The 57,671-nt window shown below is 38.7% G+C and carries 42 protein-coding genes (2 of these 42 cut by a window edge); 24 read left to right on the top strand and 18 right to left on the bottom strand.

What is annotated here, in order from left to right:
* From cysG to rplU, 5 genes are all read right to left on the bottom strand, one after another.
* Nucleotides 1–358, bottom strand: partial view of a siroheme synthase CysG gene (gene cysG / locus RFH42_RS01655; protein WP_308973771.1) — the start only. 1,031 nt of this gene lie to the left of the window's left edge; only the first 358 of its 1,389 coding nucleotides appear in the window; it begins with the start codon at nucleotides 356–358; its stop codon lies off the left edge, out of view.
* A 49-nt stretch (nucleotides 359–407) separates the two neighbouring features.
* On the bottom strand, nucleotides 408–1,679 hold the full coding sequence (gene serS / locus RFH42_RS01660) for a serine--tRNA ligase (protein WP_308973772.1): 1,272 nt from the start codon (nucleotides 1,677–1,679) through the stop codon (nucleotides 408–410).
* Between the two features lie 591 nt (nucleotides 1,680–2,270).
* A complete protein-coding gene (gene lolA, locus RFH42_RS01665) occupies nucleotides 2,271–2,969 on the bottom strand; it encodes an outer membrane lipoprotein chaperone LolA (RefSeq protein ID WP_308973773.1) in 699 nt (232 codons plus the stop codon).
* A gap of 235 nt (nucleotides 2,970–3,204) precedes the next feature.
* The gene (gene rpmA / locus RFH42_RS01670) at nucleotides 3,205–3,462 is read right to left on the bottom strand and encodes a 50S ribosomal protein L27 (RefSeq protein ID WP_308973774.1); all 258 of its coding nucleotides are present in this window, start codon (nucleotides 3,460–3,462) and stop codon (nucleotides 3,205–3,207) included.
* An 18-nt stretch (nucleotides 3,463–3,480) separates the two neighbouring features.
* On the bottom strand, nucleotides 3,481–3,792 hold the full coding sequence (rplU, locus tag RFH42_RS01675; protein ID WP_016655224.1) for a 50S ribosomal protein L21: 312 nt from the start codon (nucleotides 3,790–3,792) through the stop codon (nucleotides 3,481–3,483).
* A gap of 419 nt (nucleotides 3,793–4,211) precedes the next feature.
* Between rplU and sdsA the strand changes: the two genes are divergently transcribed.
* From sdsA to adeK, 6 genes are all read left to right on the top strand, one after another.
* Complete coding sequence (sdsA, locus tag RFH42_RS01680; protein WP_308973775.1) at nucleotides 4,212–5,189, top strand: All-trans-nonaprenyl-diphosphate synthase; 978 nt, start codon at nucleotides 4,212–4,214, stop codon at nucleotides 5,187–5,189.
* Between the two features lie 21 nt (nucleotides 5,190–5,210).
* Nucleotides 5,211–7,253 carry a site-specific recombinase gene (locus RFH42_RS01685; RefSeq protein WP_308973848.1) on the top strand — a complete coding sequence of 681 codons (2,043 nt, stop codon included), beginning with the start codon at nucleotides 5,211–5,213 and terminating at the stop codon, nucleotides 7,251–7,253.
* A 226-nt stretch (nucleotides 7,254–7,479) separates the two neighbouring features.
* Complete coding sequence (locus tag RFH42_RS01690) at nucleotides 7,480–8,046, top strand: phosphatase PAP2 family protein (RefSeq protein WP_308973776.1); 567 nt, start codon at nucleotides 7,480–7,482, stop codon at nucleotides 8,044–8,046.
* A 13-nt stretch (nucleotides 8,047–8,059) separates the two neighbouring features.
* Nucleotides 8,060–9,304 carry an efflux RND transporter periplasmic adaptor subunit gene (locus RFH42_RS01695; protein ID WP_308973777.1) on the top strand — a complete coding sequence of 415 codons (1,245 nt, stop codon included), beginning with the start codon at nucleotides 8,060–8,062 and terminating at the stop codon, nucleotides 9,302–9,304.
* Nucleotides 9,305–9,315: 11 nt separating this feature from the next.
* Complete coding sequence (locus RFH42_RS01700) at nucleotides 9,316–12,495, top strand: efflux RND transporter permease subunit (protein ID WP_308973778.1); 3,180 nt, start codon at nucleotides 9,316–9,318, stop codon at nucleotides 12,493–12,495.
* Nucleotides 12,495–13,952 (top strand): multidrug efflux RND transporter AdeIJK outer membrane channel subunit AdeK, encoded by a 1,458-nt coding sequence (gene adeK, locus RFH42_RS01705; protein WP_308973779.1) that lies wholly within the window; start codon nucleotides 12,495–12,497, stop codon nucleotides 13,950–13,952. The genes RFH42_RS01700 and adeK overlap by 1 nt, the downstream gene beginning before the upstream one ends.
* A gap of 145 nt (nucleotides 13,953–14,097) precedes the next feature.
* Here adeK and RFH42_RS01710 read toward each other — a convergent pair whose 3' ends face one another.
* Both RFH42_RS01710 and RFH42_RS01715 read right to left on the bottom strand, forming a co-directional pair.
* Nucleotides 14,098–14,910 (bottom strand): SDR family oxidoreductase, encoded by an 813-nt coding sequence (locus RFH42_RS01710; RefSeq protein WP_308973780.1) that lies wholly within the window; start codon nucleotides 14,908–14,910, stop codon nucleotides 14,098–14,100.
* Nucleotides 14,892–15,632: a hypothetical protein gene (locus RFH42_RS01715; RefSeq protein ID WP_308973781.1), complete on the bottom strand. Its 741-nt coding sequence runs from the start codon at nucleotides 15,630–15,632 to the stop codon at nucleotides 14,892–14,894. Before RFH42_RS01715 ends, RFH42_RS01710 begins: the two co-directional genes overlap by 19 nt.
* 186 nt (nucleotides 15,633–15,818) lie before the next feature.
* Between RFH42_RS01715 and RFH42_RS01720 the strand changes: the two genes are divergently transcribed.
* The 3 genes from RFH42_RS01720 (at nucleotide 15,819) to RFH42_RS01730 (ending at nucleotide 20,602) form a co-directional block, all read left to right on the top strand.
* Entirely contained in the window at nucleotides 15,819–18,716 is a 2,898-nt protein-coding gene (locus RFH42_RS01720; RefSeq protein ID WP_308973782.1) for a valine--tRNA ligase, read from the top strand.
* Nucleotides 18,717–18,779: 63 nt separating this feature from the next.
* Nucleotides 18,780–19,637 (top strand): RipA family octameric membrane protein, encoded by an 858-nt coding sequence (locus RFH42_RS01725; RefSeq protein WP_308973783.1) that lies wholly within the window; start codon nucleotides 18,780–18,782, stop codon nucleotides 19,635–19,637.
* 5 nt (nucleotides 19,638–19,642) lie between these two features.
* The gene (locus RFH42_RS01730; protein ID WP_308973784.1) at nucleotides 19,643–20,602 is read left to right on the top strand and encodes a 5'-nucleotidase; all 960 of its coding nucleotides are present in this window, start codon (nucleotides 19,643–19,645) and stop codon (nucleotides 20,600–20,602) included.
* Nucleotides 20,603–20,609: 7 nt separating this feature from the next.
* Here the strand turns inward: RFH42_RS01730 and RFH42_RS01735 are convergent, their stop codons facing one another.
* From RFH42_RS01735 to bfmR, 3 genes are read right to left on the bottom strand one after another with little or no spacing between them, the layout of a single operon-like run.
* Nucleotides 20,610–21,461, bottom strand: coding sequence for an SDR family NAD(P)-dependent oxidoreductase (locus tag RFH42_RS01735; RefSeq protein WP_308973785.1), 852 nt, complete (start codon nucleotides 21,459–21,461; stop codon nucleotides 20,610–20,612).
* Nucleotides 21,462–21,483: 22 nt separating this feature from the next.
* A complete protein-coding gene (gene bfmS / locus RFH42_RS01740) occupies nucleotides 21,484–23,112 on the bottom strand; it encodes a sensor histidine kinase BfmS (protein ID WP_308973786.1) in 1,629 nt (542 codons plus the stop codon).
* Between the two features lie 28 nt (nucleotides 23,113–23,140).
* Nucleotides 23,141–23,857: a response regulator transcription factor BfmR gene (bfmR, locus tag RFH42_RS01745; RefSeq protein ID WP_016655210.1), complete on the bottom strand. Its 717-nt coding sequence runs from the start codon at nucleotides 23,855–23,857 to the stop codon at nucleotides 23,141–23,143.
* Between the two features lie 559 nt (nucleotides 23,858–24,416).
* Here bfmR and RFH42_RS01750 point away from each other — a divergent pair.
* The 5 genes from RFH42_RS01750 to RFH42_RS01770 all read left to right on the top strand — a co-directional run bounded on the left by RFH42_RS01750 (nucleotide 24,417) and on the right by RFH42_RS01770 (nucleotide 36,566).
* On the top strand, nucleotides 24,417–27,233 hold the full coding sequence (locus RFH42_RS01750) for a ribonucleoside-diphosphate reductase subunit alpha (RefSeq protein WP_308973787.1): 2,817 nt from the start codon (nucleotides 24,417–24,419) through the stop codon (nucleotides 27,231–27,233).
* A gap of 96 nt (nucleotides 27,234–27,329) precedes the next feature.
* A complete protein-coding gene (locus RFH42_RS01755) occupies nucleotides 27,330–27,455 on the top strand; it encodes a preprotein translocase subunit YajC (protein ID WP_308973788.1) in 126 nt (41 codons plus the stop codon).
* Between the two features lie 141 nt (nucleotides 27,456–27,596).
* Complete coding sequence (locus RFH42_RS01760; protein WP_308973790.1) at nucleotides 27,597–28,880, top strand: ribonucleotide-diphosphate reductase subunit beta; 1,284 nt, start codon at nucleotides 27,597–27,599, stop codon at nucleotides 28,878–28,880.
* Between the two features lie 310 nt (nucleotides 28,881–29,190).
* Nucleotides 29,191–33,132 (top strand): NACHT domain-containing protein, encoded by a 3,942-nt coding sequence (locus tag RFH42_RS01765; RefSeq protein WP_308973791.1) that lies wholly within the window; start codon nucleotides 29,191–29,193, stop codon nucleotides 33,130–33,132.
* Nucleotides 33,133–33,191: 59 nt separating this feature from the next.
* The gene (locus tag RFH42_RS01770; protein ID WP_308973793.1) at nucleotides 33,192–36,566 is read left to right on the top strand and encodes a VPA1262 family protein; all 3,375 of its coding nucleotides are present in this window, start codon (nucleotides 33,192–33,194) and stop codon (nucleotides 36,564–36,566) included.
* Nucleotides 36,567–37,041: 475 nt separating this feature from the next.
* On the opposite strand, the gene RFH42_RS01775 is transcribed toward RFH42_RS01770, so the two are convergent.
* A complete protein-coding gene (locus tag RFH42_RS01775; protein ID WP_308973794.1) occupies nucleotides 37,042–37,467 on the bottom strand; it encodes a hypothetical protein in 426 nt (141 codons plus the stop codon).
* A 283-nt stretch (nucleotides 37,468–37,750) separates the two neighbouring features.
* Entirely contained in the window at nucleotides 37,751–38,434 is a 684-nt protein-coding gene (locus tag RFH42_RS01780; RefSeq protein ID WP_308973795.1) for a hypothetical protein, read from the bottom strand.
* 413 nt (nucleotides 38,435–38,847) lie between these two features.
* On the opposite strand from RFH42_RS01780, the gene RFH42_RS01785 reads away from it, so the two are divergent.
* Nucleotides 38,848–39,651, top strand: coding sequence for an alpha/beta hydrolase (locus RFH42_RS01785; protein WP_308973796.1), 804 nt, complete (start codon nucleotides 38,848–38,850; stop codon nucleotides 39,649–39,651).
* A 109-nt stretch (nucleotides 39,652–39,760) separates the two neighbouring features.
* A complete protein-coding gene (locus tag RFH42_RS01790; RefSeq protein WP_308973797.1) occupies nucleotides 39,761–40,240 on the top strand; it encodes a winged helix-turn-helix transcriptional regulator in 480 nt (159 codons plus the stop codon).
* 34 nt (nucleotides 40,241–40,274) lie between these two features.
* Here the strand turns inward: RFH42_RS01790 and RFH42_RS01795 are convergent, their stop codons facing one another.
* Together RFH42_RS01795 and gabT are read right to left on the bottom strand one after the other, a co-directional pair.
* Nucleotides 40,275–41,720, bottom strand: a complete 1,446-nt coding sequence (locus RFH42_RS01795) for an NAD-dependent succinate-semialdehyde dehydrogenase (RefSeq protein WP_308973798.1) — start codon at nucleotides 41,718–41,720, stop codon at nucleotides 40,275–40,277.
* Nucleotides 41,717–43,000 (bottom strand): 4-aminobutyrate--2-oxoglutarate transaminase, encoded by a 1,284-nt coding sequence (gene gabT / locus RFH42_RS01800; RefSeq protein WP_308973799.1) that lies wholly within the window; start codon nucleotides 42,998–43,000, stop codon nucleotides 41,717–41,719. Before gabT ends, RFH42_RS01795 begins: the two co-directional genes overlap by 4 nt.
* 380 nt (nucleotides 43,001–43,380) lie before the next feature.
* On the opposite strand from gabT, the gene RFH42_RS01805 reads away from it, so the two are divergent.
* The 7 genes from RFH42_RS01805 to pdxR all read left to right on the top strand — a co-directional run bounded on the left by RFH42_RS01805 (nucleotide 43,381) and on the right by pdxR (nucleotide 51,821).
* Nucleotides 43,381–44,811: a gamma-aminobutyraldehyde dehydrogenase gene (locus RFH42_RS01805; protein ID WP_308973800.1), complete on the top strand. Its 1,431-nt coding sequence runs from the start codon at nucleotides 43,381–43,383 to the stop codon at nucleotides 44,809–44,811.
* A gap of 28 nt (nucleotides 44,812–44,839) precedes the next feature.
* Nucleotides 44,840–45,610, top strand: a complete 771-nt coding sequence (locus RFH42_RS01810; RefSeq protein WP_308973801.1) for a nuclear transport factor 2 family protein — start codon at nucleotides 44,840–44,842, stop codon at nucleotides 45,608–45,610.
* Nucleotides 45,611–45,665: 55 nt separating this feature from the next.
* Entirely contained in the window at nucleotides 45,666–46,385 is a 720-nt protein-coding gene (locus RFH42_RS01815) for a FadR/GntR family transcriptional regulator (RefSeq protein ID WP_308973802.1), read from the top strand.
* Nucleotides 46,386–46,455: 70 nt separating this feature from the next.
* Nucleotides 46,456–47,166 (top strand): PDC sensor domain-containing protein, encoded by a 711-nt coding sequence (locus RFH42_RS01820; RefSeq protein ID WP_308973803.1) that lies wholly within the window; start codon nucleotides 46,456–46,458, stop codon nucleotides 47,164–47,166.
* A 180-nt stretch (nucleotides 47,167–47,346) separates the two neighbouring features.
* Entirely contained in the window at nucleotides 47,347–48,678 is a 1,332-nt protein-coding gene (locus RFH42_RS01825; protein WP_308973804.1) for an APC family permease, read from the top strand.
* A 20-nt stretch (nucleotides 48,679–48,698) separates the two neighbouring features.
* The gene (locus tag RFH42_RS01830) at nucleotides 48,699–50,126 is read left to right on the top strand and encodes an NAD(P)/FAD-dependent oxidoreductase (protein WP_308973805.1); all 1,428 of its coding nucleotides are present in this window, start codon (nucleotides 48,699–48,701) and stop codon (nucleotides 50,124–50,126) included.
* Nucleotides 50,127–50,267: 141 nt separating this feature from the next.
* A complete protein-coding gene (gene pdxR, locus RFH42_RS01835) occupies nucleotides 50,268–51,821 on the top strand; it encodes a MocR-like pyridoxine biosynthesis transcription factor PdxR (protein ID WP_308973806.1) in 1,554 nt (517 codons plus the stop codon).
* A 12-nt stretch (nucleotides 51,822–51,833) separates the two neighbouring features.
* Here the strand turns inward: pdxR and RFH42_RS01840 are convergent, their stop codons facing one another.
* Nucleotides 51,834–53,258, bottom strand: a complete 1,425-nt coding sequence (locus tag RFH42_RS01840) for an amino acid permease (RefSeq protein ID WP_308973807.1) — start codon at nucleotides 53,256–53,258, stop codon at nucleotides 51,834–51,836.
* Between the two features lie 396 nt (nucleotides 53,259–53,654).
* Complete coding sequence (gene glyA, locus RFH42_RS01845) at nucleotides 53,655–54,908, bottom strand: serine hydroxymethyltransferase (protein ID WP_308973808.1); 1,254 nt, start codon at nucleotides 54,906–54,908, stop codon at nucleotides 53,655–53,657.
* Between the two features lie 304 nt (nucleotides 54,909–55,212).
* Between glyA and RFH42_RS01850 the strand changes: the two genes are divergently transcribed.
* Nucleotides 55,213–55,914: a 3'-5' exonuclease gene (locus RFH42_RS01850; protein WP_308973809.1), complete on the top strand. Its 702-nt coding sequence runs from the start codon at nucleotides 55,213–55,215 to the stop codon at nucleotides 55,912–55,914.
* 133 nt (nucleotides 55,915–56,047) lie between these two features.
* On the opposite strand, the gene RFH42_RS01855 is transcribed toward RFH42_RS01850, so the two are convergent.
* Together RFH42_RS01855 and RFH42_RS01860 are read right to left on the bottom strand one after the other, a co-directional pair.
* Nucleotides 56,048–56,380 (bottom strand): DUF3325 family protein, encoded by a 333-nt coding sequence (locus RFH42_RS01855; RefSeq protein WP_308973810.1) that lies wholly within the window; start codon nucleotides 56,378–56,380, stop codon nucleotides 56,048–56,050.
* Nucleotides 56,380–57,671 carry the 3' portion of a PepSY-associated TM helix domain-containing protein gene (locus RFH42_RS01860; protein WP_308973811.1) on the bottom strand. The gene runs 391 nt beyond the window's last position, so 1,292 of the gene's 1,683 nt are visible here — the last part of the coding sequence; its start codon lies off the right edge, out of view — the gene reads right to left on this strand; its stop codon occupies nucleotides 56,380–56,382. The genes RFH42_RS01855 and RFH42_RS01860 overlap by 1 nt, the downstream gene beginning before the upstream one ends.

Genomic DNA, 57,671 nt, shown 5'->3' on the forward strand with positions numbered 1-57,671 from the left:
GATCAACAATTGCTGGCATCATAAAACGACAATGTGGGATATCATCCACACTATTAACTAACACATTCAACGACTCACAACGTCGAAAAACCTGTTGATTGACTCGTGCTTGATTTGTTGCCGCAATGACCAAACGGTAATGTGCTAAGGCGAGGTCATCAGAATACGCTTGCGCCAAATATTGCCCTTGGGTCTGTGCAACCAGTTGAGCTAACTCAGCATTGATTTCAGGAGATACAACGTCAATCACAGCGCCAGCCTTAGCCAGCAACTGTGCCTTACGTAATGCAATCTGTCCCCCACCAACCAGCAAGCAAGGTTGCTGGTGTAGTTTTAATGAAATTGGAAAAATATCCACGGTACAACACAACCTTTTAATAAAACAATATGGGCGACAGCTAGCTCAATTAATCAATAAATTCAGCATTACGCATATAAGGACGTAATACTTCAGGTATTTCAATTGAACCATCAGCACGTTGATAGTTTTCCATCACCGCCAATAAAGTTCGACCAACAGCCAAGCCTGAACCATTCAAAGTATGTACAAACTCAGTTTTCTTTTGATCGACACGGTAACGTGCTTTCATGCGACGTGCTTGGAAGTCACCCATGTTTGAACATGAAGAGATTTCACGATATGTATTTTGGCTTGGTACCCAAACTTCTAAGTCATAAGTTTTTGTTGCACTAAAGCCCATATCACCACCACATAAAACGATTTTACGATATGGCAAACCAAGCAATTGTAAAATACGCTCTGCATGACCTGTTAACTCCTCTAATGCTTGCATAGAGTGCTCAGGTTTTACAATTTGCACCATTTCCACTTTTTCAAACTGATGCTGACGAATCAAACCACGTGTATCACGGCCATATGAGCCAGCTTCACTTCGAAAACACGGCGTATGTGCAGTATATTTCAGTGGCAAACGCTCGGTTTCGATAATTTCATCACGTACAAAGTTAGTAACAGGTACTTCTGCGGTTGGGATCAAGTAGTACTCTTTCTCACCCTGAAGTTTAAACAAATCTTCTTCAAATTTTGGCAACTGACCTGTACCACGTAAAGAATCAGCATTCACCAAATAAGGAACATAAGCCTCAGTATAACCATGCTGTTCAGTATGTGTATCTAGCATAAACTGCGCCAAAGCACGTTGTAACTTCGCCAATGGGCCTTTGAGGACACTAAAACGTGAACCAGTCAATTTACTTGCTGTTTCAAACTCAAGTCCACCCATCCACTCACCAAGATCTGTATGATCTTTAACTTCAAAGTCAAACTGACGTGGAGTACCCCAAGTTAAAATTTCAACATTATCACTTTCATCTTTACCCGCTGGTACAGATTCGTCAGGTAAGTTTGGAATACTGAGTGATTTAGCTTCAAGTTCTGCTTGTAGCTCATTCAGACTAGCTTCAGCGGCTTTAATTTCATCACCGATTGCTGACATACGTGCCATCAACTCAGAAGCATCCCCACCGGATTTTTTAATCAGACCAACTTGTTTAGCACCAGCATTACGCTCTGCTTGTAAAGATTCAGTTTTAGACTGAATGTCTTTACGGCGCACTTCTAATGCAGCCCATTCTGCTGCATCAAGTTGCACACCACGTTTAGCCAAAGCCGCATTAACGGCCTCAATATTTGTTCTGAGTAATTTTGGGTCAATCATAATCAATCTATTTGAAAACAAAGCTCGACATAGTGTAAGCGCTTCACTATAAAAAATATAGTGATCAGACCATAACTCATGACTTTGAATAATAAGATTAGCTGATTAACTCAGGTTAAAAATCAAAATATTACGCAGTTTGAACATGATCAAATTTAGATTTGCCTATCATTTCTTCCTCAAATAAAGTTTGAACAAGTCACATTAAACAAATGATTAATCAAGCATATCCTTCTACACTCTGCACGCCTAACAAGAAACTCTGCTGAATAAAGCAGAAAATATGAAAAAGATTGTATTTTGTACAAAAACACTACTCATGAGTGAATCCAAGCAATAGCCTGCCATAAAACAGCCATATATCACGCTAAACCCATCTATGAATAACCACTACCGTTAAGAACAAATAGAAACCAAGCCACTAACAACAAAATATGAACTTATATATTGAATGGCATCTTCTGAACAAAAACTTTTTAGTTGCTCCACATTCGCTCCCCTATTGATGGCCTTTGTTTTGAATAACAAAAAAGCAATCCGAAGATTGCTTTAAATATTTGACTCTAATAGTGCCTCACATCAAGCAGATGATTATTGATCAATAATATCTGTACCCTTTGGTGGGGTGAAATTAAACACAGATGCAGGAATCGTTGCGTTTAATTTGACATTATTAAAACGGACTGTTGTTGTTTGTCCTAAAGAGTCCTGCAATATCATGATTGCTGGCGATTTATTCGGACCAAAACTGATCGTTAAACTTTGAAATGCGCCTTCCGTATTTTTAGGGTACAGAGTGTAATACGTCTTAGTATGATCAGGTTGTGTGACTCGATAAGATCGCATAATTTGATCAACATTACCCGACAACAATAGCGCTGGAGTATTGGCTACTTGTGTATCAAGGCTTTGACGTACAGCTTGCTGCAAATCTGGGTCATAGATCCACACAGTCTTCCCTGTAGTCACAATTGTTTGTTTAGCAGGGCTTGATGTTTGCCAATAAAACTTCCCTGGGCGCTCTACTTTCATTTCACCTTTGAAAGTTTGGTTCATATGTTGCGCTGCAAGACCTTTTTGTTGTGGTGTACGACTGGCGCCTGCAGTTACTTTGGTACTTTGTTCAAAATTTGCGGTAAAGCTTTTTACGCCAGTCAATTGACGCACCAAGTTCTGTGTCGCTTGTTGTTCTGAAGCTGCAGTCGCTGCAAATGCAACGCTACTCATGACTGGTGCTAAGAACGCCGCACCCAATACAGCTACAGATAATGTTTTAGCCAGCTTTTTCATAAGTCTTCACCTAAATTCATTTATATTGATCTATTTCTATGACACTGCTGATCAATGCAAAAGCTATCTTAAACCATTTTTTAAAGCTAATAATCTGGAATATAAGAAGTTTTGTATTGTTATATAATTAAATGTTGAGTTTTCTTCATCTTCATGAAGAAAATCAATTTATTCTAGGCACGAGTAGATATAAAAAAACCCACTATACAGTGGGTTTTTTCTGATCTAAAGAAACTTATGCAGTTTCAACAGATACATAGCGACGGCCAAATTGACCTTTCACTTCAAACTTGATTACGCCGTCAGCAGTTGCAAATAAAGTATGGTCACGACCCATACCTACGTTTGCGCCTGGGTGGAATTCAGTACCACGTTGACGAACGATAATGTTACCAGCAGCCACAGCTTGACCACCGTACATTTTAACACCTAGCATTTTTGGGTTTGAATCACGACCGTTACGTGTCGAACCACCGGCTTTCTTGTGAGCCATGTCTCTTACTCCTCGTAATTAGCCTGCGATACCAGTAATTTTCAACTCAGTGAACCATTGACGGTGACCTTGTTGTTTACGGTAATGTTTACGACGACGCATTTTGATAATGCGAATTTTGTCGTGACGACCATGGCTAACTACTTCTGCAGTTACTTTCGCGCCAGCTACTACTGGAGCACCGATTTGAATGCTGTCACCATTTACAAGCATCAACACATCATCAAAAGTGATAGTTGAACCAGTTTCAGCTTTCAATAACTCAACTTTAAGGGTTTCACCCTCAACAACACGGTGCTGTTTACCACCGCTTTGGATTACTGCGTACATAATGTACTCCAAACTAACCCGTGTCGTCGTGCCGATAAAGGAATATATCGATCTTAAAACGAACGCCACTGGGGCATAAGGGTGCATATTTTAAGAGATTTTAAAACAAACAACAAGCAAATTCATTAAATAGTTTAGAACTAAACTAAGTGTCTGATTTTGATGCAACTATTCACCACAAATATAAATAAGTTAAGCAATTCAATAGCATCTTGTGATAAAAATGAAATAGATTTTTAAAGCAATTCCGTTACCATATGAAAACTTGGTGGTTCGTGGTGATGTAAATCATATTTATATTCCACATTGCTAAAACTTGATGTTTACATTGATTCAATGTATCAATGTGCAACATATTCGTTTAGATCAAGCGACTTTTTAACTATATTTATACCTATACCCAGAGAGGATGGTTTTACATGACTATCGACTTTAAACAAGATATTCTCGCGCCTGTAGCTACAGATTTTGCCGAAATGGATCAGCTTATTAATGAGGGAATTAGTTCTAAAGTTGCATTAGTTATGTCTGTAAGTAAACATGTAGTTGAGGCAGGCGGTAAACGTATGCGGCCAATTATGTGTTTATTGGCGGCACATGCTTGTGGTGAAACAAATCTTAAACGTTCACAAATGCTCGCAGCAATCATTGAAATGCTGCATACCGCAACCTTAGTTCATGATGATGTTGTAGATGAATCTGGTCTTCGTCGCGGCAAACCAACAGCTAACGCTACATGGAATAATCAAACAGCTGTATTAGTAGGTGATTTTCTTATTTCTCGGGCATTCGACCTCTTGGTTGATCTCGACAATATGACGCTACTTAAAGATTTCTCAACAGGTACTTGTGAAATTGCAGAGGGCGAGGTTTTACAATTACAAGCCCAACACCAACCAGATACTGATGAAAGTACTTATTTAAGTATTATTCATGGTAAAACATCGCGCTTGTTTGAACTGGCAACTGAAGGTGCAGCTATCCTAGCGGGTACACCACAATATCGTGAACCTCTTCGTCGTTTTGCAGGTCATTTTGGTAATGCCTTCCAAATTATTGACGATATTTTAGATTACACTTCTGATGCTGAAACATTGGGTAAAAATATTGGTGATGATCTGATGGAAGGTAAACCAACCCTACCACTCATTGCAGCATTAAAAAATACGCAAGGTGAACAACATCAGATCATTCGCCGTAGTATTTCAACGGGTGGCACATCTGAATTAGAACAAGTGATCAGTATCGTTCATAGCTCTGGCGCTTTAGACTATTGTCGTAGCCGAGCACAACAAGAAACAGATTTAGCACTTCAAGCATTACAAGAGTTACCAGAAAGCCCGTATCGTCAGGCCCTGTGTAATTTAGCCAATATGGCACTATTTCGAATTCAATAAAATGAGCAGACTTTCTTGCCTATGCATATTCACTTTAATGATCTAATTTTAAGCATGCAGGAACAGATAGAGCATCCCTCTACTGTTCCTGATGAAAACTTACTTATTCAGTTGGTACAAAGAATTCGTCCAATTGACTGTAATGACAACAAAGAAATTCAAGAAAAAATTCAAGCACTTATTCTCGCTTTACTACGCCAACCTATTGCTACTTACACCTTACAAACCTATCTCATTACACTGATTAACCGTTATAAACAAACCAGCTTTTATGCCGATAGTGGAATTTTATCTTTAGATGGTTTTTGGAATCAGTTAAGTCAACGTATTGGTGCACATTTTTTACCTTTACTCAATGATGATACGCAGCTGCAAGACCTATTAGCTAAAGTTTTTTATGATCGTCATGACCGTTTTTGGTTAGAGAATATTACCAATGAATCTTGGATTCAGTTGTTTCGACTTTTTCCATCTTCACAACAAATTCGCCCTGCCAGCAATAGTATTAAGCACGAAATTATTAAGGCAATTACCATACTTTCTTATCGGATTAGTGGTATTGGCTTATACCCTGAATTCATCAATGCACAACCCGAACTGTCTGACTATGAATCTCCATTCTTGGTTCAAAACCGTGAAATAGTAGAATTCATTGAATCCTATAAACGCGCACACCGTGAACAAGATCAGCATCTTGCCGTGCGTTTTCCTGATGCATCACAAGCGCTGGTCATGCTGGAGCAATGTCATGATGTTGTAAGCAAAATCAGACGCTCAACTAAACGCATCGGTGTCAGTATTAGTCTCACTTATTTGTTATCGTTGCTTGAACAATGTTTACAACGTACCGAACAGTTACTCAATATTCTCACAGAGGAAGATGAGGTTCGTTATATTGCCATTGGTGAGTTATTAACAGATGTAGTTGAAGCTTATGCCAGTGAACACAGTGTACGTGCATTACTGGCAAGTAATAGTGAGTTAATCTCATTACAGGTCACAGAAAATGCCAGCAAAACGGGTGAACACTATGTAAGTACAGACAAGCAAGGTTTCTTTGCTATGTATCGCTCAGCTGCAGGTGCTGGGGTGATCATTGCCACTATGGCTACGCTAAAAATTTTAGCAGCGCGCTTAACCTTAGCTCCAATGATGCAAGCCTTCTTATATAGCATGAATTATGCTTTTGGCTTTATGTTTATTCATGTACTGCATTTTACTGTTGCAACAAAACAACCCGCAATGACAGCAGCAGCGCTTGCTGCAACTGTTCAACATCGCAAGGGTTCAAAAACAGCGCAATTAGTTGAATTAGCAGTTTTAATCGTAAACATTATACGAACTCAGTTTATTGCCATTTTAGGTAATATTTCTATCGCTATCCCTACTGCTGCCCTTATTACCTTTTTTTGGCAATACGCCTTAGATGAACCCTTACTTAAACATGCAAAAGCTGATGCACTCTTGCACAGCCTAAACCCATTTACCTCACTTGCCATACCCCATGCTGCAATTGCTGGTGTTTGTCTATTTTTGTCTGGTTTAATTGCTGGCTATTTTGATAACCTTGCTGTCTATAGAAAAATAGGCCCACGACTTAAAGCACATCAACGCCTTTCACGGCTAATGGGAAGTGCCAGACTAGATCGGTTCGCAAATTATGTACAACGCAACTTAGGTGCGCTTGCTGGTAATTTCTTGTTTGGTATCATGCTGGGTAGTATGGGGACACTAGGCTTTATTTTAGGTTTACCTCTGGATATCAGACATATTGCCTTTGCTTCTGCCAACTTTATTCAAGGTCTATTATGTATCAGTGGCACACCTGATATTGGACTTATATTCGTTTCTTTCCTTGGCGTACTTTTAATTGGCCTCACCAACTTATTTGTCAGTTTCAGCCTAACTGTTGTTGTTGCTTTACGTGCAAGACGTGTGCGCTTTGAACAATGGAAACCACTGGCAAAATTGGTCTACACTCATTTTTTCACTCGACCAATGGACTTTTTCTGGCCACCTAAAACACCAATAGAGCTAAATGACAACACTAAAAACACACCATAGATAACTATTTAACAACACATAAAAAAACAATTTATGTGCAACAAAAAATAACCTAATTAATCGATATTAATTCGTATTTGTAATGCTTGAAAAAAAGTGTACCGACAAGTACACTTTAGCGATTAAATTAATCCCAACGAAATTGGTTAATTTTATTTAGGTCAAACAGATGCCTTATTCCTACATCATAATAAGTGGTATTGGGTTCATCATAAGCTGTCTTTGGATGCTCAACCCAAGCATCCAAAATTATGATCAACTTGCTGTTCTTTGGGCGAGTCAATATCGCACTACCTTTTTAGATGAAATTGCAGTAACTTTATCTACATTAGGGGGATTAATAACAGTACTTCTTATTTGCGGCATATATTGTGTAAGGTTATTGCGTTCAAAAAGCTACCATCAAGTAGCTTTTATTTGTTTAGCCATATTCGGGAGTAGTGCAATTGGATGGGGACTCAAATCTCTGATACAACGACCACGCCCCAATGTAGTTGAAGCAATGGTACAAAGCTATGGTGCATCTTTTCCAAGTGCTCATAGTATTTACTCGATCGTAATTGCCTATGTTTTACTGTTTATATTTCAGAAACAAACTCACAGTAAAGTCATCCTAATGTTGATTGGTTTATGGCCAGTCTGTATGGGGTTATCGCGAATTTATCTTGGCGTTCACTATCCAACTGATGTTCTTGCCGGATGGAGTGTCGGTTTAATGTGGATTGCACTATTGCAATGCGCATTTAACAAGTTTGTATACCTTAAAACAAATAACTTTTTAGATAAGATCTAAACGAGGTGGAATAATGATGTCAGCAAAGCTTTGGGCTCCAACCCTTACTGCTTGTGCTTTAGCAACAAGTATTGCACTTGTGGGTTGTAGCAAAGATCCAAAGGAGGCACAGCAAGCGGCTGCTGCACAGAAAATGCCACCTACTGAAGTCGGTGTCATTGTTGCTCAACCACAAAGTATTGAACAATCAGTTGAACTTTCAGGAAGAACTTCAGCGTATCAAATTTCTGAAGTACGCCCACAAACTAGTGGTGTTATTTTAAAGCGTTTATTTGCTGAGGGTAGTTTTGTCCGTGAAGGCCAACCGCTTTACCAAATTGATTCAAGTACTAACCGTGCAACCTTGGATAACGCTAGAGCAACTTTAGTTCGCCAACAAGCTAATCTAAATGCACTACGTGTTAAAGCAAACCGTTATAGCCAGCTTACTGGCATTAATGCTGTTTCCAAACAAGAATATGATGACATTATTGCTCAAGTACGATTAGCTGAAGCTGATGTAGCTGCATCTCAAGCACTCGTACGTAATGCGCAGATTGATCTAGGTTATTCAACTGTACGTGCGCCAATTTCAGGCCAATCAAACCGTTCAAGTGTAACCGCTGGTGCTTTAGTCACTGCAAATCAAGCCAATGCTTTGGTCACTATTCAGCAGCTTGATCCGATCTATGTTGACATCAATCAATCAAGTGCTGAACTACTACGTCTAAGACAACAGTTAAGCCAAGGTAGTATTGACCGTAGTAATAATACGAAAGTTCGCTTACGCCTTGAAGATGGCAGCACTTACCCAGTTGAAGGTAACTTACAGTTCTCTGATGCAAGCGTAAATCCAGATACAGGTACGATTACGTTACGTGCTGTGTTCCCGAACCCAAATCATTTATTACTTCCTGGCATGTTTGCAAATGCGCAAATTGTTCAAGGGGTTATTCCAAATGCTTACTTGGTTCCACAACCTGCCGTGACACGTACTCCAACGGGTCAAGCAGTAGCAATGCTGGTTAATGCCAAAGGTGTTGTTGAACCTCGTCCGATTACAACTGCTGGCGTAAATGGTCAGAATTGGATCGTGACTGCTGGATTAAATGCAGGTGATAAAATCATTGTAGATGGCATTGCCAAAGTTAAACCAGAACAACAAGTTGTTGCCAAACCATATCAACCTAAAGCTGCTGCACCTCAACCAGCTTCGCCAGCCAATAAAGCTGCGAGTCCAGCACCTGCTGCTGAACAAAAAGCTGCTTCTCAAGCATAAGGGGTTTTTGAATGGCTCACTTTTTTATTCATCGCCCTATTTTTGCGTGGGTGATTGCACTGGTCATCATGTTGGCAGGTATTCTTACCTTGACCAAGATGCCCATTGCACAATACCCAACCATTGCCCCCCCTGTGGTGACGATCTCTGCAACTTATCCTGGCGCTTCAGCGTCAACTGTTGAAAATACAGTAACTCAGATCATTGAACAGCAAATGAATGGTCTTGATGGGTTGCGTTATATTTCATCGAACAGTGCAAGTAATGGTCAAGCTTCAATTAACCTAAACTTTGCTCAAGGGGTTGATCCTGATATTGCACAAGTTCAGGTACAAAACAAGCTACAGTCTGCAACAGCATTGCTGCCACAAGATGTGCAACGTCAAGGTTTAAAAGTCACTAAATCTGGCGCTAGCTTCTTACAAGTAATTGCATTTTACTCACCAGACAATAGCCTCTCTGCTGCTGACATTAAAGACTATGTCAATGCCAACCTTTCTGAACCACTTAGCCGCGTAGCTGGTGTAGGTGAGGTTCAGGTATTTGGTGGTTCATACGCAATGCGTATCTGGCTTGACCCTGCCAAAATGACCAACTTAAAAGTGACTGCAAGTGACGTTGTGGCTGCATTAAATGCACAGAACGCACAAGTTGCTGTTGGTCAATTAGGTGGTGCTCCATCTGTACAAGGTCAAACACTTAATGCCACAGTGAATGCACAAAGTATGTTGCAAACACCTGAGCAATTCGGAAAAATCTTCTTGAAAAACACCGCTTCTGGTGCTCAAGTTTTACTTTCAGATGTTGCTCGTATTGAACTTGGTTCTGATAACTATCAATTTGACTCTAAGTTCAATGGCAAACCTGCTGGTGGTGTGGCAATTAAACTCGCAACTGGAGCAAACGCACTTGATACAGCTACTGCTGTTGAAGCACGCTTAAAAGAGTTACGTCGTAACTATCCTGCAGGTTTAGAAGATACCCTTGCCTTTGATACCACACCATTTATCAAACTCTCTATTAAGAGTGTTGTGAAAACTTTGGTTGAAGCGATCATCTTGGTATTTATCGTTATGTTCCTGTTCTTACAGAACTGGCGTGCAACGATTATTCCAACCATGGCTGTACCCGTTGTTGTTCTTGGTACATTTACCGTCATTAATATGTTTGGGTTCTCCATCAACACCTTAACCATGTTTGCCATGGTACTGGCAATTGGTCTATTGGTGGATGATGCGATCGTTGTGGTGGAAAACGTTGAACGTGTTATGGTCGAAGAACACCTCGATCCTGTCACAGCCACTGAAGTTTCAATGACACAAATTTCAGGCGCTTTAGTTGGTATTACCAGCGTTCTTTCAGCTGTATTTATTCCAATGGCGTTCTTTGGTGGTACAACAGGGGTAATTTACCGACAATTCTCTATCACCCTTGTCACAGCAATGGTCTTATCATTGGTTGTCGCATTAACCTTCACCCCTGCACTTTGTGCAACCTTATTAAAGCAACATGATCCAAACAAAGCAGAAAGTAATAATATTTTCTCGCGTTTCTTTACTTGGTTTAACCGTAGCTTTGATAAAACAGCTGAAAAATATCAAAATGGTGTCAATCGCATGATCCACCATAAGGTATTTTCTGGCGTAGTATATGCTGCAGTAATTGCAGTCATTGTGGTGATCTTTAAACTTATGCCATCTTCTTTCCTTCCAGAAGAAGACCAAGGGGTTGTGTTTACACTCGTTCAATTGCCACCAAACGCAAGTATGGAACGTACAAGTCATACCATTGATACAATGACTGATTTCTTCTTAAAAAATGAAGAAAAAACGGTTCAATCTGTATTTTCGGTGACTGGATTCTCGTTTACTGGTGTTGGCCAAAATGCGGGTCTAGCTTTTATTAAATTAAAAGATTGGAGTGAGCGAACTACGCCTGAGCAACAAATTGATGCTCTAATTAAGCGTGGTATGGCCTTGAATGTACTTGTAAAAGATGCAAGCTACATCATGCCAATTAAACTACCTGCTATGCCAGAACTAGGTGTTGCTTCTGGTTTCGACTTCCAGCTTAAAGATGTTTCAGGTCAAGGTCATGAAAAACTCATGGCTGCACGTAACATGATTTTAGGTATGGCAGCAAAAGACCCACGTTTGGCTGGTGTACGTCCAAATGGTCAAGAAGATACACCTCAATATCAAATTTACATTGATCAAGCTCAAGCAGGTTCAATGGGAATTAGCCTTGCAGAAATTAATGCAACCATGAGTATGACTTGGGGCGGATACTACGTAAACGATTTCGTAGACCGTGGCCGTGTTAAAAAGGTTTATGTACAAGGTCAAGCAAATGCACGCATGATGCCTGAAGACTTAAACAAATGGTATGTCCGTAACAACAAAGGTGAAATGGTTCCATTCTCAGCCTTTGCAACAGGCGAATGGACTTATGGTTCACCACGTCTTGAGCGTTACAACGGCGTATCATCTGTGAATATTCAAGGTACTCCTGCGCCAGGCGTGAGTTCTGGTGTTGCAATGCAAGCCATGGAAGAGATTGCAGCAAAACTTCCATCTATGGGCTTAGCTGGTTTCGACCACGAATGGACTGGTTTGTCATTAGAAGAACGTGAGTCTGGTGCTCAAGCACCTGCCCTATTGCTTCTTTCATTGTTAATTGTCTTCCTTTGTTTGGCAGCACTTTATGAAAGCTGGTCAATTCCGTTCTCTGTTATTTTGGTTGTGCCGCTTGGCCTAGTGGGTGCTTTTGCATTAACTTACCTTGGTATGATCATCAAACATGATCCGAACTTGTCCTTTAACATTTACTTCCAAGTGGCATTGGTTGCAGTTATTGGTCTCTCAGCCAAAAACGCAATCTTAATTGTTGAATTTGCCAAAGAGTTACAAGAGAAAGGCGAAGATTTATTTGCAGCAACGCTACACGCTTCACGTATGCGTCTTCGTCCAATCATTATGACGACTTTGGCCTTTGGTTTTGGGGTACTCCCTCTTGCACTCTCATCTGGTGCAGGTGCAGGTAGCCAGCACTCAGTAGGTTTTGGTGTACTTGGTGGGGTAATTAGTTCTACACTACTCGGTATCTTCTTTATTCCAGTATTCTTTGTCTGGATCCGAAGTGTATTCAAATACAAACCCAAAACAATAACAAATCAGGAGCATTCATCGTGATGCAAAACTTATGGTCTCTTTCAGGTCGTAGCATCGCACTCTCTGCGCTCGTCATGTCTTTGGCAGCCTGCCAAAGCATGCGTGGCCCAGAGCCGGTCGCTCAGCCAACTATTCCGCAAGGTTATGTCAACACTAATGCTGGCCAATCTATTGCAGAAAAAGGCTACAAAGACTTTTTTTCTGATGCACGTTTATTAAAAGTAATTGATCTTTCTTTAGAAAATAACCGTGATTTACGTACTGCTGCCTTGAACATTCAACGTGCACAGCAACAGTATCAAATTTCAGAAAACAACCAACTACCTACGATTGGGGCAAGTGGTAGTGTGGTACGACAAGTTACACCATCACGCGATCCAAATAACCCTTATTCAACCTATCAGGTTGGTCTTGGGGTTACGGCTTATGAACTCGACTTTTGGGGACGTGTACGTAGCTTAAAAGACAATGCATTAGATACTTTCCTATCTACACAAAGTTCACGAGATGCAACACAAATTGCACTCATTGGACAAGTTGCACAAGCATGGTTAAGTTATTCATATGCAAATGAACAATTACGTCTTTCAGAGCAAACATTAAAAGCACAATTAGATTCATACAATCTAAACAAAAAGCGTTTTGATGTGGGCATTGATAGTGAAATCCCTGTTCGTCAAGCACAAGTTTCTGTAGAGACTGCGCGTAGTGATGTCGCAAACTTCAAGACTCAAGTTGTACAAGCGAAAAACTTACTTGATCTACTTGTTGGACAACCTGTTAGCAAAGACCTTCTACCGTCTAAAGCAGTTACACGAATCACCAATGACAGAACCTTATTTACAGGTATGCCAAGTGATTTATTGTACAACCGCCCAGACATCAAAACTGCTGAGTACCAACTCAGTGCTGCTGGAGCCAACATTGGTGCCGCACGTGCGCAAATGTTCCCAACAATTAGTCTGACGGGTACTGCTGGTTATGCCTCAACTGATTTAAATAAACTGTTTAGATCAGGAAGCTTTGCATGGTCAATCGGACCAAGTATCGACATGCCAATTTTTGATTGGGGTACACGTAAAGCAAATGTGAAAATTTCTGAGACTGATCAACAAATTGCTTTAGCGAACTATGAAAAGTCAATTCAATCGGCTTTCCGTGAAGTTAATGATGCTTTGGCGACACGCCAACATATTGGTGACCGCATCACAGCTCAACAGAACTTAGTTCAAGCAACGAACGTCACTTATAAACTTTCAAGTGCACGTTTCCGTTCTGGTATTGATAGCTTCTTAACTGTTCTTGATGCTCAACGTACTTCTTACTCTGCTGAACAAGGTTTATTACTATTACAACAAGCTGATTTAAACAATCAAATTGAACTGTATAAAACCTTAGGCGGTGGCGTAAAAGCAACAACAGCCGAACAAGTAAGTTACCCAGCTTCAAGTTCTCAGCAACACTACAGCAAGAAATAATGGTTACTGCTAAGTTCACTTAGCACTGCCATAAACAAAACCCACTGTACTCTCATGCAGTGGGTTTTTTACTTATTCAAAATTCATCATCGCAATTGACTTAATAAAGTGAATTTATCACCTAAATCATGAGACTAATTCTTCACTACTTCACGGCACTTTTACGAATAACTTTATACAAAGCTTTAGGAGAAAGACGTGAAAGGAATACCCCTAGCTTTTCTTTCACCCCAGCCACTACAATATATTCTTCGCCATGCATTAATGCCTTAATGACTTGATTGGCAAAATCATCAGCCGATAAACCATTTGCAATCGCTTCATCTTGATGGCCCTGTGCTTGCCCTACTCCATTTAGAGCATTAAAGGACACATTGGTCTGCACAAAACCTGGAAATACAACCGATACCTGGACACCCTGATCGGCAACTTCAGCCCGTAAACTATTAGCCCATAAATGAATGGCCGCTTTTGCAGCAGAATAACTAGCACGGTATTGTGTTCCTAATAAACCCGCCACACTAGAAATAAAAACAATACGCCCAGACTTTTGTTGCAATAAAGTAGGTAATACCGTTTTTGTGAGAAAGACCTGAGAAAAATAATCTATCTCCATAATGGCTCGTTCTGTCTGCATATTAGTTTCACTAATCAAAGCACGTTGACTTAGACCAGCATTATTAATTAACCAATCAATACGACCATATTTTTCTAATATCTGGGTATATGTGGCTTGAACCTGCTCCTCATTAGTCACATCCATTGCAATACTTAAGTGATTGTCAGGTTGAGATAAGCTTGCACGAACCTGTTCTAGTACTTCAAAGCGTCTGGCAGTTAAAATCACATGTGCTCCCTGACTTGCACACGCCTTTGCCAACGCCTCACCTAAACCCGAGGATGCCCCAGTAATCCATACCACTTTTGCATCCAATGCATCTAAACCATATTTTTGCATGTGTCATTATCCTTATTATTTAAACTCAATTGCTTTTGCTGTTGCTTATGTAAAAATGAAAAAAAGTGATCTAAATAGGGCGCTGCACGTAAGGCGGTTAAATTAGAGGTTACTTTTTCCAACCGTTGATAACCAATCTGAGTACACATATGAATGACACCATCTAAAGTTTTATTCACTAAAAAATTAAATTTTAATGTCGTTTTAGGCTGTACAATTAATGCCTGTACTCCTACATCAATAATCTGCACAAGATTAGCAAATCCCTGCTTAACCGCCAGATCCTCTCCAGCCCTAATTTGATTTAAACATTGTATTTGTTGTTCGGCCAAAAGATCATTAATTTCATAAATCAAATAATCTTTTCCCTCATGTTCCCTCATCCATTCATCTAAATAGTTCACTAAGGGAATAAGACGTTGGTTATTAAAAAAAGAAACGGCATAAGGCATATAATGCTGGATATAACCTGCTATTTTATCAATCACTTGTTGAGAACTTTCACGTCCATGACGATCAACTTTTTCAGCTTCTAGTTGATCAACCTTACGAATCAGTTCTGTAAACACCTGATCAAGTACAGCACATGCTAAATCAGCCAAGATTACGCCTAACACCTTGGCTTGACGTGGTGCATTCGGTGTATTAATAAGCTGTGTGACTTGCTTAAAACGTTGATGTAGTTCTGGTTGCATCTGTAAATAAACCGCATAACTTGTCACAATATATCCCCTCCGCTGTGCTGATTATTGATAACACCAACTAGTACATTTTTCCCATTTAAAATCATAAAGTCCCTGCTTTGCATAATCTGGCATAAAGTTCAGTAAAATGCATTTGCATGACATGTCCTAATAGCACTATTTTTTGCTACAATGTTCAGAATTTTTTTCCACTTTTGATCTGTATTGACTATGACTGATACCGCGCAAAATATTGCAACGACCTACGATCCAACTGAGATCGAGAAAAAATGGTACAAAACCTGGGAAGAGCGAGGTTATTTTAAACCTTCAGGTAAGGGGGACTCGTTCTGCATCATGATTCCACCGCCAAACGTCACTGGTAGTTTGCACATGGGTCATGGTTTTAACAATGCAATCATGGATGCACTTACACGCTATAACCGTATGATGGGCAAAAATACTTTATGGCAACCAGGTACGGACCATGCAGGTATTGCGACTCAAATGGTGGTTGAGCGTCAATTAGCAGCACAAAACATTAGTCGTCATGACCTTGGCCGTGAAAAATTCATTGAAAAAATTTGGGAATGGAAAGAACAATCTGGTAATACCATCACAGGTCAGATTCGTCGTCTTGGCTCATCAGTTGACTGGTCTCGTGAACGCTTCACTATGGATGAAGGTTTATCGAATGCGGTAAAAGAAGTATTCGTTCGTTTACATGAAGACGGTTTAATTTATCGTGGTAAGCGCTTAGTTAACTGGGATCCAAAATTTCATACAGCACTTTCTGATCTAGAAGTTGAATCAATCGAAGAAAAAGGATCACTCTGGCACTTTAAGTATTTCTTTGACAATAAAGAAACTCTAACTAAAGATGGCTTAAATTATTTAGTCGTTGCCACTACACGTCCTGAGACATTACTGGGTGACTCTGCTGTTGCTGTACATCCTGATGATGAACGCTATGCACATTTAATTGGTCAAAATATTGTTTTACCAATCACTGGACGCTTAGTTCCAATCGTTGCCGATGAATATGTGGAAAAAGATTTCGGTACAGGCTGTGTCAAAATTACTCCAGCACATGACTTTAATGACTATGAACTCGGCAAACGTCACCAATTACCACTGATCAACATCTTTAATAAAAATGCTGAAGTTTTAGCTGAGTTTGAAGTTATTGCTAAAGCTGGTGAACAAATTTCGAGCCACATTCAAGCACCTGCTGACTATGCAGGTATGGAACGCTTTGCTGCACGTAAGAAATTAGTTGAACAAGCAGAGGCCGAAGGTTGGTTAGATAAAATTGATCCTTATGATCTAAAAGCACCACGAGGCGATCGTTCTGGTGTAATCATCGAACCATTACTCACTGACCAATGGTATGTAAAAATTGCACCATTGGCAGAACCTGCTATTGATGCAGTAAAAGATGGCCGTATTAAATTTGTACCTGAACAATATACCAACATGTATATGGCTTGGATGAATAACATTCAAGACTGGTGTATTTCACGTCAATTATGGTGGGGCCATCGTATCCCAGCTTGGTATGATGCAGAAGGCAATATCTATGTTGGTCGTAACGAAGCTGAAGTCCGTAGTAAACACAACATTGCTGACAATGTTGAACTAAGCCAAGATGAAGATGTGCTTGATACATGGTTCTCTTCAGCACTTTGGACTTTCTCAACACTTGGTTGGACTGGCGATGCTGAAAAAGACAAACTCAATGACATCTTAAAAACATTCCATCCTACAGATGTGCTCGTTACTGGTTTTGACATCATTTTCTTCTGGGTTGCCCGTATGATTATGATGACTTTACACTTCATGAAAAATGAAGATGGCACTGCACAAGTACCGTTTAAAACTGTTTATGTTCACGGTTTGGTACGTGATGGTGAAGGTCAAAAAATGTCAAAATCTAAAGGGAATGTGCTTGATCCTTTAGACTTGATTGATGGTGTTGATCTCGAAAGCTTAGTACAAAAACGTACTTTCGGCCTGATGAATCCTAAACAAGCAGCTAAGATTGAGAAATCGACTCGTAAAGAATTCCCAGAAGGCATTAATGCCTATGGTACTGACGCGGTACGTTTCACTTTCTGTGCACTTGCAAATACTGGTCGTGATATCAAATTTGATCTTAAGCGAGTTGAAGGTTACCGTAACTTCTGTAATAAAATCTGGAATGCAACCCGCTTTGTTCTGATGAACCTTGAAGGTCAAACGGTTGCTCAAGTTGCACGTCCTGAACTTTGGGAACTTCCAGAACAATGGATTATTAGTCGCCTACAAAAAGCACAACTTGCAGTACAACAAGCTTTTGAAACATACCGTTTAGACTTAGCAGCACAAGCAATTTATGACTTTATTTGGAATGAATACTGTGACTGGTATGTAGAGCTTACTAAACCAGTATTAAACGATGCGACTGTTTCTGAAGAACGTAAAGCTGAGGTTCGCCGCGTACTGCTTTCAGTACTTGAACAATCACTGCGTCTTGCACATCCTTTAATGCCATACTTAACTGAAGAAATTTGGCAAACACTTGCACCTATGCTTGGTATCTCAGGTGAGACTATCATGACTGCACAGTATCCAGTATGTGATCAGGCAATGCTCAACGAACAAGCTGAAGCTGATATGCAGTGGCTTCAAGGTCTCATTGGTGCAGTACGTAATATTCGTGGTGAAATGGGTCTAGGCAATGCACGCTTACTCCCTGTACTTTTACAGAATATTTCTGAAGCAGAACGTACACAAATTGCACGTATTGAACCTTTATTTAAGGCACTCGCTAAAGTTGAAAGTATTGAAATTTTAGCCAATGATCAACAACCACCACTGTCGTCTTCAAGTGTTATTGGTCATGCATCTGTATTTGTGCCGATGAAAGGTTTAATCGATCCTAAGGCTGAACTTGGTCGTCTACAAAAAGACTATGACAAAGTTCAAAAGCAACATGATCAAATTGCAAACAAACTAGCAAATGAAGGCTTTGTAGCAAAAGCACCAGCTGCTGTTGTTGAAGGCGAGAAAGTAAAACTTGCTGAATTTGCTGATCAACTCAGCAAAATTAAACTCAGTATGGAACAAATCGCTGCGTTGTAAGTTGAGTTGTATTTAGTTTGCCGATAGAATGATGGGTTAATTAATTAACCCATCATTTGTTGTATGCGCAGTGTAGATTTAATCTCAGAATTTTTCTTTAATACTAAAAATAATAAGAGATTTTTAAGCATAGAAACCAAAAGTAATTTGTCTCAGGGTGATTATGAAAAAGAAGAAAGATTAAAAAAAATTTATTATATTGCAGTAAAAACTAGGAACTTTGAAATAACGCAACTTGTACAACGCAACAACTTTTTTATGATATTTCAAGGTGTACTAATTGCTAGTATTATTTACTCAAATAATACAGTCCCGTTTATTCATACTATAATTTGTTTTATTGGTATTTTTATTTCTTTTTTTCAAATGCAAATTGCCGCTGGAGCAAAATTTTGGCAAGAGTATTGGGAGAATGAAGTCAATGAAGCAGAGGAAAGACTAAATGATTACTACACCAAAATTAAAAAAATCCAATTTCACAAGTTATTTAATAAAGATGTAATAGATGTCCAACATACAATTTATTCAAAATATTTTAAAAAAAATAAATATAGACTTTTTATAAAAGAAAAATATAGCAGCAATCATTTTTTAGGAACACGCTCATTCCTCACCTACTTTCCATTTACTAAAATTGATCATAGAATTCTAACCAAACCATCTGTTAGTAAAATACCTATTAGAACCGCCCGCTTATTATTAATATCTTGGATTTTTCTATTTTTTTCATCTACTTTTTTGGGTGAAAAAGCCTTTCAGTTCATTAATGGTCATCAAATTTTCACTGGATTTCCAGGAAAATCAGTAACAAATATCGACATAAGGAATTTACCCCAACCAAACAGAAACGATGGCTATGATGATGATCGAAATCAATGTGGCAAACTTGTTGTACCCTTTAAAGTAGGATATTGTAAGTAAAAATTATGAGTGGATACAACTTAGACAAAAAATTAGTTATAGGTATAACGTCAAGTGCTCTATTTGATTTAGAGGAATCTGATCGAATTTTTAGAACTGATGGCGAGTTGGCTTATAGAGAATATCAACAACAAAAAGAAAAGATACCTTTAGCAGCAGGCATCGCTTTTCCTTTTATTCAAAGATTATTAAGCCTTAATAATATATTTCCTAAAGATACTCCGTTTGTTGAAGTCATTTTATTATCTAGAAATGATCCCAATACTGGTTTAAGGGTTATGAACTCTATTGAACATTTTAATCTCAATATAAAACGTGCAATTTTCCTACAAGGCAGAACACCACACAAATATATAGATCCATTAAATATTAGTTTATTTTTATCTGCGAATGAAACAGATGTTAACCAAGCTATTAATTCTGGATATCCTGCGGGCTTAATTATTCAAGGACACATTTTTGATGTTGATCATGATGAAGAACTAAGAATTGCTTTTGACTTTGATGGTGTTATTGCTGATGATGCATCAGAGCAAGTTTATAAAGAAAATGGTCTCAAAGCTTTTATAGAAAATGAAGAAAAATTAGCAAATCAGCCAGCAAATACAGGACCATTACATAAACTTTTAGCTCAATTATCATTTCTTCAAAAATCAGAATTTGACTATTCTAAAACAAATTCTAATTATAAAAATAGATTAAGAATTTCGATTGTCACTGCTCGTAATGCACCAGCACACAAACGTGTTATTACTAGTTTACGTGCATGGGGAATAGATACTGTAAACGAAGCCTTTTTCTTGGGTGGAATTGAAAAAAGAAAAGTTTTAGAAATTCTTAAACCACATATTTTTTTCGATGACCAAGTCACTCACGTGGAAAAAACAGCTAATACTGTAGCTTCTGTTCTTATACCGTTTGGAATTGCAAATGAAGAAAAAGTTATTAAGCAAACCAATGACTAAATAAATATCACAACTCATCCAATACCGTATTTTTCACTGGATTGCGTCGCCAATAATACGGCTGTAAAAAACGTAAAGCTAAACGCCAAGGAGTCATCCAAACAATACGCGCATAGTTTTTGTTATTTTGACTCATTCCTTTTGCTAAATAGCGGCACACTGGCTCTGGTGGATCAATAACAAACATAAATAACCACTTCATTTTACGCCAGTTTTTCACCTCACCCTGTTGCCATGAATCAATGAGCAAGTCTGTTGCTACCATCCCTGGGCTCAATGCGCCAACTTTAATTGCTGTATGCCGAGTCTCTTTATATAGTGCACGGGTAAAATAAGCCACCGCACGTTTAGAAGTTGAGTATGCTGTCATACCTGCACTCCACTCACCGCGACTCCCCCAGCCCTCCATATTGAATATTTGTCCAAAACCTTGCTTGAGCATCCCTTGTAGCGCAACCTTACTGCCCAACATACAGCCTAATACATTGGTTTCTATAACCTGTTTCAGTTCGTTATTGTCAATTTCTAGCAATGCCTTGGCTGCATTACATGTACCAGCATTGTTAATCCATACATCAATATGGCCAAAATAAGCTTGCGCCTCTTGCCATAGTTGAGTGAGATCTTGTACTTGGGTTACATCACACACATGACCATGCACCCGATTGTGAGCAAACTCACTTGATAAATCACTGATTACGGCCTGAAGTTGTTCATGATGACGTGCGGTTAACATGACTGACCAGTTCATTTGTAAAAAGGCCCGAGCTAAGCCCAGGCCTATACCACGTGTTGAACCCGTGATCACGACAACTTTATTGGCTAAGGTCTGTTTTGAATTCAAAGTTTCTCTCCACATTCCTCAATCAATTTATAAAAAATTAAACTTTTTTCTTTTTAAAACGCGTTGCTGGCCAGTACATAACAAAACGCGCACCACCCAAGGTAGGACTTTGATCTACTTCAATACTCCCACCAAACCAAAATGCAATACGACTCACAATAGACAAACCTAAACCATAACCACCAGATGCACGAGTACGACTGTCATCTAAGCGTGCAAAGGCCTCAAAAATACGTGCACGGTCTTCTTCTGGTATGCCAGGACCATCATCTTCAACACATACAAATGCGAGCCCTGTTGTTGGGTTAATTCCACCACTAATAGTGACTTGATTATCACAATAACGAATCGCATTTCCGACGAGGTTCTGTACCACGCGATGTAAATAACGCCGCTCTACCTCAACGATCACGTCTGTTGAGAGTGGTAATAGTTCAATTTTCTTTTGAGTTTTAAGGGCTTCTGTTTCTGTCGCAACTTGTTCCAATACATCGACTAAAATAATATCTTCAAAGTGCAATGATGGCATGCCTTGCTCTAACTTAGCATAGGTCATAATTTCATCAATAAGATTATTTAACGCTTCGATGTCTTTATCAATCAACTCTACTTGGTGCAGTCGATGAGTATATTCTTCTTCATCAGCCATCATCTCCATACCAAAACGAATACGTGCTACTGGTGTACGTAATTCATGTGAAACAGCACGCATAAGTTCACGTTGTGCTTCTATCAAGCGTTGGATATGGTCTGACATGCTGTTATAGCTTGATGCCAAACTTGATAATTCATCATGCCCTTCTACAGATAAACGCAGAGACATATCACCCGATTTCATGGTATTTAACGCATCATTCACCTGTTTAAGCTTACGCTGCATAGGCACAATCAGACCATAAACACCTAATGATAATAAGAACATACTTAATAAGGTAATGCCTGCAGCCAACTGGAATGGCATCCAATTAAACATGGGCACTGGTCCCATCACCAATACTTCACCTGGTGAATTTGGCATTGGAGAGACAATAGAAATGGTTGTACCACGTACTGTAGCGCTATCGCGGTACAATATGACACTTTGATCAGAGCGCAAACGACCGATTTGCTCAGAGTCTAATTCTAAATTCTCAATTTTTTGAACTTTAAGACCATAATAAAAATGCTCTTGAATACGTTCAATATATTCAGCTTCTTGCCCAGGATAATAAACCAAGTAGTCCCAAATAAAGATTGGTAAAACCTTCATTTGTTGTTCAGTTAGATTATCAATTTGAACATATAGTAAATGTCCTGGATCATCACGGATACCTATAATCAGATAAGCCATGTTTTTATTTGCGTCATAGCGAACAACTGCTTTTTGTTCCTCTATACGCTTTTTTTCTGTACGTGATAATTCAACTTTGTTGGCTTCTAAATAATAAATTGGTAATTCCAGTAAATCAGAAGCATCTGAAATCCAATCAATTTTTTGTTGTTGCGTTTGTTGACGTGAAACATCCTCACTGATGATAAATGCAATACCATCACTGAGGGATTCACGGTATTCCTGCACACGTTGGTAGTTGATAATCTGCACAAGCAAATAACCAAATATCGCCACAAGGACGACCAAAATGACCAGTCCGGCATAGATCCTGAAAAAAATACTCTGCTTTAACAAGTCATTTGTCCTTCAGTGCTTAGATCAATTACATACCATTCGTTTCTTTAACAAACAAATAACCTTTACTACGAACAGTCTTAATTCGTTTTGGATTTTCAGGGTCATCACCAATTTTTGGACGAATACGCGAAATGCGTACGTCAATTGAACGGTCTTGCCCATCATATTCAATACCGCGTAAACGCTCAAAAATATCTTCACGCGATAAAATACGACCTGCATTTGATGCTAACAACCATAACAGATCGTATTCAGCACTTGTGAAATCGACTAATTCGCCATTTAAGGTCACAGAACGACCACCATTATCAATGACTAAATCATCAAATTCGATACGTTGTGCAACTTCATCTTCAGGTGTTTTATCAGTACGACGTAACAAAGCACGAATTCGCGCGAGTAACACACGCGGTTGTACTGGTTTGGCAACATAATCATCAGCCCCCATTTCTAGACCTAAAACTTGGTCCATATCTTCAGTACGAGCGGTCAACATTAAAATTGGTTGATGATAATGTGAACGAACTTCTCGACAAACGGTTAAACCATCTGCACCAGGTAGCATGACATCAAGCACGACTAGATCTGGTTGTTCACTAATAATTCTGCGAATCGCACGGTTTCCATCGGGTTCAACACCGACTTCAAGTCCATTACGGATCAGATATTCTTGTGTTAATCGCGCCAAACGCTCGTCATCTTCTACAATGAGAATTTTAGGTAATCTTTCTTCTTTGCTCATCAATTTTTCCCCTGCTATAACTTTATATCTATTTGTAACGTATACAGATATAAGATCTAATCATTTGCAATATACACTCGTTTACATTGTAAACAAGACCTTAGTCACGAAATAGATACAGGTCCGTATTATTTTGTTGTATTTTAATTATGACTGAATATTTCCTCCACATTTTTTTAAATTGCTCAGACCAATCTATAATTATTTGATGAATATTAATACAAGATATTTCTTTAAGAACGTTATATCGACACTAAAAGCCAATAAAATGTTTATCCACAGAGTTATCTTCAAGACAAAAAAACAGACTTTGCTATACTATGCACGACTTCAAAATCAGACCATTAGCACCTGTTAATGGCTAAGGTAAAATAGCTCAATTTTTTCTTTCCAGAGAAAAAAGATTTATAAAAATGTCAATATTGATCTATCAGAAAAATTACCGTATCTTGTGTCCAAAATCTAAATAAACCACTAAGTATTGTGTTTTGTCTTTTTTATGGTCGGTAATTCGCTGTACCGATTGAGGCAGAAATAACACAATGGAGCGAAGCAGACAATGAGCGCAATTACAACTCCTGGTCAACTACAAGTGATTAAACGCACTGGTGATGTTGCCCCGTTTGATGCAGACAAAATTTCTGTGGCAATCGGTAAAGCTTTTTTGGCTGTAGAAGGTCAAAATAGCGCCGACTCCAGTCGTATTCACGACCGTATTTCTCAATTGACCGATATGGTTTTAAATACTTTTAAACGCCGTCTACCTTCAGGCGGAACGATCCACATTGAAGAGATTCAAGATCAAGTAGAATTGGCGTTAATGCGAACGGGTGAACAAAAAGTTGCACGTTCTTACGTTATCTACCGTGAACAACGCGCAGCTGCACGTAAAGAATTAGGTGCGAACCATCACCCAACGTTACAAGTTACCGATGCTGAAGGTCGTCTGCAGCCACTTGATATGAGTATTCTAGAAGCAAGCATTACTAAAGCTGCTGCTGGCCTAGAAGGAATTGACATTCAAGCAATTATCGATGAAACAGTGAAGAACCTTTACAACGGTGTATTGGCGTCTGACATTTCAACAACGATGATGATGGCTACGCGTACTCGTATTGAGCAAGAGCCAAACTATAGCTATGTTACTGCACGTCTGCTACGTGATGAACTTGTAGTTACTGGTTTGAAGTTCTTAGAACTTCCTGCTGAAACACTTGAAAGTGATGCTTTAGAAGCATTCTTAAACAAAGGTGTTGAGCTAGATCTACTTTCTCCTGATCTATTACAGTTCGATCTGAAACAACTTGCTGCTGCAATTCAACCAGAACGTTCAAATCAATTTACCTATCTAGGTTTACAAACTTTATTTGATCGTTACTTCATTCATAGCAATGGTGTACGTTTTGAATTGCCACAATTGTTCTTTATGCGTGTTTCAATGGGTCTTGCACTCAATGAAGAAAATAAAGAAGAACGTGCGATTGAGTTCTATAACTTGTTATCAAGTTTTGATTACATGGCGTCTACTCCGACACTATTTAACTCAGGCACCTTACGTCCACAGCTATCAAGCTGCTACTTAACTACTATTTCTGATGACTTGTTCAATATTTATGGTGCAATGCGTGATAACGCAATGCTCTCAAAATGGGCAGGTGGTTTAGGTAATGACTGGACGCCAGTACGTGCTTTAAACTCATACATCAAAGGCACAAATGGTAAATCACAAGGTGTTGTACCTTTCCTAAAAGTTGCAAACGATACAGCTGTTGCCGTAAACCAAGGTGGTAAACGTAAAGGTGCGGTGTGTGCTTATTTAGAAACATGGCACTTAGACATCGAAGAGTTCCTTGAACTCCGTAAGAATACAGGTGATGACCGTCGCCGTACTCACGACATGAACACTGCAAACTGGGTTCCAGACTTGTTTATGCAACGTGTATTCGAAGATGCCGACTGGACTTTGTTCACACCATCTGAAACACCAGACTTACATGATCTTACTGGTGCAGAATTTGCTGAACGTTATGCTTATTACGAGTCTATTGCTAAAGAAAGCAATATGTTGCACAAAAAAATCCGTGCAAAAGACTTGTGGCGCAAAATGTTATCTATGTTATTTGAAACTGGCCACCCTTGGATCACTTTCAAAGACGTATGTAACTTACGCTCACCACAACAACACGTAGGCGTAGTACATTCTTCAAACTTATGTACTGAGATCACGCTTAACACCAATCAAGATGAAATCGCTGTATGTAACTTAGGTTCAATTAACCTTGTACAGCATGTTCAAGGTGGCGTGCTTGACCGTGAAAAACTTGCTCGTACAGTGAAAACAGCAGTTCGTATGCTTGATAACGTTATTGATATCAACTACTACGCTGTGCCTCAAGCGAAAAACTCAAACATGAAACACCGCCCAGTGGGTATGGGAATCATGGGCTTCCAAGATGCATTGTATGAAATGAATCTTGCATATGGTTCAGATGCAGCAGTTGAATTTGCTGACGAATCAATGGAAGTTATTAGCTATTTCGCAATCCAAACTTCAAGTGATTTAGCAGTTGAACGTGGTGCTTATTCAACATTCAAAGGTTCACTTTGGGATCAAGGTATTTTACCAATCGATTCACTTGAATTGGTTGCAAAATCACGCCCAGAACGCATGTTCGAAGTTGATCGTACACAACGTTTAGACTGGAATGCTTTACGTAACAAAGTACAAAAAGACGGTATGCGTAACTCAAATGTTATGGCAATTGCTCCAACTGCAACCATTTCTAACATTTGTGGCGTATCACAATCTATTGAACCTACATTCCAGAACTTGTACGTAAAATCTAACCTATCGGGTGAGTTCACTGTAATCAACCCATACCTTGTTCGTGCATTAAAAGAGCGCGATCTATGGGATGTAGTCATGGTTAATGACTTAAAACATTACGAAGGTTCAGTACAAAAAATTGCACGTATTCCTGATGAGCTTAAAGCAATCTTTGCGACAGCATTTGAAGTTGAGCCTCGTTGGATTGTTGATGCTGCATCACGCCGTCAAAAATGGATTGATCAAGCTCAGTCACTTAACCTTTACATCTCTGGTGCAAATGGTAAAAAGCTTGATTTAACCTATAAAATGGCTTGGTTACGTGGTCTTAAAACGACTTATTACCTTCGTGCGCTTGGTGCAACATCTGCTGAGAAGTCAACCATTAACACTGGTGCACTTAATGCAGTTAAGCCTGCAACCGTTGCAAAAGCAGCGCCTGTAGCAAAAGCTGAAACAGTACAAGCAGCTGAAGAAGGTTTTGAACAAGCAGCACCAGTACCTATGGCTTGCTCGATTGACAACCCAGATTGCGAAGCTTGCCAGTAATCGACCTCTCCTGCTTTTAAAAAAGGCAGGAGACTACAAATTTCCTCATTCTTCTATTTGTAAAAGAATGAGGAAGAAACCAATAAAGGAGAGACCATGCCACATATGACGCATAATTACATGCTCGGACTGAGTGTCTTGGTACTCGCCTTTATATTTTTTTACACCCCACTGGTGTATGCCTTTTTGAAAATACGCAAGCAGCGTAAACAAAATAAGTAGTGGGGATTATTAGGTATTCAGTAAAAATATCTGCTAATCGACAAAACTTAATTTTGTTTACACAGAATAAGCGTATAGTAACGGCATCTTCGTTTAGTAGATGTCTAATAAAAGATATAAAGCAACGAAGTGAGAATTGATATGTCTATCCTTAGTTGGGACGATTTTGAAGATGATGCACCGAAACAGACTGCACAACAACACCAGTCTAAAACCGTCGAACCGCAGAAAACGACTGACACGCCGTTGGTATCTGATGCAAACCCATCATCGCCGCATGTGGCTACTGTACAATCCAGTGGAACCAGTGAAGCAGGAACAGCACATTCAACCGATTCACTGGCAAGAGCATCTGCTGCCCTAGCCACTTTAGATGTAGCACCTGGTCTTGAAGAACTTGAGATGGGTGCACAGCGTGTACAAGTTGATGATAAAGCAATGATCAACTGTCGTGCAGACTTAAACCAATTGGTTCCATTTAAATATGAATGGGCTTGGCAAAAATATCTAGATGGTTGTGCAAACCACTGGATGCCACAAGAAGTCAACATGACGCATGATATTGCACTATGGAAATCAGAGAATGGTTTAACTGAAGATGAACGTACTATCGTAATGCGTTCACTTGGTTTCTTCTCTACTGCTGACTCATTGGTTGCCAATAACCTTGTTCTTGCAATCTACCGTCACATTACCAACCCAGAATGCCGTCAGTATATTTTGCGTCAAGCATTTGAAGAAGCAATTCACACACATGCTTATCAGTACTGTATTGAATCATTAGGTATGGATGAAGGCGAAGTCTTCAATATGTATCGTGAAGTTCCAAGCGTTGCACGTAAAGCCGCTTGGGGATTGAAATACACTCAATCACTTAGTGACCCTACTTTTAAAACAGGTACACCAGAGAACGACCAAATTTTGCTACGCAACTTAATCGCGTTCTATTGTGTGCTTGAAGGCATTTTCTTCTATTGCGGTTTTAGCCAAATTTTATCTATGGGCCGTCGCAATAAAATGAATGGTGTTGCTGAGCAGTTCCAATACATCCTCCGTGATGAATCAATGCACTTAAACTTCGGTATCGATATGATTAACCAAATCAAAATCGAAAACCCTCACTTGTGGACTGAACAGTTCCAAGAAGAAGTTGTGCAAATGATCCTTGAAGGTACTATGCTTGAAATCGAATATGCACGTGACACAATGCCACGCGGTGTGCTCGGTATGAACGCAGGTATGATGGAAGAATACCTCAAATTTATTTGTAACCGTCGTCTTGCTCAATTGGGTCTACCAGAACAATTTGCTGGTGTAAATAACCCATTTGCTTGGATGTCAGAGATGATGGATCTGCGTAAAGAGAAAAACTTCTTTGAAACTCGTGTAACAGACTACCAAACTGGTGGTGCGTTAAGCTGGTAATGGTTGGTGTTATAAAAATTCAATTACGATAATTAAAAATAATTCTCGTAATCTAAGGCTGATATCACTTTTGTATATCAGCCTTTTTTATTGAAATGAATAACCAGCGATTTTGTAGACACCTTTTTTTAGATAAAGTGGCTAATTAACAAGGTGCTTATGAGCAGTAAACGACTGCCCTGAATAGTTTAAAATTGACTTTTTCTCCATTTATATTTTTCCTTTCAAATCAATTTCTTAATTAAAAAAACTATTCATGTTAAGATTATGACAAGTCCACTTACTACAAAATATTTATTAAAATTAGCTCATGATCCCTAGAAGTCTATGGTATCACTCCAATGATACCCAAAAAACAATCCAGCAATACGAAATACTTGAAATAAACAATCCAATAGTTATTTTAGGTGAAGCTGGAATAGGAAAATCCTGCTTACTCGAATGGCTTGGCAGTGTAGAAAACTATGCTTATTGTACTGCTCGTCAATTATTAAATCGTGTTAACCCTCGCTCTGTTCTTGGCGATAATTCTGTATTAGTTATTGATGCCCTTGACGAAATTAGTTCTAAGCATGATGGAGATAGTGTTGATAAGATTTTACAAAAACTTGAAATATTAGAATACCCCAAATTTATTTTAGCTTGTCGTGTAGCCGATTGGAAAAGTGCTACAAGTTTGCAAGCTATAAAAGAACAATATTCAGAACCACCTTTAGAGCTTTATTTAAATCCTTTTGCTCAAAAGGATATGGCTATATTTCTTGAACAAAACTTTAGCACCAAAAGAGCTCAAGAAATTATCACTCACTTTACAGCCAAGAGTCTGGATGATTTGCTAGGAAATCCTCAAACTCTTAGTTTAATTGCTAAAGTCGCAATTAAGGGGGAGTTACCTGAATCTCTAACCCAATTATTTGAACAAGCTATAGAAATTTTAAGAGCAGAACATTCGGAATATAAATCTGAAGCACAATTGCCAAGTGAAGTTTCAATTGACGCAGCAGGAGCCGCCTTTGCCAGTTTAATCCTGACAGGTAATGAAGCTATTTCTAGAAAATCAATTATAAATTTAATTGAAGGTGAACTACCGATAAGTGAAATTAAACAACTTCCTAACACTGAAAAAATCGATCTAGTTTTAGGTTCACGCCTTTTTCGATCAAATGGAGCAGAACGTTTTACTTACATTCATCGCCGAATTGGTGAGTTCTTGGGAGCAAAATGGCTAGTAAAACTAGCTGATACTAACAGAAAACGTAAGCGTCTTTTATCTTTATTCCATAGCCATGAATTTGTTCCGAGTAACTTACGCGGTTTACATTCATGGTTACTAAGTGACCCTGCTTTAGTCTCAAGTATTATTAAAGCAGACCCTATAGGTATTCTTGAATATGGGGATGTTGGAGCCATAACAGTAGAGCAAGCTCAATCTCTACTAAATAGTATTCAAGATTTAGCTGAAAACAATCCTAGTTTTTATAACTTTTATAATAGAAATGGATACAGCATTCGAGCCTTCACAAAGCCAATAATCTTATCTCAAATCCAAAAAATTATAATTCAACCTGATATTCCCTTTGGCTTTAGAATTTTTCTGATAGATGCGATTAAAGGATATCAACTTCCAAATGATTTTATCCAAATATTAACAAACATTATTAATGACTCCCAAAAAGAATTTGCAATACGTAAATCAGCTGGTGAAGCTTTAGCTGTTCAAGAACAATTTATGGATTGGCATAGTATATATACATCCCTATTTCAATTAGGTGATGAGTCATCTATTAGATTAGCAATAGAGTTATTAGATGATACTGGCTATAACAAAACCAACGATGATTTAATTGCTAATCTTGCTATTTCATATTTAAAAATGAATAGTACTACTGTCGGAACATTATGGTATTTACAAGAAAACTTACCTTTAGAACAAATTGAATATGTTCTAAACTTTTTTATTAAGGGCTTTAACACCTTTGATAAAGATGATGATTCAGACATTAAAAGTGAAGCCAAAAATTTTGCATACCGATTGATACTAAGATTTATAGAAAACTATGCTATTACCCCTAAAAAGTTGTGGGAATGGCTTGAACCTTTCGGGTATACATATGGATATCAAGATAAAAGTATTAAAGAGCTAGCAGAATATTTAAAAAGTGATTACATATCAAAGCAAGCGCTACAGTACATGGTTTTGTTGGATTTACTCCACGAAGGAAATATTTGGCAAAGAGCCATATATCTTTCAAGTCGATCTTCAGGCTTAGCTCTTACTACTCTAGATCTAATCTCCATTCTTAAAAAATTATATTTAAAAAATTCGAAAGATATTCGATGGAAAGAAATTGTTCAATTAACACGTCACGATGCAGAAATTGGGAAAGAAGTAAGAGAGGCTGCATTACCCTTCACTCTCAATAGCAAGGATGATCAAACTTGGTTAAATCAAATTTCTGCCATTGAATTAGAAGATTGGCAAATTAAAGACATTGAAAGAAAAAAGCAAAGAGAAATTAATAAAACTGCAGATCGTGCTAAACAAAGATTATTTTACATCCCAAATATCAATCGATTATGCCAAGGTGAATATGAGCTGATACTTACACCAGCTAAAGTTTATTTAGGTCTATTCACTGATATCAGTAAAGAGATCCCTGCACATGAACGTATATCAGATTGGATCGGATCTGATATTTCTGAAGCATGTATGCAGGGTTTTGAGGAAAATTTAATTAAAAATCCACCTGATGTGAATGCACAAGATATTGCAACTATTTTGCCTCAAAGTCGATACTACGAAGCGAGTTTTATCCTGATAGTTGGATTAGCTGAACGTGTTAGAAATAGTAAATATTTTTCTGATCTCCCAGATGAGAAACTAGTAGCTGCTTATCTTTTTCTATCATATCGTCGATATGATGAACACGCGGGAATCAACAACCTTTATACACATATAGTTGAAGAACTTAAAAAAAGAAAAATTTTCAAAGAAGCAATACAAGCTTTTTATGAGCCTCACTTTAAAGCTCAATGCACTTATATTCATGGGTTATCACAATTTATGAGAAAAATAGAATACGCTGAATTAGGTACTGAATTAGCAACAAATTGGTTGAATGAATTTAAAAATCTTAATCATGAGAATGAAAAGGAACTTGCAGATTGTTTACTACACAATGGAAAATTTGAAGAGTTGAAACAGCTCATTCCGCCCTTAGATTTATTAGTAAATGAAGAACGACGAAAATACTGGATATCTGTCAACATACTTATAAATTTTAAAGAAACAATCAATAGTCTAGGAAATCAACCAATTGATAAAAGTTTAATTTGGACTTTACGAGACAGAATAACTGGTCGCCATAGAGAGAATCATTATAAAAATCTATTAAATACCAATCAACTTGAGTGGATTATTGCAACTTTCCGTAAATTATGGCCAAATGCAGGTCAACCTATAGGAGGAACATTTGGGGATACAAACCCTTGGGATGCTTCAAAATTCATTGTTCAGCTTATTAAACTATTAGGTAAAAACTATAGTGATGAAGCTTGTAAAGCTATGGAGCATTTAAAAATATCATTTCTCGATGAATATACAGACTTAATTAAAACAGTACAGTATGAACAAAAACTTATTCGTAGTGAGCATCTTTATATACCCCCAACGATCAATACAATTAAAGCATTTATTAATAATAATAGTCCTCAATCAATCTCTGATTTACAAACAGTCATATTAGATGAGCTAAGTATCGTTCAAGCAAAAGTTATGAGTGATGATGCTGAATCTTGGCGTGGATTTTTAAATGATCAAGGCAAGCCTTTTAATGAAGAACGATGTCGAGACCATCTAATCGGTTTACTTCGCCAAGGTGATAAAACAATCACATATGAACCTGAAGCACATGTAGCAAATGATAAAGAAGTTGATATCACTTGTGCTGTAGGTAATCTTCGTCTGCCAATCGAAATAAAAGGTCAGTGGCATCCTAACCTTTGGATTGGGGCTGACCAACAACTTGATAAATTATATACCACCGACTGGAGAGCCGAAGGTAGAGGTATTTATTTAGTGCTATGGTTTGGAAAAAGAGAAGATAATAAAAAACTAAAAACATTAGGTCGAGGAAAACCTGTTCCTAATTCTCCTCAAGAGCTACTGGAAATGTTAATTTCAAATAATCGATCAGCTCAAGAAAAAAAAGTTAAAATTGTTGTGTTGGATATTAACCATAATAAACTCTAGTGAATATTTACTAGAGTCATATTCACCTAAATTATTAATAATCTGTTCTAGTTATTGAAATGCATCAACATACTCAAGAAAAATCAAAGTCTCCTACTTTGGACGACTTAATCAAGGATAGTAGACTAGAACGACTATTCTCAAAAAATGTTAAACTTTGTTGTGCGCTTCAACTGTGGGTATTACAAGTTAAATGCGATCAATTAATTGAGAATCGTATAGTTTACGGCCGCCTACTTCCTTATAGTCACTTTGATAATACTTGGACTTTCAGCGATAACAACAAGTTTTTTACTATCGACCAAAAAACTAAGGCTAGAGTAACTAAACTTACTTTGTATATTCAAAGTATTCATTGTGCTGATCTCTTAAGATTATTAAATGATAGGCAAACCATTACTACAATTAGCACAAAACTAGGGTTAACAATTCCAGAGAAGTTAGAAAAAGAATTCGGAAAAACCTTGCTATCTCCTACCGATCTGGCTTACCGCCCTGTTGCATATCTTATCAATCGTGATGCTTATCATCATTCACTCTCTAGCCCACATGGAGGAGCTGGAGCATTTAGTGCCTCGATTTCCCAAACTGATAAGGATGTATTATTTCAACTGGGATCTCTATATAGCCCAACGTTAACTAAGATGGTCGTCAAATCCCTTAATGAAGACACGGGTATGGACTTTTCTATTACCGATACCTCTAGATTTGGTGACATAGAATTACTGGTTTTTCCAACATTAGATGATCAGGAACGAAACTTATTAGAAGTAAACTGGATAAACTCGCCACACACTTTAATAGCTACGTTTAATCCCTCACAGGTACCATTCTATACCAGTTTTCAATTTCGTCTAAATATCGAAAATAATAGTCAAATCACTTATTCAACACTCGCTTTAGCAGAAAAAAATGAAGATGGATTATTCGAATGTAAGTTCGAGTTAGATGATAAAATAAGTGCCTGTATAGATAGTACTGAACTAGAAATTTTCGGCTTTCGTGATAACACTTACACACATGGTACGCTATGTTCACGCTGGCAAATTGGTTATATTAGGGAAATCCATTTTCAAAACCATGTTGTTGGTCATAGAAAAGGTCGTTCATTTAAGTTTGATTGGCTTGAAAAAACAGCTCAACAAGCTGACAGACCAAGAGTAGAAACAGCGCTAACAATTAATCACAATAATCAAGATCTTGCTGGTCACGTCGGAGGACGTGAAGTAGATTCATGGGTCCCAACCAACCGTGAAATAGTCACTCTTTTTAAACGGCTACATCCCCAAAAATCGAATGGTCTATTCTGCCTCCGCTGGAATCAAGGTAATAATAATGGTCGTTTACAACTCGTAGAATGGTTTAAGTTATTACTAACTGAATACAAACAGCACCAAATAATTATTTTTGATCCCTATTTTGAAGATGCAGGTTTAGGCCTATTATTACTCTACGCAGTAGCAAAGTCAGACTATATTGTCTTCAGATCAATACCAAAGGCTCCTCCAAAAGATAAACCTCAACGCCGAAAATCAGATAACACGGCTCAGAATGGGATTAATAATCTATTAGCTAATTGTGAACAAAGCCATCACCAGCTAAGACACCTTAAGTTACGCATTTATGGATTGAAGGAAGGTCGTCTACACGATCGCTATATAATAATTATGGGTAGAGATGGTCTTCCAATCACAGGTTTTCATCTATCGAACTCATTTCAAAGGGCGGCCGAAAACCACCCATTACTGATTACACCAATTCCATCAGATACTTTGCTAGATGTAGAAGAGTATGTGTTATCACTGATACAAGAAGCCAAAGTATCACAGAATCAAGAAAATATTGAAAATACCAATATGCGTCTTCTCTTCGACTCTACAGCTTTACCTCCTTCAACACAGAAACGGTACGAGCCATTACTCTTTCTTAATAAACCTTTTGCAGGTGAAGTACTTAGTATTTGGTATAGTGAGCCTACACTACACGGCTTAAACAGTAACGCACTGAAAGAACAAATGACTACCTTAGGCCTACTTGAAGGAGAATCTCTCAATTTATCAACTAGAGTAACAAATTTTCATAACTTTTTAGATCAACAAGCAGACAACTTCAATAACTTCAGCCCAATCTGGGAAATACTTGGAGATATATTTGCTCACTCACATACTAATGACTATTACTTGGAAGAAATTGAATCTGAACATAGTTTTTTAAAATTTCTAGCTCATTTTCTCAAGTTATCATTTAATCGAGAATATATAGAAATAGATAAGAGTTTAACTGTAGTAGACTCCCAATTCTTTACAAAAACCATCGAAGAGTTATTATATAGCCCATATCAACCACACCACTTATTTCACACGACTAAATATTTTGCTTTAACTTGGTCAGAATACTTCGCAATTAAATTCTTATGGCAATTTAATCCAGATGTTCTCTTGGAAATTGCCGAAAAACAAATATTAGATATTCCTACAGACAACCAAAGCTCAAAAATCATACGACTATCCCTTCTGAGCCAAATCGTTAGTGAAATTTCTCTTTCTGTACAAATCAGGATCAGTGAAATACAACTAGATCAATTGCTTAGTAGTAGTAACGCCTTATTCTACTGGATGGGACTACATGCTATTCAAATACAATTAGAAAAACCGAATGGCCTTTCCAAAGCTATATCATTGATAACTAACTTTACAACCGCCCATCAAATACAAGCCCTTGGCTGGATGATTAATCATACTGCTAAAAAATCAGAAAATACCGAAACCTATAAAGGTCTTATCACAGCATTACATAAAATTTTACCGCCCAAGATTCCCAAAGATGAATTAAAAAGCTTAATTGACTCAATGCGCGGCCATATGAAACAACTGACTTGGGCAGAACCTTGGTTATTCCAAGATATCATTTCTCCCCTACTAGAAAATGATCGTGTTAACGTTGATAATGCCTGCGAGATTTGGACTCAAGAACTGATTTCAATGCTTGAGCCAGAATGTCCAAATACATCTTTATTATTTGACCAAGCACGAGAAGGCCAAACAACTAATATTTGTGCATTCCTCATGGCTCATAGCAGCCCAGAGCAACAGCAAAGTAGTCTCCAATTGATAAATAAGATTTTGAACCAACAGAAAAGGATTATTCAGCAGCCTTTGGCTAGCACTTCAAATTGGGCACGATGGGATAAGGCATTGAAGATTTCATTATGGATATTAGCCTTCTGCAAATGGTGTGAATACTACCTATCTAAATCTAATCTAAGGAATAATGAATTAGAAAAGCTATCCAAGAATGCTTGTAAATTAGCCGAAGCTAGACCAATCAGTGAATGGAGAATTGAAACTTCTGATCAATCTTCAGGGATTATAGCATTCCTTAATCAAGGAGAATCTCTGTTAGCTTCAATCGATGAAACAGAAAGTATTTCTTAAAAAGAAAAATTTCCAGCTATATAGTAAGGTGCTAATGCGTACTAATTTAAAAATGGTATTCAACAAACCACTTTTAGGAAAATGACAGCATATCTGTCGCGTGACGTGGTGTTATAAAAATTCAATTACGATAATTAAAAATAATTCTCGTAATCTAAGGCTGATATCACTTTTGTATATCAGCCTTTTTTATTGAAATGAATATTAGGGTGTCACTTTATTATGCTTTGTTATTGAAAAATGACGCTATTAAAAGATCACATACGATCTTGTAGAATATCCTACTTATAGGATGATGAAAATTTCAAGTTATATGATATCTAACAATTTAACTAAGATCATAATTCACTTAGCTAATTTTTTATAACTATCAAAAAATTAATTCATCAAAGTACATCTTTATTAGAACTTTTTACTCACACTCAACTAACGCTTAGTTATTTTAAGTGTCTAAGCGCAATCATCTATTATATATTTAATATCTATTAATAACTTCAAGTATGCCATTCTTAAAAGTTAAACTAGCTGCATTATAGTACATCCAAATCTCATAATATCCTGACCTATTTTCAATGCTTCTCACTGAGGTTGGCTCTCCCCAAGTAGTATTATTAAGTACTTGCCTTTTGGTCATGCCAATTCTTGGATGTATCGGTTTTACCTGTGTTGTTGCAGTTGAAGTAGGAGTTCCATATTTACCCACTGAATATTCTTCAGAAATTATTCTAGCCTGTTGACCTCTAATATTGGCATTTAGCTTAGGAGCATCATATGTTCCTTGAACTGTCTTAACTAACTCTCCTAACCTATCATTAGACACAGTTGAGTTTTGATCAATTAAATCAGCAGATACTGGAAAATTTAATATACTTAAGCATATAAAAATTTGACACTTATTCATTATTTTTTCTCAACTAGAGCTGATGATATCTTAACTCATATCACCACCTTGTCGAATTTTATAAGTCAAATATTTATCAGTTTATTATAACAGCCCCTAAAGATGGGTTATATATGCAGCTTCTATTTCATATTCAACCATGAAGATCATTATCTATTTTTAAATGATTTTTAATTTTTATTATCAAGTTTACATTTATTATATATTTTATAGTTCTTATTCAGTCTTAGCTTCTTATAAATTATGCTTTGATTTATTATATTTTAGATTTTATTTTTTATAATTAAAAACGATATGTTAAACCCATTTTAGCAACAGGTGACCAAGAAACATAATCATTACCTTCTAATTTGAACACTGATTGATTAGGCATTAATCCTTCTATGTTTATACCTTTTACATGAGTAATGTGTGCTTTTGCTTCACCAACATAATATAGTCCAACTTCAGCAAAAGCTCCCCAGTGTTTATTCAACTGTGGAGAAAAACCAAACCCACAGTATGGTGAAATACCTTGTGTATAATCAATATACCCTTTTACATCAAGCGCTTTCTTTTTAGAAAAAAGATTTAACAGACCAGGACGTTTTTCTCCAGGTTTGAAAGTATGATGAATATGATATTTATTATTTACATACCCTACGCCTACACTAGTATATAAAGCGCTTAACCAACGGTTATCACTATTTCCCCATGGATGAATATTGGCATTAAAAAATGATAAATCATTATCTACATTTAAGTCAGTCGTAATCCCTGCGATTTTAAGGCTGTTGTCCCATTGCATATCGCCACCGTTATAACCTAATGCAAAATTAACGGAAGGATGAACATGATAAAGTACAGCTGCCCCATAGCCTGATACTCCGCCTTCTGCTCTTACACTCAATGCCGATTTTGCAAATGTTGTCGTTGTACATAATAAAGTAAGGCCAAGTAATGCTATTGCTTGATGAACCTTTTTCATTTCATTTATTCCTATTCATTTTTATATTTACTCAATTGCCTGTAATGGATTGTCATTTATATTGCAATTGAGCTATGCCCTTTAACATTTTTTATTTGGCTCATACTGTACTTTCTTTAATTTTTATACTGCTGAGCTGGTGCGCTGCATCATCGTTTAAATCCACTAAACTGTCAAACAAATTTTTACGTAAAACAAAAAATTATTTACCTAAAAATAACAATCAATCTTTTAAAGTTTGAATCATCTGCCAAAAATCAATTTTTATGTAGATTTATTAAATAATTTAATCTTTACAATCCACAGGAGTTTTTTACAAATGACCATGAAGTCAATATAATTTCAGCCCATTAGTTCCATTTTGGAACTAAATATTTATAATCAAATTTTTCATTATTAAAATCACGCATACTATGAAACAGCTCACACATCAAATCTTACGTAAACCCTTTTTTGGACGCTTTGAAGTGCCTTGGTCTTGGCCTCAAGCAATTTCCAAACAAGGCTGGGAGTCTGTTTCTATACCAGTCACAGCACAATACAATCTAGCGGGCTATTGGAAGGCAGCGGAAAACGCGAAAGCAACTGTTGTACTTGCCCATCCTATGGGTAAATCAGCAAAAGCCTTTTGGTTACGTTATGGGCATGCTGATTTACTATTGGAAAATGGTTATAACGTCTTAATTTATGATGCAAATGGTTTTGGTGAGAGTCAGGGCTTTTCTTTTGCATACCCAAATGATGTTTATGCTGCTGGTATTTTTGCACAGCAAAAAACACCAAATTTAAATATTGGCTTACTGGGTGCATCCTTTGGTGCTGCATGGGGTCTGTGTTCACTTGCACAAGAACATCATCCGTATAAAATGGCTGTACTTGAAGGTGTATTCCCAACCTTACCTGAGTTTTGGAAGCACTATCCATTTGCTCATGCTGTATTACAAGCTTCAAATATTGTTGTGCCAAAGTTTAATCGGGAACTTAATCCATTAAGAAAATCTGCCCAAATTCAGCATGCACCTCCAATCCTGTTAATGTACAGTGAAAGTGATATCTATACTCCACCTAAGTTTGGACATCGATTAAAAGCAGCATTGGAACCACATACATCGGTACAACTCCAAACAGTCACTCAAGCAGAACACACACATATTTTTCGGGATCAGCCTGAACAGTATCAATCTTATGTTTTGCCATTTCTTGCACAACATTTGTAATTCAGCAGTGACATGGTTTGTTCAAGTAAATACCACAGCAAGCAGAGAAGCTTTTATGTTAAATTAAGCTTCTCTTTCCTTGATAATGAAGCCATGTAGCGAGTCCGCAATGAAATGGAATGAACTAGGTGAAATGAATTGTCCAATTGCACGCAGTCTTTCAATCATGGGAGACCGTTGGACATTATTAATTATCCGTAATGCCTTTATGCGTACACGTCGTTTTGATGACTTTCATAAACAATTAGGAATAACCAGACATTTATTAACCGAACGTTTAAACCGATTGGTTGAGCATAATATTTTGCGTAAAGTTCTCTACCAAGAAGCACCCAAACGTTATGAATACAAACTGACAGAAAAAGGTTTAGCACTATACCCAGTGATTATGGCGCTTACTGCGTGGGGAAATCGTTGGATGAATGAAAACAAAAGCTTTCCCATTGTGACCTATACTCATCAGGAATGTGGTCATAAAACCCAAGCCCTTATGCTTTGCCAGTGTTGTGGTAAACCACTTACTGTACGCAATATTAGCCCAAATTTAGAAATGCCTGACGAGCAATACTTTCAATCTACAGCGCCATAAAAAGCCCAACGTATTGGGCTTTACTAGCTTTTGTTTATTCAGATAAATCAATACACATATATTTAATTTCGAGATAATCGTCTATACCGTACTTCGAACCTTCACGCCCCAAACCGGATTGTTTCATTCCGCCAAAAGGTGAAACTTCATTAGAAATAAGCCCAGTATTCACCCCGACCATACCATATTCAAGCGCTTCGCCCACACGCCACTGACGTGCAGTATTTTGCGTAAATATATAGGCAGCAAGACCAAACTCAGTGTCATTGGCCATTTGGATTGCATCGGCTTCAGTTTTAAAACTAAATAACGCAGCCAATGGGCCAAAGGTTTCTTCACGCGCTACACGCATCGACTGAGTCACCCCAGTTAAGACCGTCGGTGTAAAGAAAGTATTATCTACGCCTAAGCGTTGACCACCAATCTCAAGTTTGGCACCTTTGTCTAGTGCATCTTGAATATGTAATTCAACTTTGGCAATCGCATCTTCATCAATCAATGGACCTTGGGTGACACCTTCTACTCGGCCATCGCCCATTTTAAGTTTAGCCACTTCTTCAACTACGCGCTGACTAACCGCAGCATAGATCCCTTCTTGAATATAAATACGATTGGCACAAACACAAGTTTGACCACTGTTACGGTATTTACTGGCCAAAATTCCCTTCACTGCTTGTTCAACATTGGCATCGTCAAATACGATCACGGGTGCATTACCACCAAGTTCAAGTGAAAGTTTTTTAATGCTTGATGCACATTGACGCATCAAAATACGCCCAACTTCAGTTGATCCAGTAAAGCTAAGTTTACGAACTATATCGCTTTCACAAAGCGCTTGCCCCACATCTGCTGCATCACCACTAATGGTGATCATTACATCGGCAGGTAAACCCGCTTGCAATGCTAAAACCTCTAAAGCATAGGCACTTAATGGTGTTTGCTCTGCAGGTTTGATTAACATTGAACAACCTGCAGCCAATGCTGGTCCAATTTTTCGGGTGATCATTGCCGCTGGGAAGTTCCACGGCGTAATTGCAGCAGTAACACCAATGGGCTGTTTTAATACCAATAAACGTTGTTGAGTTTGTGCAGAAGCAATGACATCACCATCAATACGGCGAGCTTGCTCTGCAAACCAACGAATAAATGATGCAGCATACTTAATTTCACCGCTGGCTTCCGCTAACGGCTTCCCTTGCTCTGCTGTTAAAATTTGTGCCAAATCATCTTGGTGTTTTAAGATCAATTGATACCATGTCATCAACAAATCGGCACGTTGTAAGGCACTAAATTGCTTAAACTTAGCTTGTGCTTGCTCTGAACGTAATATCGCAGCCTCAACAGAAGCACGGCTATGCTTTTTCACCCAAGCCAGCACAGCACCACTTGCGGCATCATGAACTTCAATAACCTCACCTTTAGGTGCGGCAAAAGAAATATCTGGATGCTGAAGTAAGTAGTGAAATTTTTGATCAATCATGTAGTCATGTCCATTGTCTTTGTTGTAACTTCAGCAAAACATGCTTTTAAAATATTCAATGCAGTTTTAAATTGAGCATCAGGAATAGTTAAAGGATATAAGAATCGGATTACATTCGCTTTACGCCCACAAGACAACAATATCAAGTTTTGACGCATAGCAACATCTTGAATTGCTTTGACTTGTTCAGCCGTTTCTAATTGTATTGCAACCATAGACCCTAAACCGCGCACATCTTGAACAAACTCATATTGTTGCTTTAAATCTCTGAGTGTTCCAAGCAACTCTGTACCAAGTTTGACTGCTCGTTCACATAATTGTTCTTCTTCAATAACATCAATAACTGCATGTGCTGCAGCTACAGCCAATGGATTACCTGCATAAGTTCCCCCTAACCCACCTGGATTTGGTGCATCCATAATTTCAGCACGCCCCACTACACCAGAAATCGGGAACCCACCGCCCAAACTTTTGGCCATTGTAATCAGATCGGCCTTCACATTTGGATGATGATCCATAGCAAACAATTTACCTGTACGTGCAAAGCCAGTTTGCACTTCATCAGCAATCAGTAAAATTCCATGTTGATCACAAATTTGACGTAGACGAATCATTAATTCAACTGGCGCAACGTGAAATCCTCCTTCACCTTGTACCGGTTCAAGCACAATCGCAGCAACATCATGCGCGGCAATATCAATATTAAAAATATCTTCTACACTCGCAATTGCATCATCCACAGTAACGCCATCACAAGCAACTGGATAACGCGCATGAAACACCCCAGCAGGCATTACACCAAAATCACGCTTATATGGCGCGGTCTTACCTGTCATTGCCATGGTCATAAAAGTTCGGCCATGAAATGCACCACCAAAGGTAATGATGCCATGACGCTTAGTTGCAGCACGGGCAATTTTGATGGCATTTTCAACTGCTTCTGCACCTGTGGTAAATAAAGCCGCTTTCGCAGGTGCTTTTACAGGTGCACGGGCAATAATTTTTTCAACCAATGAAATGTAGCTTTCATAGGGCGCAATTTGATAAGCAGTATGGGTAAATTTGCCCAATTGCTCACTTACTGCAGCAATCACTTTAGGGTGACAATGCCCAGTATTGAGTACGGCAATCCCTCCAGCAAAGTCAATATATTCATTGCCTTCTTGATCCCAAAGTGTTGCATTTTCTGCGCGTTGTACATACCACTGACACATCACTCCTACACCACGTGGAGTAACTGCTAATTTACGTTGATTTATTGCTGAGTTCTGCTTGTCCATAAGAATGCCTCTGTGTATTGCTTTATTGCTGTAAGTTATATATTGCATTTTTGATTGATCCAATGTGGCACTTTACGGCTAAAAAACCAGTGCCACTTTTATGATTTAATTAGGAGCCAATTTTCTATCTTTGCTTCAACAATGCCGAATACTGTGCAACCCCTTTGCAAAAAATTAAATTAAAGCATAATTTTAAAAAACCAGACAACCACAATAAACCATTAATATTTATATATTTAATTTTAAAAATAAAATATTTATTTAACTAAAAAATGAGGTTTTACAGTTAAATCTTAATCAATTTATTTGACAGTCTAAAAAAAACATAATACATATATTGTTATATGTAATATTTTAAACCATGGATAAGGAAATTTAAAATGACGACCCCAAAACTCAAACATTTTATTAATGGTCAATACAGCGTCAGCCCAGACAGCGAATATTTTGATTTGGTTAGCCCAGTGAACGCCAAAGTGATTGGCTCCTCACCGAATGCAACAACTGCTGATGTTGATGCAGCATATGCTGCTGCTAAACAGGCTTTTAATGTATGGGGCCGTAGCACCCCTTCTGCACGACAAAAAGCTTTATTACAACTGGCTGATGCCATTGAAGCCAATGCTGAGCGCTTGATTGAAGCACAGAGCCGTAATACAGGTCAGTTGAAACACTTAATTGCATCAGAAGAAGTTGCCATCTGTGCAGATCAAGTTCGCTTCTTTGCAGGTGCAGCACGACAACTCAATGGCACAGCTACTGGAGAATATCTCGATGGCTTTACATCAAGTATTCGCCGTGAACCTATTGGTGTAGTAGGCCAAGTTACTCCATGGAACTATCCACTTATGATGGCGGTTTGGAAGATTGCCCCTGCACTTGCCGCTGGTAATACCGTAGTCTTAAAACCGAGTGATACCACGCCTGAAAGTACTTTAGTACTCGCAGAAATCGCAGCACCATTTTTTCCACAAGGTGCCTTTAATGTAGTGCTCGGCCGTGCCGATGTCGGTGCTAAAGTCGTCTCACACAAAACCCCAGCCTTAGTCTCTATCACAGGCTCAGTACGAGCAGGTTTACAAGTTGCTGCTTCAGCTGCAACCAACTTAGCCAAGGCACATTTGGAACTTGGTGGTAAAGCACCTGTTTTGGTGTTTGAAGATGCAGATATCGATGCAGCAGTTGAACACATTGCCATGACAGGCTACTTCAACGCTGGACAAGACTGTACTGCTGCAACTCGAGTCATCGTTTCAGAAAAAGTTTATGCTGAATTTTTAAGTAAGCTGATCAAAGCAGCTCAAAACACTCGCTTTGGTGATCCAGATGATACCGAGGCACTCTATGGCCCGCTCAATAATGCTAACCAACTGGCTCGCGTCAAAGCTTTTATTGCTGATTTACCTGCACACGCCAAGGTAGAAACTGGAGGAAAACAAGCAGACCGACCAGGATACTACTTTGAACCTACAGTGATCTCAGGCTTAAAACAGCATGATGATGCAATTCAAAATGAAATCTTTGGTCCAGTCATTACGGTACAAAGTTTTAGTGATGAAGCAGATGCTATCGAAAAAGCCAACGATGTTGAGTATGGCTTGGCCTCAAGTGTTTGGACCAAGGATCATGCCCGTGCTACACGCTTATCATGTGTACTTGACTTTGGTACAGTGTGGATCAATACACACATTCCGCTGACTGCTGAAATGCCACACGGTGGATTTAAAAAGTCAGGCTATGGTAAAGACCTATCTGCTTATGGTTTCGAAGAATATACCCGTATTAAGCATGTCATGAGTGCTCATCAATAAAAATAATTCACAAATTAGGAGTTTACTCATGCAAAAACAAGAAATTAAAGCACTGGTCTGTAAGGCTCATCACGAGTTGTTTAACCTACATGACACTAGTGCATTAACACGTTATTTTTCCAAAGATTTTATCGAGCACTCTCCTTTGGTTGCCGATGGTCTAAGTGGTCTTAAACAGTTGGTGGAAGACTGTCCCCAACTCATCCATGAACCGGTTCGTGTGTTAGTCGATGGTGATTTGGTTGCACTACATGGGCGCTATCAACATTTAGATTCCCATCCATTGGTTGGTTTTGATATCTATCGTGTTCAGGATGGAAAAATCATTGAACATTGGGATGGGCTTGTTGCAGAAGCTGCGCCCAACAGTAGTGGTCGCAGCCAATTAGATGGCCCAACGGAACTGCTCAGTAATCAAGATATAGCCGCGAATCGTGCGTTGGTTCTGCGCTTTTTTCAACAAGCATTGATTGATGGCGATTATGAGGCCTTTAAACAATATAGCGATGGTGAACACTTTTTACAGCATAGTCCAGACATTGGCGATGGCATCACCGCTGTAATTGATTTCTTGAACAAAATCCGAGATCAAGGCCAAGGTTTGCTATACTCACGTACACATCGTAGCATCGCTGATGGTCAATTTGTTTTAACGCATTCTGAGGGCAGCATTGCTGGCCAACGTCATGCTTATTTTGAATTGTGGCGTGTTGAAAATGCACAAATCGCAGAGCTTTGGGATGCCATTTTGGCAGTGCCAGAAGATCAAGATGCAGTTCATCGTTATGGTGTATTTTAATTTGTTCTAATTGGATCAAGCGTGGTCTTTGGCCACGCTGTGTAGAGAGTTCACTATGTCAGCATATACCATTATATTTGCACCCATCGGTCAGGCAACACGTTCTGAACAGGTGGTTGAACGCTTGGAAAATGCGATTATCTCGGGCTTGCTGAAAAGTAGTGAACAACTTCCTAATGAAGCCGATTTGGCACGTCTGATGGGAGTCTCGCCAATTACAGTACGTGAAGCCTTAAACACCTTACGTGTTAAAGGTCTAATTGATACACGACGTGGCCGTAATGGCGGCAGTTTTGTCTGTGAAATCCCCTCAGACCTACGGCAAAAACAGCAGCCTTTACGACAGGTTTCAACCGAATATTTGGCTGATTTGGGAGAGTTTCATTGTGCGATATTAACGCATAGTGTTCACTTAGCAGCACAAAGAACCACACAAAATGAACTCGACAAAGTTGCTGAGTTGATTGAACAATTTGCTCAAGCCGAACAGGCAGATCTCCGTGCTCAATTAGATTTACGCTGCTTGCTCACGCTCTGCTCATTTGCACAGTCCTCTCGACTTGCTCATCAGGAGCTCAGCATACAAGCAGAGTGGGCACCTCTAATTGCCATTATTTATCAAGATGATGCTTTCCACCAGCAGATGCTACAGCAGTATCAACACTTAATGAGTAATTTAAATCAGGGTAATGAGGAGCAATGCGTGCTACAAATCAGAAAGATGATGAGCATGCTTACAGATCAAATGTTACGTTATAAATTATCCATGCAATAAAAATATTGAAAGACCCAATCAAAACAGTAACAGCATTGGTCAATTCATATGGAATTTAGGAGTTACAGGAATGACCCAAAATCTATATATCACGCAACTACAACAGTTTCTCAATCAACTGATTGATGAAACCATGTCAACGGCTGCAGGATTAGCACAAAAATCAAGTCAGATTATTGACCATTCCCATATACAACAAAATAAGGGGGTTAAGCTTTCCAGCTTAGAGCGAACAGCAATACAACTGGAAATTCAATCGGCCTTACAACAAAGCCATTCCAGTCATGGTATTGGGTTTGCAAGCTATAGTCCAACCACCCAAATTGAACAAGATTATTGGACGCTTGAATGGTGGTACAAACAGGAAAATCAATTACAACAAGCCCAATTTGAAAACTATCAAAATACCCAACGTTTTCTCGATTTCCGTTCATTTGAATGGTTTCAACTCCCTGCAAAAACGCAACAACCTTATGTGCATGGGCCCTATGTCGACTATATCTGTAATGATGCTTATACCATCACCATCGCCTACCCTGTTATGCAAAACAACCAGTTTTTAGGGGTCATCGCGATTGATATATTGGTGGCAACACTTGAACAAATGATTTTGCCGAAACTTAAAAACATTGAGCAAAAGGCTGTAATTATTAATCAAAATTCACGTGTCATTGCATCCAATGATGTCAGCATACGCACAGGTACATTATTAAAAGATCCACCCCAGCCGCATACATATCATGCAGCTCAACATCCAATTCAATTGGTTGTTTTGTCTTAATAAGTTGATGTTTACACTGGGCTATACCTAAAACAACAACTTAAAATATAAGCAACTATATTTTAATTTTACTTAGGCAATCTCACTTTTTCGGCTGAAGGAATATGCCGTGGGAGCGCTGTGCCTAAAATTAGGTCATTGCCTGCAAATAGAAAACAAAAATGACAGGGATATCAAGATATGTCAGATCAAGCCCCCATCGGTAAACCGTTATCACTCTGGCAAGTCACCATTATTGGTCTCGCCTATATGACACCAATGACCGTTTTTGACACCTTCGGAATCGTCTCCAATATTACACAAGGCCATGTGCCACTGGCTTATATATTTGCGCTAACCGCTATGCTGCTTACTGCATTTAGTTATGCCCGATTTAGCCGTGCATCCAAACAACCTGGTTCTGCCTATAGTTATACTGCGCAGAGTATTGGTCCCAGAACAGGTTTCTTTGTAGGTTGGTGTTCCTTATTGGATTATCTATTGCTCCCATTAATTAATGTATTATTATCCGCAATCTACTTACATGCCCTGATTCCCAGTGTACCTTATGCAATTTGGGCGTTAATTTCTGCCTGCTTAGTCACCTTGGTCAACTGTTTTCGGATTCGTATCTTAGCCAATATTAGTTTGCTCTTTGTATTTGCACCTGTACTCCTCATGTTGGTATTTGTCTATTTGGTCATTACAGGTATAAATCAGCAACAAGGTATTGAGCATGTGCTCACACTACAGCCCCTATGGCATGGCCAAGCTGAATTTTCGACGCTCGTTGCAGGTGCCTCAGTACTGTGCTTTTCATTTTTAGGTTTTGATGCGGTGACCACGCTATCACATGAAACAGCCAATCCGACACGTAATATCCCACGTGCAGTAATATTAACAACCCTGATGGGCGGTATGATATTTTTCACGGCTTCATGGTTTATTCAACTTTATTTTCCAGATAACTCTCGCTTTAAAGACCCATCTGCCGCTTTACCAGAAATTGTGTTTTATGTTGGCGGTGCTTTTTTTCAGTCCATATTCTTATGCGGACAGATTTTAAATACACTTGCCTCTGGTTTAGCCTCACATGCCAGCGCCTCACGTCTTATCCATATTATGGGCAAAGACAATATCTTCCCTAAAAAATATTTTGGCATGCTACATGTACGGCTAGGAACCCCCTTATTTTCAGTCATATTTGTTGGCTTAATTTCTATGCTGGCAATGTTCTTAGACTTAGCCCAAGTGGTCAGTCTAATTAGCTTTGGTGCATTAGTCGCATTCACCGCAGTTAACTTTTCTGTTTTTGTGAAGTTTTATCTGCGAGATCAGCAACGACTAGGTCTGAAAAACAAATGTTTAAACCTATTACTCCCATTAATTTCCGTCATCTGCATCATCTACCTATGGGTCAATTTAGATCGAACATCCCTACTCTTCGGATGTGCATGGCTCAGTATGGGTATACTACTATTTTTCTATAAAGTACTTAAAAAACAAAACATTGTTATTACAAGTGCATACTAATTTAGATTGAGGAACATAAAATGAAATCTATCACCAAAACACAATTTTTAGATGATGTTGAATTTCGTCCCAGCCATGCTAATCAAGTCGGTAAGGAGTGGAGTTGGATTTCTCCTCAAGCCTGTAACGACCAGGCAACTCTAGATAACCCTGCAAACTATTATGAAAGCTCACTTTTGCCTTGGCACCAATTCGATCAGTTAGAGACAGATCTAGAATGTGATGTGCTGGTTATTGGTGGTGGTCTACTTGGTTCATCAGCAGCATTACATCTTGCAGAACTTGGTGTTGATACTGTGCTGGTCGAAAAAAATCGTATCGGCAGTGCTGCCTCTGGGCGTAATGGAGGACAACTCACCCCAGGTCTTGCACGTTGGGAAGCCGAAGAAATGATTGAGCGCCTCAGCCATGCCGATGCTAAAAAACTATGGCACTTTACCTCAACAGAAGCAATGCAGCTCATTGATGATATTTCTGATCAATATCAATTAGATTTTGCACGTAAACGCGGTCACATTACCGCTGCAATACACCAAGGTCATTTGGCTGCATTAAACCAAAGCGCAAGTGCGCGAAAGCATCTAGATGAAGACCATACTCGTCTTATCAACAAACAAGAATTGATGGATTATATTCAATCCGATTATTACCAAGGCGGTCTGATTGATGAACTCGGTGGACAAATTCATCCCCTCGCACTCACTCGCGGACTGATTTACGCTTTTTGCAAAAATAACGGCAAAGTTTATGAGCAAACTGAAGTCCAATCCATTGAAGAAAAAGCGGATGGTCTTTATGTAAAAACTGGCAATGCCATAATTAAAGCTAGAAAATCTGTGATCCTTGCTGTGCATCATGCCTCATTCAAACTGCTGCCTGAAAACAAAAAAACCACGATCCCTTTTTATACCTACGTTGGCACCACCGCACCTTTAGAGCTAGAAGTGAGTAAGCTTCTTCCTTTTGGCCATCCTGTCTACGACACCCAATTCCAAATTGATTACTACCGTCCTGTGACTAAAAACCGTTTACTATTTGGTGGTCAGGGAACAGGTTCGTGCTGGGGGCCAGAAAAAACAAAACAATATTTACAACACCGTATCCAAACTGTATTCCCTCAATTAAAACATGCGCAAATGGACTTTGTTTGGAGTGGAACAACCGATTTAACGGTCAATGGTGCAGTGGACAGTGGTAAATATGGTCAAAAACATCCGATCTATGCGGTACATGGCTGGAGTGGTCACGGCGTAGCTCAAACCGTGCGTATTGGCAAAGCCATTGCTGATGATTTTTCTGGTCAATCACAAGACTTTGATATGTTGTGCAAAATAGAACATCGAAATATCATACTCGGGCGTACACTTGCACCTGTGGTCATTCCGATTGCCAAGGGCTTTTTTGGCTTAGGCAGTTTAATCAACCCAAGTAAAATGGTCTCATTTTAAGTTATTCACTGCATAACACCTTGTGATGCCAATGTTTAAATTCGATCTATCGACTGCGGATTTTTAACATGATGTTGCATCACAACAATCAAACTATGCTAGTGTGTGGAGACCTTTTAGATCATTCGCAGGGAGTCGTGAGTGCGTAGTTTATTAGCCGATCATCTATTACAACGTTTGCAACAACAAAACGAAGGTGCTTTATATACTCGGGTCTTCCGTTGCTTACGCGATAGTATTATAGATGAAGTATTGCCACTAAAAACTCGCCTCCCCGCCTCACGTGATCTAGCTAAAGAACTCAATGTCTCACGCAATACCATTTTAAATGCTTATGAACAACTCAGAGCACAAGGCTATGTTGAAGCCATTACAGGCAGTGGAACTTGGGTCGTTGAAACACTACCAGAAAACTATTTAAACGTTCCAAGTAGCGACCAACCTATCAATAATGATCAATTTTTTGATTTAAAAGTGCTTTCCAAACGTGGCAGCGATTTTTTTGAACATGCTGCTGCATCACCTAATCAGTGGGGAGCTTTTGTACCTGGTGTACCAGATGTAACCGAGTTCCCTCATGCCGAACTGAGCAAGATACTCAACCGACTGAATCGCCAACCGCAAGTTCCCAACCTCATTTATACCAGTGATGCAGGCTGTACTGAGCTTAAGCAGGCCCTAGCAGCATACTTACGTGTTGCACGTTCAGTACATTGTGATGTCGATCAGATCTTTATTACTGACGGTATTCACCAAGCAGTTGATTTTATTTCACGAGTACTCTGCGATGTAGGTGATCATGTTTGGGTGGAAAACCCTGGTTATTGGGGTGCTCGTAATATTATGCGAATGAATGGATTAGCAATCCATCCAATGTCGGTTGACCATGAAGGAATTATTCCCGATCCAAACGCCCCCCTGCCGAAACTGATCTTTGTCACCCCTTCACATCAGTATCCACTGGGTTCACATTTAAGCTTGGCTCGTCGTCGCCAATTATTGGAACTTGCTCGTATTCATCAATCATGGATTATTGAAGATGACTACGACAGTGAGTTTCGCTTTGAGGGCCAGCCCTTTCCCTCACTACAAGGCTTAGAGGAAAATACCCCTGTAATTTATATGGGTACGTTTAGTAAAACGATCTATCCTGCACTACGACTCGGTTATATGGTGGTCCCCAAACGTTTAGTCGCAAGTTTAAAAACTATCTCGGCTGAATTATATCGTGGTGGTCATTTACTGATGCAGCGTGCGATTGCTGAGTTTATTCAAGAAGGACATTATGCTGCACATATCCGCCGCATGCGCCTACTCTATGCCAAGCGTCGAGCATTTTTAATTGAACTCATCGAACGTTATTTGGGACAAGATTTTGTGCATCAGTACAGTCGTCAAGCAGGTTTACATCTGGTATTGAAACTGCCTGATCATGCCGATGATGTAGCAATTGCCGCACTGGCATTACTGCGTGGAGTAAAAGTTCGACCACTTTCTAAATACTATACAGAGCCTTATCACCAAATCAGCCGTGGCCTATTGCTTGGGTTTGCCTGTGTGAGTGAAAAAGATATGTTGATTGCTTTTAGCGTACTCAGACAGTGTTTAAATGAACACGAGATTTACCCAAAAAAAGGTGATGAACTGAAACAAACAACAGTTCATCACCCAATGGAGCAACAGCTCAATCTCTAATAGGCAATATCTTTAAAAATGGCTACGCTTTAAATATTGCTGCGCCATAGTTTTTCTGTTGGCCTTGATTTGTAAATATAAGCCAATAAAAACCAGTAACAATGCTGCAGCACCTGTAGATAGCACCAAAGTCCGATATTGCTCCATAAAACTCATCGCAACTAATGCCGCAATAATAAATATGATCACTGCATAGCTCAGCCCAGGAAACAACCACATTTTAAGTTTAATTTCCCGTCCTTCACGCTCCATTTTACGACGTAGCTTGACCTGTGAAATTGCAATAACCAAGTAAACTAACATGGCAATCATTCCTGTGGTATTCATTAAAATATCCAAAATCTCACGAGGTTTGAGTGCATCAAAAAAGTTCATACATGCAATGATGATGGCCATAATACATGAGGCACACACAGCAAATATTGGCATACCATTCGCTCGCGTTTTTTGGAAAATCGCAGAAGCATCCCCACGTTTTGACAAAGAATATAACATTCGTGAAGCAGTATAATGTCCCGAAACAAAACAGCTACTAACCGAAGTGAGTACCGCAAAGTTCATTACCCACTGTGCACCTGGTATACCCAGTGCTTCAAAAGCCCGTCGATATGCACCATAACCTGTTTGACTAAGCAAAGGATCATTCCAAGGGACAATACACACAATAAGGAAAATAGAACCAATATAGAAAATACACACTCGCCAAACCACTGAGCGAATTGCGCGCTTGGTTTGTTCAACTGGATTTTTTGATTCAGATGCCGCAATAGTCACAATCTCGGCACCAAGAAAAGAAAACATTACACCTAATAAAGCAACAATCACAGGCCCAATACCATTGGGCATAAAGCCGCCATGCGCAGTAATATTGTATAAACCATTTACTTGCGCCAAAGGCCAAAAGTTAAGTAATGCCAGTGTCCCAAGTACAATAAACACCACAATTGCAACGACTTTAATTAAGGCAAACCAAAATTCAAACTCTCCGTATTTACTCACGTTTAAAAAGTTAATCGCAATCAAGACAAAGGTCATAATAAAGGTATAACTATTGACACTCAGGATAGGCATCCATTCATGCAAGATTATCCCTGCAATATAGGCTTCCCATGCCATAAGTAGCGTCCAAAACCACCAGTATAACCAGCCAATTGTAAAGCCAGCCCAGCGTCCAATTGCACGCTCTGCATAGGTTGAAAAAGATCCTGTATCTGGTGAAGTAGCAGCCATTTCACCGAGCATACGCATAATAAAAACCACCAAGATCCCACCCGCCAAATAAGCCAACATCGCTGCTGGACCTGCTTCAGCAATAATACTGCCAGAGCCTACAAATAATGCTGCACCAATCACGCCAGCAATTGACATCATGGTCAAATGCCGAGTTTTTAAAGCGGTACTCAGTTCGTTTGAAGATTGTTGTTGGTTTATTTGCATAGTAAATTCATTCCATGAATAACCACGATTAACTGCATATAGAACAAAAGTTAATAATTAAAGCGCAGTCGTAACTACACTTGAAATTCAATATTATCTTCAGCTCTATCCTGTCGCTTACAGTTAAATATTGATCTCCATATGCTATGGAGCGTGTTTTTTTAAATAAATGTTTTTTAAATCTCGATTAATGTCGCCTGTTTATGCTCGATAAACGAGTACCAATTATTGTTTAAGAGATAGAGCCAATGTTTAATAATTAATCTACGTATCAATATTTAAAAAATGAAAAATGAGCAATGCATTCAGATGCTCATAAGAAAAATAGTTTTATAGGCATAAAAAAAGACCCCTTAAGGGGCCTTTTCTGCACAGTTAATTAAGTTAGTGACTTAATTAAGCTGCATATACTGGGTGTTTTGCACAAACAACAGCAACTTTCGCTTTAACAGCTTCAATAACTGCTTCATCACCTTTGCTATCTAGAATGTCAGCAATCCAGTTTGCAAGTTCAGTAACTTCTGCTTCACCAAAACCACGTGTAGTAACTGCTGGTGTACCAATACGAACACCAGATGTTACGAATGGAGAGCGTGGGTCATTTGGAACAGAGTTTTTGTTCACAGTAATATGAGCAGCACCTAACCAAGCATCAGCATCTTTACCAGTAATGTCTTGTTTAATCAAAGACAATAGGAATAAGTGGTTTTCAGTACCACCAGATACCACATCATAACCACGTTCGATGAAAACTTTTGCCATAGCTTTAGCATTTTTAACAACTTGTTGTTGATATGCTTTGTACTCAGGTGACATTGCTTCTTTAAAACAAATTGCTTTAGCTGCAACAGCATGTACCAAAGGACCACCTTGGTTACCAGGGAATACAGCTGATTGAAGTTTTTTCTCAATTTCTTCGTTTGCTTTCGCCAAGATTAAACCTGAACGTGGACCACGCAAAGTTTTGTGTGTAGTCGTTGTTGTTACGTCAGCAATTTGTACTGGGCTTGGATATACACCAGCAGCAACCAAACCAGCAACGTGTGCCATATCTACGAATAAATATGCACCTACTTTGTCCGCGATATCACGGAAACGTTGCCAATCAACAACTTGGCTATATGCTGAGAAACCAGCAACGATCATGCGAGGTTTATGTTCTAATGCTAAACGTTCAACTTCTTCGTAATCGATCTCACCAGTTTCTGGGTTTAGACCATATTGAACAGCATTATATGTTTTACCTGAGAAGCTTACTTTAGCACCATGAGTCAAGTGACCACCATGAGCCAAACTCATACCCAGTACAGTATCTCCTGGGTTAAGAAGCGCTAAGTAAACAGCAGAGTTAGCTTGTGAGCCGGCATGTGGTTGAACGTTTGCATAGTCAGCACCAAACAACGCTTTAGCACGATCAATTGCTAATTGTTCAATGATGTCTACATATTCGCAACCGCCATAATAGCGTTTGCCAGGATAGCCTTCGGCATATTTGTTGGTGAGCTTAGAACCTTGTGCTTCCATTACAGCTGGAGAACAGTAGTTTTCAGAAGCAATAAGCTCAATATGCGCTTCTTGGCGTGCATCTTCAGCAGAGATTGCTTGAGCTAATTCTGGGTCAAATTCAGAAATAGAGATATTGGCAAACATTAGCGAAATCCTAATTATCAAAGGCGGTTAAGCCGTGCTCAGTTTGGCCGACATTGTAACACGAAGTTATGCATTAAGCAGAATGAACTTTACTCAATATTCAACAAAAATTATCCAATGCTCCGATTTAACTCAAAAAGGGAGTAAATAAGACTAATCTAGTGATTATTGACAAGTTTTCAAATCAAAATAAATAGCGCAATAAAAACATTTTGTTTACGTAAGCAACAAGCCGCTGGGCAATATTTGTATGGAATCGGCAGTTCAGGTAAATTGAGCGTATACAACCCCCTTATTGATGATTATGCACGCACTCATTTTAGATACTGAAACACACACGCTCAACGGTTTACCTATCGAAATTGCTTACGCACCAGTGAGCATCGCAAATGCGAAGTTAAGTTTAGATCGTAATCAAATGTATGATCAGCTGTTCAGTATTGGCCACGAAAAAATTTCCTATGCTGCTATGGCAGTACACCACATCTTAGAAAGCGACCTTGTTGGTCAACCAGACTACTCTAGCTTTACCCTACCCAGTGAAACACAATACATCATTGGGCATAATGTAGATTACGATATTCGAACCATTGAAAAATGTGGAATAGACTGTAGCAATATTAAAGCCATATGTACGCTAGCCTTAGCACGTCGTGTTTGGCCTGACGCAGAAGCTCATAATATTTCTGCATTAATTTATCAAATTAGCCAAGGGAGCAGTAAAGCACGAGACATGCTTAAAGGTGCTCACCGCGCTGATGCTGATATTATTTTAACTGCAAATATTTTGCTGCATATTGTGCATCAACTTAATATTCAATCGATGGAACAGTTATTTATTGCCTCAGAAGATGCACGTATTCCTCGTACATTAAACTTTGGTAAACATCGTGGTAGTTTAATTACCGATCTCCCAGCAGACTATATTCAATGGTTACTTCGTCAAGAAGACCTCGATGTCTATTTACGCAAAGCACTAGAAAATACTGCACTAAAAACTGTGTAAATATTCAAAATTAATAATGACTTAGAGATCAGCCTAAAGTCTAATGGTACAAGTCAATAAAATACGTTGTAATGGCATTTCATTTAGTTGTACCTTGAACATTTAACCCACCTTGGTGGGTTTTTTTTTGTGTTCAGCTTGCAAAAGTAGCAAGATAAATACAGAACATACTCATAACAAAAATAACAGCAATAAACCGCTGGGCCTGATAGCTCAAAATAAACATTACAATGAGTGCAGCAAGCGTTACGCTGCCCAAATAAGTTGTAATACCAACAGAAAGATCAAAATGTTTAATGCACATCAGCAAACTTAATAACAATTCCAAACAGCCAATTCCACGAAGTGCAAAAATATTGAACTGACTTAAACTCACTGAAAACAAAGCCTGTTGGTGTTTTTCCATTGAGCAAACCATACACCCCAATGCCAACAACAATCGCCCCCAAATAAACCAAATAAACATCAAATTTGCTCCTTTTCAGTAGGCTGTACTGGAGCTGAAGCGCGTACATGTCGTTTAGCTTTAGGCTGTGATGGGTTTTTATTGTTTTTGATGTGGTAAAAAATGAATATCACAATACAAGCAAATATCATGGCGCCAATATCTATAGCGGCAACGGCTGTTTGCCCCAAAAACAAGCTCTCCCAAAGTGGCATGCCACCAGTCAATGCATTAACGACTGGAAGTAGCACAAATAACCCAGCTAATAAACCCAACTGTTCAAGCCAAGCTTGCCTGTGCGTACGCAAAGCAGCATGAATAAAACTAAGCAACCATATGGTAAAAAATGTATAAATTTCCAAATCACGGCGATTTGCAATTGAGTCTGGAATCAAACGTGCCGCATATAAATAACTCACACAAGCCAAAACTAAACCCACAATTACTGCAACATTACAACATTGCATTAATTTTAATCCCCAAGGGCTATTTTTTGCTTTATTCATCCCTTGTTTTTTAACCACCCAAAGCACTTGACCTGAAGCAATCATGACTAGTCCCATTAGACCAGAAAAGAACAATAAAGCTCTTAAAACCATATCGCTACCACTCGCACGATGTAAAGCCAACATCAAGTTATAAATCGAAGCTGCTACTGGTGTTTGCATGGTTATTTGGATAGGTTGCCCGGTTACCAGATTAAATTTTTGAAACGGTACTGACTTCATTTTAGATAGGCTGTCACCATATCTTGCTCTAAACTCGACTTGTGCCTGTGCTGTATTTGGACTTTCAATAATAATCATTGCAACAGGATTGTCTTTCCACTGTTTTTGTACAGTCGCGAGTAAGGGCTTAAGCTGAGGCAAACTGTTAACAGTAGGCTGAGCACGGGCAAATAATGAGTGATCCCTCTGCCCTCGTGATTGCTCCAATTTCGAAACTAAAGCGCTAGAAGTACTGATCTGCTCATGCTGCAAGGCAGTGATAAATTGTGATTTTCCTTGAGGATAAACACGTTCAATTGTCCAAGGCATTAAGGTATAAATAAGCAATAATAGCCCACTAAAACTGATCATGAGTTGGAATGGAATACTATAAACAGCTGTAATATTGTGCCCATCCAACCAGCTTCTTAGCCCTTTACCACGACGAAATACAAAAAACTCTTTGAAGATTTTTTTATGGATCACGATTCCACTAATCAAAGCAACCAACATAAATAACGTCGCAATACCAACAATCCAACGCCCTAAGCTATGCGGTAAGCCATATAATTGAAAATGTAAAACTGAAATAAACTCAGCACCAG

The sequence above is a fragment of the Acinetobacter rudis genome (assembly GCF_031157835.1).
Classification (GTDB): Bacteria; Pseudomonadota; Gammaproteobacteria; order Pseudomonadales; family Moraxellaceae; genus Acinetobacter; species Acinetobacter rudis_A.

What these genes read in the sequence shown, in the direction of transcription:
- serS (WP_308973772.1), bottom strand. Translation starts at nt 1,679, where the DNA reads ATGATTGACCCAAAATTACTCAGAACAAATATTGAGGCCGTTAATGCG.
- lolA (WP_308973773.1), bottom strand. Translation starts at nt 2,969, where the DNA reads ATGAAAAAGCTGGCTAAAACATTATCTGTAGCTGTATTGGGTGCGGCG.
- rpmA (WP_308973774.1), bottom strand. Translation starts at nt 3,462, where the DNA reads ATGGCTCACAAGAAAGCCGGTGGTTCGACACGTAACGGTCGTGATTCA.
- rplU (WP_016655224.1), bottom strand. Translation starts at nt 3,792, where the DNA reads ATGTACGCAGTAATCCAAAGCGGTGGTAAACAGCACCGTGTTGTTGAG.
- sdsA (WP_308973775.1), top strand. Translation starts at nt 4,212, where the DNA reads ATGACTATCGACTTTAAACAAGATATTCTCGCGCCTGTAGCTACAGAT.
- RFH42_RS01685 (WP_308973848.1), top strand. Translation starts at nt 5,211, where the DNA reads ATGCATATTCACTTTAATGATCTAATTTTAAGCATGCAGGAACAGATA.
- RFH42_RS01690 (WP_308973776.1), top strand. Translation starts at nt 7,480, where the DNA reads ATGCTCAACCCAAGCATCCAAAATTATGATCAACTTGCTGTTCTTTGG.
- RFH42_RS01695 (WP_308973777.1), top strand. Translation starts at nt 8,060, where the DNA reads ATGATGTCAGCAAAGCTTTGGGCTCCAACCCTTACTGCTTGTGCTTTA.
- RFH42_RS01700 (WP_308973778.1), top strand. Translation starts at nt 9,316, where the DNA reads ATGGCTCACTTTTTTATTCATCGCCCTATTTTTGCGTGGGTGATTGCA.
- adeK (WP_308973779.1), top strand. Translation starts at nt 12,495, where the DNA reads ATGCAAAACTTATGGTCTCTTTCAGGTCGTAGCATCGCACTCTCTGCG.
- RFH42_RS01710 (WP_308973780.1), bottom strand. Translation starts at nt 14,910, where the DNA reads ATGCAAAAATATGGTTTAGATGCATTGGATGCAAAAGTGGTATGGATT.
- RFH42_RS01725 (WP_308973783.1), top strand. Translation starts at nt 18,780, where the DNA reads ATGCGCAGTGTAGATTTAATCTCAGAATTTTTCTTTAATACTAAAAAT.
- RFH42_RS01730 (WP_308973784.1), top strand. Translation starts at nt 19,643, where the DNA reads ATGAGTGGATACAACTTAGACAAAAAATTAGTTATAGGTATAACGTCA.
- RFH42_RS01735 (WP_308973785.1), bottom strand. Translation starts at nt 21,461, where the DNA reads ATGTGGAGAGAAACTTTGAATTCAAAACAGACCTTAGCCAATAAAGTT.
- bfmR (WP_016655210.1), bottom strand. Translation starts at nt 23,857, where the DNA reads ATGAGCAAAGAAGAAAGATTACCTAAAATTCTCATTGTAGAAGATGAC.
- RFH42_RS01750 (WP_308973787.1), top strand. Translation starts at nt 24,417, where the DNA reads ATGAGCGCAATTACAACTCCTGGTCAACTACAAGTGATTAAACGCACT.
- RFH42_RS01755 (WP_308973788.1), top strand. Translation starts at nt 27,330, where the DNA reads ATGCCACATATGACGCATAATTACATGCTCGGACTGAGTGTCTTGGTA.
- RFH42_RS01760 (WP_308973790.1), top strand. Translation starts at nt 27,597, where the DNA reads ATGTCTATCCTTAGTTGGGACGATTTTGAAGATGATGCACCGAAACAG.
- RFH42_RS01765 (WP_308973791.1), top strand. Translation starts at nt 29,191, where the DNA reads ATGATCCCTAGAAGTCTATGGTATCACTCCAATGATACCCAAAAAACA.
- RFH42_RS01770 (WP_308973793.1), top strand. Translation starts at nt 33,192, where the DNA reads ATGCATCAACATACTCAAGAAAAATCAAAGTCTCCTACTTTGGACGAC.
- RFH42_RS01775 (WP_308973794.1), bottom strand. Translation starts at nt 37,467, where the DNA reads ATGAATAAGTGTCAAATTTTTATATGCTTAAGTATATTAAATTTTCCA.
- RFH42_RS01780 (WP_308973795.1), bottom strand. Translation starts at nt 38,434, where the DNA reads ATGAAAAAGGTTCATCAAGCAATAGCATTACTTGGCCTTACTTTATTA.
- RFH42_RS01785 (WP_308973796.1), top strand. Translation starts at nt 38,848, where the DNA reads ATGAAACAGCTCACACATCAAATCTTACGTAAACCCTTTTTTGGACGC.
- RFH42_RS01790 (WP_308973797.1), top strand. Translation starts at nt 39,761, where the DNA reads ATGAAATGGAATGAACTAGGTGAAATGAATTGTCCAATTGCACGCAGT.
- RFH42_RS01795 (WP_308973798.1), bottom strand. Translation starts at nt 41,720, where the DNA reads ATGATTGATCAAAAATTTCACTACTTACTTCAGCATCCAGATATTTCT.
- gabT (WP_308973799.1), bottom strand. Translation starts at nt 43,000, where the DNA reads ATGGACAAGCAGAACTCAGCAATAAATCAACGTAAATTAGCAGTTACT.
- RFH42_RS01805 (WP_308973800.1), top strand. Translation starts at nt 43,381, where the DNA reads ATGACGACCCCAAAACTCAAACATTTTATTAATGGTCAATACAGCGTC.
- RFH42_RS01810 (WP_308973801.1), top strand. Translation starts at nt 44,840, where the DNA reads ATGCAAAAACAAGAAATTAAAGCACTGGTCTGTAAGGCTCATCACGAG.
- RFH42_RS01815 (WP_308973802.1), top strand. Translation starts at nt 45,666, where the DNA reads ATGTCAGCATATACCATTATATTTGCACCCATCGGTCAGGCAACACGT.
- RFH42_RS01820 (WP_308973803.1), top strand. Translation starts at nt 46,456, where the DNA reads ATGACCCAAAATCTATATATCACGCAACTACAACAGTTTCTCAATCAA.
- RFH42_RS01825 (WP_308973804.1), top strand. Translation starts at nt 47,347, where the DNA reads ATGTCAGATCAAGCCCCCATCGGTAAACCGTTATCACTCTGGCAAGTC.
- RFH42_RS01830 (WP_308973805.1), top strand. Translation starts at nt 48,699, where the DNA reads ATGAAATCTATCACCAAAACACAATTTTTAGATGATGTTGAATTTCGT.
- RFH42_RS01840 (WP_308973807.1), bottom strand. Translation starts at nt 53,258, where the DNA reads ATGCAAATAAACCAACAACAATCTTCAAACGAACTGAGTACCGCTTTA.
- glyA (WP_308973808.1), bottom strand. Translation starts at nt 54,908, where the DNA reads ATGTTTGCCAATATCTCTATTTCTGAATTTGACCCAGAATTAGCTCAA.
- RFH42_RS01850 (WP_308973809.1), top strand. Translation starts at nt 55,213, where the DNA reads ATGCACGCACTCATTTTAGATACTGAAACACACACGCTCAACGGTTTA.
- RFH42_RS01855 (WP_308973810.1), bottom strand. Translation starts at nt 56,380, where the DNA reads ATGTTTATTTGGTTTATTTGGGGGCGATTGTTGTTGGCATTGGGGTGT.